The sequence below is a fragment of the Paenibacillus sp. G2S3 genome, assembly GCF_030123105.1.
Lineage (GTDB): Bacteria > Bacillota > Bacilli > Paenibacillales > Paenibacillaceae > Paenibacillus_AQ.
Genome location: NZ_CP126095.1, coordinates 576,714 through 634,384 on the forward strand (window position 1 = coordinate 576,714; position 57,671 = coordinate 634,384).

The 57,671-nt window shown below is 44.7% G+C and carries 58 protein-coding genes and 2 riboswitches (1 of these 60 only partly in view); of the genes, 45 read left to right on the plus strand and 13 right to left on the minus strand.

Features of this window, described 5'->3' with window-relative positions; all coding sequences use genetic code 11:
- The 7 genes from QNH28_RS02610 to QNH28_RS02640 form a co-directional block, all read left to right on the plus strand.
- Window positions 1-171, plus strand: partial view of a transposase gene (locus tag QNH28_RS02610; RefSeq protein ID WP_283910038.1) — the final stretch only. It extends 231 nt beyond the left edge of the window; only the last 171 of its 402 coding nucleotides appear in the window; the start codon falls outside the window, past its left edge; the stop codon is at window positions 169-171.
- A gap of 954 nt (window positions 172-1,125) precedes the next feature.
- Window positions 1,126-1,854: a hypothetical protein gene (locus QNH28_RS02615; RefSeq protein ID WP_283910039.1), complete on the plus strand. Its 729-nt coding sequence runs from the start codon at window positions 1,126-1,128 to the stop codon at window positions 1,852-1,854.
- A 61-nt stretch (window positions 1,855-1,915) separates the two neighbouring features.
- Window positions 1,916-2,311, plus strand: coding sequence for a GntR family transcriptional regulator (locus QNH28_RS02620; RefSeq protein WP_283910040.1), 396 nt, complete (start codon window positions 1,916-1,918; stop codon window positions 2,309-2,311).
- Between the two features lie 28 nt (window positions 2,312-2,339).
- Entirely contained in the window at window positions 2,340-3,260 is a 921-nt protein-coding gene (locus QNH28_RS02625; RefSeq protein ID WP_349655031.1) for an ATP-binding cassette domain-containing protein, read from the plus strand.
- 4 nt (window positions 3,261-3,264) lie between these two features.
- Complete coding sequence (locus QNH28_RS02630) at window positions 3,265-4,167, plus strand: ABC transporter ATP-binding protein (protein WP_283910042.1); 903 nt, start codon at window positions 3,265-3,267, stop codon at window positions 4,165-4,167.
- A complete protein-coding gene (locus QNH28_RS02635) occupies window positions 4,160-5,449 on the plus strand; it encodes an ABC transporter permease (RefSeq protein WP_283910043.1) in 1,290 nt (429 codons plus the stop codon). The genes QNH28_RS02630 and QNH28_RS02635 overlap by 8 nt, the downstream gene beginning before the upstream one ends.
- Window positions 5,450-5,482: 33 nt before the next feature.
- On the plus strand, window positions 5,483-5,674 hold the full coding sequence (locus QNH28_RS02640) for a hypothetical protein (RefSeq protein WP_042184550.1): 192 nt from the start codon (window positions 5,483-5,485) through the stop codon (window positions 5,672-5,674).
- Between the two features lie 290 nt (window positions 5,675-5,964).
- On the opposite strand, the gene QNH28_RS02645 is transcribed toward QNH28_RS02640, so the two are convergent.
- From QNH28_RS02645 to QNH28_RS02655, 3 genes are all read right to left on the minus strand, one after another.
- Window positions 5,965-6,324, minus strand: coding sequence for a hypothetical protein (locus QNH28_RS02645; RefSeq protein WP_283910044.1), 360 nt, complete (start codon window positions 6,322-6,324; stop codon window positions 5,965-5,967).
- A 132-nt stretch (window positions 6,325-6,456) separates the two neighbouring features.
- Window positions 6,457-6,978, minus strand: a complete 522-nt coding sequence (locus QNH28_RS02650; protein WP_283910045.1) for a hypothetical protein — start codon at window positions 6,976-6,978, stop codon at window positions 6,457-6,459.
- A gap of 16 nt (window positions 6,979-6,994) precedes the next feature.
- The gene (locus tag QNH28_RS02655) at window positions 6,995-7,486 is read right to left on the minus strand and encodes a hypothetical protein (protein WP_283910046.1); all 492 of its coding nucleotides are present in this window, start codon (window positions 7,484-7,486) and stop codon (window positions 6,995-6,997) included.
- Window positions 7,487-7,620: 134 nt separating this feature from the next.
- Window positions 7,621-7,786, minus strand: a riboswitch (cyclic di-AMP (ydaO/yuaA leader).
- A gap of 420 nt (window positions 7,787-8,206) precedes the next feature.
- Window positions 8,207-8,396: riboswitch (cyclic di-AMP (ydaO/yuaA leader) on the plus strand.
- Window positions 8,397-8,586: 190 nt separating this feature from the next.
- Between QNH28_RS02655 and QNH28_RS02660 the strand changes: the two genes are divergently transcribed.
- From QNH28_RS02660 to QNH28_RS02680, 6 genes are all read left to right on the plus strand, one after another.
- Window positions 8,587-9,003, plus strand: a complete 417-nt coding sequence (locus tag QNH28_RS02660) for a hypothetical protein (RefSeq protein ID WP_283910047.1) — start codon at window positions 8,587-8,589, stop codon at window positions 9,001-9,003.
- 126 nt (window positions 9,004-9,129) lie between these two features.
- Window positions 9,130-9,207: a K(+)-transporting ATPase subunit F gene (gene kdpF, locus QNH28_RS29720; protein ID WP_076285959.1), complete on the plus strand. Its 78-nt coding sequence runs from the start codon at window positions 9,130-9,132 to the stop codon at window positions 9,205-9,207.
- A gap of 12 nt (window positions 9,208-9,219) precedes the next feature.
- A complete protein-coding gene (gene kdpA, locus QNH28_RS02665) occupies window positions 9,220-10,896 on the plus strand; it encodes a potassium-transporting ATPase subunit KdpA (RefSeq protein WP_283910048.1) in 1,677 nt (558 codons plus the stop codon).
- 16 nt (window positions 10,897-10,912) lie between these two features.
- Window positions 10,913-12,946 carry a potassium-transporting ATPase subunit KdpB gene (gene kdpB / locus QNH28_RS02670; RefSeq protein ID WP_042184559.1) on the plus strand — a complete coding sequence of 678 codons (2,034 nt, stop codon included), beginning with the start codon at window positions 10,913-10,915 and terminating at the stop codon, window positions 12,944-12,946.
- 55 nt (window positions 12,947-13,001) lie between these two features.
- Entirely contained in the window at window positions 13,002-13,610 is a 609-nt protein-coding gene (kdpC, locus tag QNH28_RS02675; RefSeq protein WP_283912034.1) for a potassium-transporting ATPase subunit KdpC, read from the plus strand.
- A 105-nt stretch (window positions 13,611-13,715) separates the two neighbouring features.
- Window positions 13,716-16,040 carry a histidine kinase gene (locus QNH28_RS02680; RefSeq protein WP_283910049.1) on the plus strand — a complete coding sequence of 775 codons (2,325 nt, stop codon included), beginning with the start codon at window positions 13,716-13,718 and terminating at the stop codon, window positions 16,038-16,040.
- 105 nt (window positions 16,041-16,145) lie between these two features.
- Here the strand turns inward: QNH28_RS02680 and QNH28_RS02685 are convergent, their stop codons facing one another.
- Window positions 16,146-16,385 (minus strand): glutaredoxin family protein, encoded by a 240-nt coding sequence (locus tag QNH28_RS02685; protein WP_283910050.1) that lies wholly within the window; start codon window positions 16,383-16,385, stop codon window positions 16,146-16,148.
- Window positions 16,382-16,708: a bacillithiol system redox-active protein YtxJ gene (gene ytxJ, locus QNH28_RS02690; protein ID WP_042123836.1), complete on the minus strand. Its 327-nt coding sequence runs from the start codon at window positions 16,706-16,708 to the stop codon at window positions 16,382-16,384. The genes QNH28_RS02685 and ytxJ overlap by 4 nt, the downstream gene beginning before the upstream one ends.
- Window positions 16,709-16,935: 227 nt before the next feature.
- On the opposite strand from ytxJ, the gene QNH28_RS02695 reads away from it, so the two are divergent.
- From QNH28_RS02695 to QNH28_RS02725, 7 genes are all read left to right on the plus strand, one after another.
- Window positions 16,936-17,658: an SDR family NAD(P)-dependent oxidoreductase gene (locus tag QNH28_RS02695; protein WP_283910051.1), complete on the plus strand. Its 723-nt coding sequence runs from the start codon at window positions 16,936-16,938 to the stop codon at window positions 17,656-17,658.
- A 42-nt stretch (window positions 17,659-17,700) separates the two neighbouring features.
- Window positions 17,701-18,336: a ThuA domain-containing protein gene (locus tag QNH28_RS02700; RefSeq protein WP_283910052.1), complete on the plus strand. Its 636-nt coding sequence runs from the start codon at window positions 17,701-17,703 to the stop codon at window positions 18,334-18,336.
- 125 nt (window positions 18,337-18,461) lie between these two features.
- Window positions 18,462-18,854 (plus strand): MerR family transcriptional regulator, encoded by a 393-nt coding sequence (locus QNH28_RS02705; RefSeq protein ID WP_283910053.1) that lies wholly within the window; start codon window positions 18,462-18,464, stop codon window positions 18,852-18,854.
- Window positions 18,855-18,892: 38 nt separating this feature from the next.
- Complete coding sequence (locus tag QNH28_RS02710) at window positions 18,893-19,219, plus strand: thioredoxin family protein (RefSeq protein WP_283910054.1); 327 nt, start codon at window positions 18,893-18,895, stop codon at window positions 19,217-19,219.
- 117 nt (window positions 19,220-19,336) lie between these two features.
- Window positions 19,337-21,079, plus strand: a complete 1,743-nt coding sequence (locus QNH28_RS02715) for a spore germination protein (protein ID WP_481858349.1) — start codon at window positions 19,337-19,339, stop codon at window positions 21,077-21,079.
- Window positions 21,080-21,106: 27 nt separating this feature from the next.
- Window positions 21,107-22,198, plus strand: coding sequence for a GerAB/ArcD/ProY family transporter (locus tag QNH28_RS02720; RefSeq protein ID WP_283910055.1), 1,092 nt, complete (start codon window positions 21,107-21,109; stop codon window positions 22,196-22,198).
- Window positions 22,195-23,400, plus strand: coding sequence for a Ger(x)C family spore germination protein (locus QNH28_RS02725; RefSeq protein WP_283910056.1), 1,206 nt, complete (start codon window positions 22,195-22,197; stop codon window positions 23,398-23,400). Before QNH28_RS02720 ends, QNH28_RS02725 begins: the two co-directional genes overlap by 4 nt.
- 22 nt (window positions 23,401-23,422) lie before the next feature.
- Here QNH28_RS02725 and QNH28_RS02730 read toward each other — a convergent pair whose 3' ends face one another.
- A complete protein-coding gene (locus QNH28_RS02730; protein ID WP_283910057.1) occupies window positions 23,423-24,307 on the minus strand; it encodes a CHAD domain-containing protein in 885 nt (294 codons plus the stop codon).
- A gap of 202 nt (window positions 24,308-24,509) precedes the next feature.
- On the opposite strand from QNH28_RS02730, the gene QNH28_RS02735 reads away from it, so the two are divergent.
- Window positions 24,510-25,415 carry a lipoate--protein ligase family protein gene (locus QNH28_RS02735; RefSeq protein ID WP_283910058.1) on the plus strand — a complete coding sequence of 302 codons (906 nt, stop codon included), beginning with the start codon at window positions 24,510-24,512 and terminating at the stop codon, window positions 25,413-25,415.
- A gap of 71 nt (window positions 25,416-25,486) precedes the next feature.
- Here QNH28_RS02735 and QNH28_RS02740 read toward each other — a convergent pair whose 3' ends face one another.
- On the minus strand, window positions 25,487-26,266 hold the full coding sequence (locus tag QNH28_RS02740; RefSeq protein WP_283910059.1) for a carbon-nitrogen family hydrolase: 780 nt from the start codon (window positions 26,264-26,266) through the stop codon (window positions 25,487-25,489).
- 163 nt (window positions 26,267-26,429) lie between these two features.
- Here QNH28_RS02740 and QNH28_RS02745 point away from each other — a divergent pair, with 163 nt between their 5' ends.
- The 8 genes from QNH28_RS02745 (at window position 26,430) to QNH28_RS02780 (ending at window position 33,249) form a co-directional block, all read left to right on the plus strand.
- The gene (locus QNH28_RS02745) at window positions 26,430-26,858 is read left to right on the plus strand and encodes a MarR family winged helix-turn-helix transcriptional regulator (RefSeq protein WP_283910060.1); all 429 of its coding nucleotides are present in this window, start codon (window positions 26,430-26,432) and stop codon (window positions 26,856-26,858) included.
- Window positions 26,859-26,900: 42 nt separating this feature from the next.
- On the plus strand, window positions 26,901-27,542 hold the full coding sequence (locus QNH28_RS02750) for a nitroreductase family protein (RefSeq protein ID WP_283910061.1): 642 nt from the start codon (window positions 26,901-26,903) through the stop codon (window positions 27,540-27,542).
- 28 nt (window positions 27,543-27,570) lie between these two features.
- Window positions 27,571-27,864, plus strand: a complete 294-nt coding sequence (locus tag QNH28_RS02755; protein ID WP_042123857.1) for a putative quinol monooxygenase — start codon at window positions 27,571-27,573, stop codon at window positions 27,862-27,864.
- A gap of 173 nt (window positions 27,865-28,037) precedes the next feature.
- A complete protein-coding gene (locus QNH28_RS02760; protein ID WP_283910062.1) occupies window positions 28,038-29,606 on the plus strand; it encodes a phospholipase D-like domain-containing protein in 1,569 nt (522 codons plus the stop codon).
- Window positions 29,607-29,667: 61 nt separating this feature from the next.
- Window positions 29,668-30,045, plus strand: a complete 378-nt coding sequence (locus tag QNH28_RS02765) for a hypothetical protein (RefSeq protein WP_283910063.1) — start codon at window positions 29,668-29,670, stop codon at window positions 30,043-30,045.
- A 73-nt stretch (window positions 30,046-30,118) separates the two neighbouring features.
- Window positions 30,119-30,445, plus strand: a complete 327-nt coding sequence (locus tag QNH28_RS02770) for an ArsR/SmtB family transcription factor (protein ID WP_283910064.1) — start codon at window positions 30,119-30,121, stop codon at window positions 30,443-30,445.
- A gap of 99 nt (window positions 30,446-30,544) precedes the next feature.
- Complete coding sequence (locus QNH28_RS02775; protein ID WP_283910065.1) at window positions 30,545-32,323, plus strand: SulP family inorganic anion transporter; 1,779 nt, start codon at window positions 30,545-30,547, stop codon at window positions 32,321-32,323.
- Window positions 32,324-32,553: 230 nt separating this feature from the next.
- Window positions 32,554-33,249, plus strand: coding sequence for a DUF1361 domain-containing protein (locus tag QNH28_RS02780; protein WP_283910066.1), 696 nt, complete (start codon window positions 32,554-32,556; stop codon window positions 33,247-33,249).
- Here QNH28_RS02780 and QNH28_RS02785 read toward each other — a convergent pair.
- Window positions 33,246-33,566: an MGMT family protein gene (locus QNH28_RS02785; protein ID WP_283910067.1), complete on the minus strand. Its 321-nt coding sequence runs from the start codon at window positions 33,564-33,566 to the stop codon at window positions 33,246-33,248. The two genes, QNH28_RS02780 and QNH28_RS02785, sit on opposite strands and share 4 nt — an antisense overlap.
- 221 nt (window positions 33,567-33,787) lie before the next feature.
- Here QNH28_RS02785 and QNH28_RS02790 point away from each other — a divergent pair, with 221 nt between their 5' ends.
- From QNH28_RS02790 to galU, 10 genes are all read left to right on the plus strand, one after another.
- The gene (locus tag QNH28_RS02790) at window positions 33,788-35,338 is read left to right on the plus strand and encodes a spore germination protein (protein WP_283910068.1); all 1,551 of its coding nucleotides are present in this window, start codon (window positions 33,788-33,790) and stop codon (window positions 35,336-35,338) included.
- Window positions 35,335-36,489, plus strand: coding sequence for a Ger(x)C family spore germination protein (locus QNH28_RS02795; RefSeq protein WP_283910069.1), 1,155 nt, complete (start codon window positions 35,335-35,337; stop codon window positions 36,487-36,489). The genes QNH28_RS02790 and QNH28_RS02795 overlap by 4 nt, the downstream gene beginning before the upstream one ends.
- Before the next feature lie 239 nt (window positions 36,490-36,728).
- Window positions 36,729-37,838 carry a GerAB/ArcD/ProY family transporter gene (locus tag QNH28_RS02800; RefSeq protein ID WP_283910070.1) on the plus strand — a complete coding sequence of 370 codons (1,110 nt, stop codon included), beginning with the start codon at window positions 36,729-36,731 and terminating at the stop codon, window positions 37,836-37,838.
- Window positions 37,839-37,962: 124 nt separating this feature from the next.
- Window positions 37,963-38,589, plus strand: coding sequence for a hypothetical protein (locus QNH28_RS02805; protein WP_283910071.1), 627 nt, complete (start codon window positions 37,963-37,965; stop codon window positions 38,587-38,589).
- A 19-nt stretch (window positions 38,590-38,608) separates the two neighbouring features.
- A complete protein-coding gene (locus QNH28_RS02810) occupies window positions 38,609-38,905 on the plus strand; it encodes an antibiotic biosynthesis monooxygenase family protein (protein WP_283910072.1) in 297 nt (98 codons plus the stop codon).
- A 14-nt stretch (window positions 38,906-38,919) separates the two neighbouring features.
- Window positions 38,920-39,738, plus strand: a complete 819-nt coding sequence (locus QNH28_RS02815) for a phosphotransferase family protein (protein ID WP_283910073.1) — start codon at window positions 38,920-38,922, stop codon at window positions 39,736-39,738.
- Between the two features lie 26 nt (window positions 39,739-39,764).
- Window positions 39,765-40,310, plus strand: coding sequence for a DUF1697 domain-containing protein (locus tag QNH28_RS02820; RefSeq protein WP_283910074.1), 546 nt, complete (start codon window positions 39,765-39,767; stop codon window positions 40,308-40,310).
- Window positions 40,311-40,528: 218 nt separating this feature from the next.
- Window positions 40,529-42,664, plus strand: a complete 2,136-nt coding sequence (locus QNH28_RS02825; RefSeq protein ID WP_283910075.1) for a glycosyltransferase family 39 protein — start codon at window positions 40,529-40,531, stop codon at window positions 42,662-42,664.
- Between the two features lie 78 nt (window positions 42,665-42,742).
- Window positions 42,743-43,723 carry a glycosyltransferase family 2 protein gene (locus QNH28_RS02830; protein WP_283910076.1) on the plus strand — a complete coding sequence of 327 codons (981 nt, stop codon included), beginning with the start codon at window positions 42,743-42,745 and terminating at the stop codon, window positions 43,721-43,723.
- 20 nt (window positions 43,724-43,743) lie between these two features.
- Window positions 43,744-44,655, plus strand: a complete 912-nt coding sequence (gene galU, locus QNH28_RS02835; RefSeq protein WP_283910077.1) for a UTP--glucose-1-phosphate uridylyltransferase GalU — start codon at window positions 43,744-43,746, stop codon at window positions 44,653-44,655.
- Window positions 44,656-45,027: 372 nt separating this feature from the next.
- Here the strand turns inward: galU and QNH28_RS02840 are convergent, their stop codons facing one another.
- The 3 genes from QNH28_RS02840 to QNH28_RS02850 all read right to left on the minus strand — a co-directional run bounded on the left by QNH28_RS02840 (window position 45,028) and on the right by QNH28_RS02850 (window position 47,966).
- On the minus strand, window positions 45,028-45,594 hold the full coding sequence (locus tag QNH28_RS02840; protein WP_283910078.1) for an FAD-dependent oxidoreductase: 567 nt from the start codon (window positions 45,592-45,594) through the stop codon (window positions 45,028-45,030).
- A gap of 108 nt (window positions 45,595-45,702) precedes the next feature.
- A complete protein-coding gene (locus tag QNH28_RS02845; RefSeq protein WP_283910079.1) occupies window positions 45,703-47,286 on the minus strand; it encodes a sensor histidine kinase in 1,584 nt (527 codons plus the stop codon).
- Window positions 47,283-47,966, minus strand: coding sequence for a response regulator transcription factor (locus QNH28_RS02850; RefSeq protein ID WP_076116779.1), 684 nt, complete (start codon window positions 47,964-47,966; stop codon window positions 47,283-47,285). Before QNH28_RS02850 ends, QNH28_RS02845 begins: the two co-directional genes overlap by 4 nt.
- 463 nt (window positions 47,967-48,429) lie before the next feature.
- Here QNH28_RS02850 and QNH28_RS02855 point away from each other — a divergent pair, with 463 nt between their 5' ends.
- The 3 genes from QNH28_RS02855 (at window position 48,430) to QNH28_RS02865 (ending at window position 53,351) form a co-directional block, all read left to right on the plus strand.
- Complete coding sequence (locus QNH28_RS02855) at window positions 48,430-49,593, plus strand: glucose-1-phosphate adenylyltransferase (RefSeq protein ID WP_283910080.1); 1,164 nt, start codon at window positions 48,430-48,432, stop codon at window positions 49,591-49,593.
- 122 nt (window positions 49,594-49,715) lie between these two features.
- Window positions 49,716-50,819: a glucose-1-phosphate adenylyltransferase subunit GlgD gene (gene glgD, locus QNH28_RS02860; RefSeq protein WP_283910081.1), complete on the plus strand. Its 1,104-nt coding sequence runs from the start codon at window positions 49,716-49,718 to the stop codon at window positions 50,817-50,819.
- 99 nt (window positions 50,820-50,918) lie between these two features.
- A complete protein-coding gene (locus QNH28_RS02865; RefSeq protein ID WP_283910082.1) occupies window positions 50,919-53,351 on the plus strand; it encodes a glycogen/starch/alpha-glucan phosphorylase in 2,433 nt (810 codons plus the stop codon).
- A gap of 88 nt (window positions 53,352-53,439) precedes the next feature.
- On the opposite strand, the gene QNH28_RS02870 is transcribed toward QNH28_RS02865, so the two are convergent.
- Window positions 53,440-53,919, minus strand: coding sequence for a GAF domain-containing protein (locus tag QNH28_RS02870; RefSeq protein ID WP_283910083.1), 480 nt, complete (start codon window positions 53,917-53,919; stop codon window positions 53,440-53,442).
- A 228-nt stretch (window positions 53,920-54,147) separates the two neighbouring features.
- Here QNH28_RS02870 and QNH28_RS02875 point away from each other — a divergent pair, with 228 nt between their 5' ends.
- The 3 genes from QNH28_RS02875 (at window position 54,148) to QNH28_RS02885 (ending at window position 56,787) form a co-directional block, all read left to right on the plus strand.
- A complete protein-coding gene (locus QNH28_RS02875; protein ID WP_042123906.1) occupies window positions 54,148-54,420 on the plus strand; it encodes a hypothetical protein in 273 nt (90 codons plus the stop codon).
- Between the two features lie 273 nt (window positions 54,421-54,693).
- Window positions 54,694-55,254 (plus strand): GNAT family N-acetyltransferase, encoded by a 561-nt coding sequence (locus QNH28_RS02880; RefSeq protein WP_283910084.1) that lies wholly within the window; start codon window positions 54,694-54,696, stop codon window positions 55,252-55,254.
- A 24-nt stretch (window positions 55,255-55,278) separates the two neighbouring features.
- Window positions 55,279-56,787, plus strand: a complete 1,509-nt coding sequence (locus QNH28_RS02885) for an MDR family MFS transporter (RefSeq protein WP_283910085.1) — start codon at window positions 55,279-55,281, stop codon at window positions 56,785-56,787.
- A gap of 112 nt (window positions 56,788-56,899) precedes the next feature.
- Here QNH28_RS02885 and QNH28_RS02890 read toward each other — a convergent pair whose 3' ends face one another.
- Window positions 56,900-57,367, minus strand: a complete 468-nt coding sequence (locus QNH28_RS02890; RefSeq protein ID WP_042123913.1) for a MarR family winged helix-turn-helix transcriptional regulator — start codon at window positions 57,365-57,367, stop codon at window positions 56,900-56,902.
- Window positions 57,368-57,671: the final 304 nt, after the last annotated feature.

Here is a 57,671-nt window from a genome sequence, read left to right on the forward strand (position 1 = left end):
AGTGCTCATGTCCATGAAACGTCGTGGAAAGCCCAAGAACGGTTACACAGCAAGTATTTAAAATTAGTCAGACGTGGGAACCACCGAAATTTAACCATGGCAGCGGTGGGTCGTGAGTTAATTGGATTCATCTGGTCGATTGCGGTAGACGCAGAACGAAAAATGGCGTAGATAAAACGGAAAAAACATAAAAAAACACCCAAAAGATTTGAATCCTTGGGGCATGGAGACAAAGAGAAAGGTTCGAAGAGAATCCGTGAATTCCCTGTGCACAGGATCTATGATCTGACGTGCGAAATTAGTTTGCGGAAGCTCTTTCGACGTAGGCATAATATGTGGTAACCAACCCACGGATAGCAGATTGCCAGCCGACGACTCGCATTTTGTCTCTGTGCCCAAGGGATTGAAAACCCTTTGGTTTAAAGGGGAAAACAGGGGAATTGACTAATTCGTTCATAGCAGGGAATTCCTCCCTGTTTTTTAACGTTTTTAGCGTTAAAACGCAGAAATGGCCGAATTTTTAGGGAGGATTTCCCTAAAAACGTTGATTTCAGGCTAAATCAAAGTACTTTTAGGGACATTTTCCCTAATTATTGATTCCACTTCATATGATGTCATACCTCAGCATTTAGTCGAAGGTATAGATTTGACCCACCTCGCATTCACCCCCGCAGTTGCATCTAGCAGTTACACCCACCGAACGATCCCATCCACCCAGCAGTAGCACCCGCCGAGCCTTCGCATCCATTGAGCGATCGCATCCACCCAGCGCTCACTCCCGCCCAGCAGCAACACACCTAGCACCCGCCTCCTGATCTATTACTCATTAGCGAAGTAACAATGAAGATAACCTCTCTCTCGTCCTTCGCTCAACCTCTCCACAAGAACCATTTAATCCTCTGATTAGTTAATCCCAGTAATGATCAGTTTCCCATACGTGCAAAGCCTTCTCCAAAGGGCGGGAAGTTAATACCTCCCAATATACTTGAATAATTTCCATTTACAGGATTGACAATGGTAAATTAAGGGCATATACTGTGTATATAGATATACACAGTAAGCACAGGGATATGAACACCTGCTTCCGCAAGACACTGAAGACATTGTAAAGCGAGGTTAGCATTAATGAGAACAATAAAGGATTCGTGGTTTATCATTTGCTCTGATTTTCGAGGAGACAAATTAAAAGTATTTGGAACACTCATAACTACAATTATCTTTATGGGTTATCTGGCAGGGATGACTAGCTTGGTAACAAATGATGTACTAGGTGATCAAGATCGGACAATGATAGCGGATTTTTTGCTCCTCTCGCTAATGCCACTAATCGGTTGCTCATTCTCCCGTCGTTCTATGAAATATTGGAGTGAAGACTCCTACACGAGAATGTTGGTTTACTTACGATCTTTACCGATTCCTATCACTGTAGTATTAACTCGGAGAAAGTTTCAGGCGATAGGCTCCTTTGCTCTAAATGGTGTATTGTACTTCGGTATTGTTTACTTGCTCGGTGAGAATTTCCGAAAGGAATTGACGTTACCCTCGTATATTGCTTTTGCCCTTACTTGGATCGGTGTAGGTCTCATTGTTTCAGGACTATATATTTTCATTGAGTATCTATTTAGTGGTAAAGCCTACTTAGCTCTAACAGCGCTAATCGTGGTGGTATCTTGGGGAATAGCGTTCCTAGTTTTGCTAGGGGGAGGCAACCTATTCATGTATAGTATCTCTCTTTCTAAGGAATGGGGGCTGCTATCTCCGATCATGTGGGGGTCACTTTTACTGGGGACAATATCAGTTCAATTATTCTCTAAATGGACTATCCATCGACTGAAGAGTCGCAATCTCGTATGAAGAAGCTGAAACGGCAAGGATGGCGCTCTAGCATGCTAGAGTGGAAGGCGAGGTGTAAATAATGTGGATACCCGTACAAATCAACGAAAATAGTGCTGAACCCCTCTATCATCAGATAGAGACTCAGCTTAGATCATTAATCATTAGTGGAGTCATTACAGAAGGTACGCTGCTACCCTCCATTCGTGAGTTCGCTGGAGACCTGAAATGCAGTGTGATTACGGTACGACGCGTGTATCAGGATCTAGAGAACGAAGGGTTGCTACGAACAAGACAAGGAACAGGTACCTTTGTATCCCATGTAGGTGCCTCTGCGATGGAGGAGTATAAGCGGGAAGCGATCAGCAAAGCGCTTGAGAGTGCAGTAGATATCGGTCGATCGGTACATTGCAGCAAGGAAGAGCTTGAGCAGATTTTTCAGGAAATTGTAGAACGTAAATATAGAGAGCAGGAATGAAAGGTGGGCGATTACTCAGATGGTACAGATGGCGATAGAAATGCGGAATGTACGTAAACAGCGGCGTAGCAAGACAATTGGACCGCTAAACCTGAATCTGCCTCAAGGCTATATTACAGCTTTGGTAGGTCAGAATGGATCTGGCAAAAGCACGCTGCTGAATCTACTGCTACAGCTGTCGAACCCAGAGGAAGGCGATATTTATTGGTTTGAAAATAAGTATGATAGCGAGCTGCCTTTAGAGCTTCGACAGTCTATCGCTTATGTCCCTGAGAATTCGATTACGGAAGAGAATCACTGGAATGCGGAACAAGCATCCCGATTTCGACAGCACTGGTATCCGAACTGGGACGAGTCATATTTTCAGGATCTAATGGATCGCTTTGAGGTTCCATATCGTACGAGGCTTTCTAAGCTGTCTAAGGGTGAGCGTCGGAAATTCGAAATTGCCGCAGCACTTGCGTCACGCCCACGTCTGTTGTTACTGGATGAGCCCTCTTCTGGCCTTGATCCCTTTGCCTGGAAGATTATGATGGAGACGCTTCGTGAGTACATGGAAGAGACCAATGCAACGATGATTATCTCTACACACATTGTGGAAGAGGTGCGGCGGTTGGCAGATTATATCGTGCTTATGCATAGGGGTGAACTGCTGGGTATGGCGGAGAAAGACAGTCTATTCGGTGCTTGGACTGAGGTGTGGGTACAGGTTGCAGATGAAGAGGAGCTTGCTGAGTTATCAGCGGAATTACCGGGAGGTCTAAACTTTACTATGGATACGCCGGGTGTAGCTTCTTTTATCATAGAACAATTTTCTAAGAACGAGAAACGCATTCAGGACTTGGGCGTAAAGGTTATCAAGAGTCGAAGTTTAGAATTAGACGAAATATTGGGTTTATGGACACAGGGACACCGTCCTATCCTGATTGATCACAAGAGAGGGGACTAGAGAAATGGAAGCCTTAAAGCTGGAAAGTGTAATGAAGCAATATGGAGAAAAAACCGCTGTAAACGGAATTAACCTAACGGTAGGCAAGGGGGAAATTTACGGATTACTGGGGGCAAATGGTGCAGGGAAGACAACCACTATGCGCATGGTGCTTGGTCTAATTTACCCTGATGGTGGAAATATTTTGTATAATGGAAAGCCGTATAACAGCGAACTTCAGCAAATCATGGGCTATCTACCCGAAGAAAGAGGATTATATCCAAAGGTAAAGGTAAGCGATCAAATCGTCTACTTGGCACGCCTGCGTGGGATGTCAGCTAGTGATGCAGATAAGAGCCTTCGCTATTGGCTTGATCGGTTTGAGGTTCCGGACTATTACAATAAGAAGATTGAAGAGCTCTCCAAAGGGAATCAGCAGAAAATGGGCTTTATCGCTGCAGTCGTTCATAAGCCACAAATTCTCATCCTAGATGAAGCCTTCAGCGGTTTGGACCCTGTTAACGTAGAACTACTGAAAGATACGGTAAAAGAATTGCGTGATCAAGGAACGAGTATCCTATTCTCTACTCACCGGATGGAGCATGTTGAAGAGCTTTGCCGTAATATTACGATATTGGATCGTTCCAATACTGTCGTACAGGGCGACATTCGTACGATCAAGAATGGGTATCCTCGTGAACAAGTATTGTTGCGTACGGCTAATGAAGTGACCGGCCTAGAGTCTATTACAGGCGTAACTGCAGTACAGCGGCAAGAGCGGGGTTATCTGTTGTCGATCAGTGAGATCGGCGCAGCACAGCGTATCCTACAGCAGGCGTTGGCGCAGGGTGAAGTGGAGCATTTTGAAATTAAGGAACCAACATTAAATCAAATCTTTATCAGAGCGGTGGGTGAATCTCATGAATAAGATGGGGACAATTATTGGTTTTACCTTTAAAAATAAAGTAAGAACGAAATCATTCATGATTACTACTTTAATTCTAGTGTTATTGCTCAGTATTGGCATGAATCTTCCATACATCATCGATCAGTTTAAGGGTGATTCTGCAACAAACGCAGAGACTCAAATTGCTGTGATCGCAGAAGAAGGAAATCAGGCTGCAGAGTTGTTGAAGGCATATACTTCACCTGAAGGAATGCCGCAGGCAAAAGTTGTGCAATACACTTCTGCCGATGATGCAGAGCTAAAGAAAGCATTAGATGAAGGGACTGTAGAGGGGTATGTTACTTTTGCAGAACCAACTGGCGAAGGACTTCCACCCGTTACTTACCATAGTAAAGATGGCGAACTGAGCGGAGATGCACAAATCTATCTCCAAAATGCCCTTCAGCAGGCCAATACACAGTTCATCGTTGGCGACAAGCTGACGCAGGAACAGATTGCTGCTATGTCAACACCTGTGCAGATAGCTACTCAGCAGCTCAACGCGGATGGAACTGCGGGAGATAAAGATGCGTCTCAGGAATCGACTCCGGCAATCAATTACGTCATTGTATACGCCATGCTTATGCTGTTCTTCATGTCTATCATGATGACCGGTAATATGATCGCAGCTGAGATTACTTCGGAGAAGAGCTCGCGGATCATGGAGATTCTGATTACAAGTGCGTCGCCTTTAGCGCAAATGTTCGGTAAAGTTATCGGTGTTTTCTTAGTAGGATTATTACAAATCGGCATTATTATCGTAGCGGTAGTCGTCAATCTTAAGCTTCCGCATAATGCAACGATTTTGAAAGATTTAGACCTAGATTTAGGTCAGCTTAATATTAACTTATTACTTTATGGGATTGTACTTTATGTGCTAGGTTATTTCCTCTATGCCTTGATGTATGCAGCTGTAGGTTCGATTGTCAGCCGTACGGAGGATCTGGGCCAAGCGGTTATGCCAATCATGATGTTAGGCTTCGTAGCATTCTATGTTCCACTGTTCAGTATCTCCAATGCGGATACTCTACTGGTTAAGGTAGCAAGTTATGTGCCTTTCACCTCTCCATTGACCATGCTGCTTCGAATTGGTGTTGGTGAAGTTGCGATCTGGCAGGTTATTGTGTCATTGGCCATCCTGCTTGTTACCACGTTTATCTTTGGTTGGTTGGCTGCCAAGATCTATCGCACGGGCGTATTGATGTACGGTAAACGTCCAAGTATTAAAGAGATCAGAAAAGCGATGAAGGCTTACAAGATCTAAGTGGCTTCGTATTACTTTTAAGGAGTGGTAATCATGACTAAAAGTGAACAATACAATATGATGCTTTTAATGAGTTCGGTATCTCTGGCTACGGTTAGTAGAATGCTCTCGACCAATGGGTCCACTTTAATGGATTTCACTCAGGGTGTATTGACTGGTATTGCCATGGTGGGGATGATTGCGGGATTGTGGATGTACGGTAAGGCGCGTAAGAGTAAAGCGTAATAGTAGGAAATAAGGAAGCTGCGGCATGTGCCGTGGCTTCTTTCTTTTTTGTGTACGTATCGTAAAAGTTATGTAGAGGGACGGTATCTCCTTTTCTGATATTCATTATGACGGAGTAGATCTTAGCTATGTGGAGCTTGATTCTGATGATGGCTTATTGGAATCAAGCTTCCTCCGGACTCAGAAGGCGTTATTTGCGAATAAACTGCCTTTGGAAGATAGTTGCGGACTTCAGTGCCCCTATTCGATATGAATGGGGCTGCGCTCAAATATCTTTTCCCTTTGAGGGATTATACAACGGACAAATTACCACTAGGCAGCAAATCCTCTTGAGCAGTCATTTGCTCCCGCACATGCCTAAGCTGCGCTTTCAGTACAGGAACACTCTTTTGCAGAATGATGCTTATTTGAGGTAAAGATAGCTTTAGACCGTACCACATCACTTTTACGAGCTGCTCCTCCCAAGGCAATGCCTTGGCAGACAGGAGAGACCGGCGTGCGTAATAATCGGCGCATTGTCGGATACAAGAGCGGTAAGCTTCGATAGAGAATAGCTGGCTTTCGAAGCTTTTTTGACGAAATATTTTATGAAGCTCTTTAAAAGTACGGATAGTAACCTTCTCGGCTTCTGCTGATTGTTGTAACAACATGGAACTGAGCGTATAGATTTCATTCGTACACTTTTGAACACACTCTGCAAATATAGTACTGCGTCTTGATTCGGCAGGTAAGGGGTCAGGCATGATAAACACGATCCTTTCAGAATGAGTAATGGGATGAACCTATAATATAGAAAAGTAAGAAATGGATTTGTTGATAAGCTCGTTGGTATCAGGTTCTGGATAGCTATGTTTTTGAAGCGCAACACTGGACATTGCTTTAGACGGTTTATAGTATAGCCGCCCTCCTCTGGAATCTCTTCCACCGGCGACCGCTCTGTACAGACGACCTTGCTCAATATGACCTGCAAATGATTTACCCTGCAGCTTGGCTTTTAAATCCTGTAAAGCACCTTGAACTAGCTCAAACTGAGTCTGATCCCACTCTGAACCATGGATACGCACTTTATCTATGGCTTCCTCAAGTCGGCAATGGTATATCATTCTGAGAAAAGAGCTCCATTTAATGAGGTCGAAGGTTTTGGTATTGGCAGAGATAAGACACGCTCCCCAGCTGCTACCTCCTTTGCAGGTAAGTTTCAGAATGCCATAACGACTGTCTGGTTCGGCCTCCATTCCATAGTGAATAGGCTCAGGTGAATCAAAGACGAATACTTCAATGCGAGATAGTCTTCGCTGGTCCATGACAGGTTTCTCCTCCTTAGTTTTGCAAAAGCTTAAGCTCAACATGGTGAGCGACGTTAGCCTTCTCTATATAAGCGAGCATTTCAGCTTCGTTCTCACAGACTGCGGCATGCTCCAGCCATAGTCGGAATTTCTGTTTGCGTATAACGGATAAATGTAAGGGAAAAGTGTTGCGGGATCTCATTACGTACCAACCGACAGCAACATCTTTCCAAGGTTCTTTAAAGGCAGTGAGCCAAGGGAAACGTTGGTGTGCTGCCCAATCCTGCAGCTGCTGTTTTTCTCGGATATTTTTATATATTTCGTATATAATTTTTCGGTCCATACAGCGTTCACAAGTAGAAGGGTTGCTGAAATGGCGCAGTGCTTCAATCTGGTTCTGACCAAATGCATAGCCGACAATAGTTCTGTGATGATCTTCTTCGAACCATAACGCTCCAAAGCAAACATAATTTAGACTTATCGGCTCAAGTAGCCCTTGCTGAGTTCCCCAATAATAGTGTTTCATTCCTTTCACCCCGTCCAGCATGCTATTACCCGAGTAGGTTCAGGTAACGCAAAAACCGCAGCAAGAGGAGGACCTCTGCTGCGGTTTTGGATTACAGGTGTATACACACCTGTGCCAAAGCGTGGCGGATCAAGGGTCTCTCTCTTTACGCTTACGAGGTTAGCTGTCGGATTCGGACGGTGAGAGTCGCCCTACCTATGCGAGACTTGAATAGTCTCCTTCGGATTCACCCCAAGTAGGCCATGTGGCCTGATGGTTCCCCCGCTCCCTGCAAATGCAGGAACTCAGCGTTGATTTCATTTCGTGAATTAGATTCAACCCGAATCATACTCTTTTCAAGGTGTTTCTGTAAAAACAGAAAGTGTTCTTTTGAGCGCAATTTAAACCATATCCTGCCGACTGCGACGAAAAAGGAAGCTATATAGGTATTTATTACGAGTTATCGAGCCTCTTCCTCGCTTAATCTCGGTTTCTTGTTTCCTTACCTATAAAGGCGATTTTTGGTGATTTCTCCATTTGTGGTGAATAAAATCACATGGTAAGACCATTTTTCGCTAATTGAGCCAAAATGGAGCAAACAAGAGATATAGAGAGATTGGATATCAAGTAAGCGCTATCCAATGCTAAAATAGTTTTTAATTTGCATTATTTTGGCATCAATCAGGTTTTACAATACTTCCTGCATAAGGGTATGATTACTCCTGTTTCAACAACAATCGAATATTTGATCCGCTTAATTTCCGATAAGGAAAGCGGGGGAACCAACAATCGGCAGACGATGTGAGAGTCGGAAGCCGGTTATGGGGTGAATCCTGTAGAGGGTGCGAGTGAGCTTGCATCTATACAGGTAGGGCGACTCTCACCGCCCGAATCCGACAGCTAACCTCGTAAGCGTATGTAGAGAGGATGAGTGCAATGTGACCGCTAGCGAGCCACAGAGGAGATCCTTTGTGGCTTTTTGCTGTGCTTTTTATTAGCAAAGCATATATGGAGACCCTCACGAAGAGGTCGTTAAATTCATCATTAGCGGTAGCTTTTCTTAAATGATCAGGGTGAACACTTTCTGATCTTACAAGTAAAGCATTTGAGGAGAATAAGAGATGACGGATCAGAATGAATATGTGCTTGTATGTGCGCCAACGAAGGCTGGAGAACATTTCATTAAACTACTGAAATTCAGAGGTATTAAGATGGCGGGATTGACCAACAATGTGGCTGAGAAAACCTTACTCGAGGAGATGGGTGTTGAGCAGGTCATTCTAGTAGATACCCGCCATCAGAACACTTGGTTTCGCCCACCGTTCCCGGTAGGCAGGGTATATCTGTTCGAGAGCAGTTTTACGTTATGCTGCCGCTACATTCAGATGTGCCGCACCTGGACGACGCAGCCGATTTTTGTAATCACAAGCTCAATAAATCCTAGATTGGTCTATAAAAGACTTGGCGCGAGTTATGTAATCTATTCCCACAGTGGTGATGCTGATTTTCTGATCGATAAATCACCTCATCAAGGATAAAAGAAGGAGTGCGGGAGATATGATGGATCTGTATATGGTGGCTTCATTAGCTGTAATTTACGGGTTATTTTATGGATTTATGCGCTGGTGCGCAGGTGTAGTTGAGGATACAGGGAGGGATAAGCTGTGATTCTAGTAATCGCTGTTACCCTACTGCTGTTTGTATATCTGGTTTACGCATTGATTCATCCGGAGAAATTTTAAGGAGGGGCATTCATGGGCATTTTACAAATTGTTGCTGTAATCGTAATTCTCATCTTGCTGGTTAAGCCGATGGGCACATATTTATATCATGTATTTTCTAATGAACCGAACCGTACGGATCGATGGTTTGGAGGCATGGAAAAAGGAATTTATAAGCTGCTCGGCCTGAAAAAACGGGACGGTATGACCTGGAAGAAGTACGCCCTCAGCTTTGTTTTAACGAATATCGTACTCGTTACTTTCAGTTATATTGTTCTTAGATTACAGCGAGGACTACCGTTAAATCCGAATGGAATTGCGGATATGGAACAGACGCTTTCATTTAATACAGTAATCAGCTTTATGACCAATACGAACCTGCAGCATTACAGCGGGGAGACGGGACTTTCGTATTTTTCACAAATGGCTGTCATCACGATGATGATGTTCACGTCTGCAGCGAGCGGATTTTCTGTTGCGGTGGCCTTTGTCAGAGGGATCACAGGACGGAAATCAGTAGGGAACTTCTTCGAGGATTTCGTTAAAGCACATATTCGTGTGTTCATTCCGCTAGCTTTGCTAGTTTCGTTGGTACTGGTAGGACTACATGTGCCGCAAACGCTCAAGCCATCACTTGAAGTCACTACACTAGAGGGCCAAACACAACAAATTGCTATCGGTCCAGTCGCTTCTTTGGAGTCGATCAAACATCTGGGCACCAATGGTGGCGGCTTCTTCGGAGCCAATTCATCCCATCCTTTTGAGAACCCTAATCCACTTACGAACGTGCTGGAGATTCTCTCTATGTGGATGCTGCCAGCTTCGCTCCCTTATATGTACGGATTGTTTGCCAAGAACAAACGTCAGGGCTGGGTTATTTTTACCGCAATGATGACCTTGTTCGTACTACTTCTGGGATTGAACTATTATGCTGAATCGAAGGGTAATCCGGCGATCAATGCACTAGGAATCGAATCTTCACAAGGTAGCATGGAAGGTAAAGAGGTGCGCTTCGGCATACCGCAGTCTTCCTTGTTTACTTCAGTAACAACCGCAGCTACGACAGGTAGTGTTAACAATATGCATGATACGCTGACACCGCTGGGAGGCATTACGCCTCTTGCACTGATGATGCTCAACAATGTCTTCGGAGGTAAAGGTGTCGGACTGATCAATATGCTGATGTATGCGATTCTGGGGGTCTTCCTATGCGGTCTGATGGTCGGTAGGACACCGGAATTCCTCGGACGGAAGATAGAGGCTAAGGAGATGAAGCTGATTGCCATTGCGATCCTTGTTCATCCATTCATTATCCTTGTGCCAACCGCAGCTGCATTTCTGACCGATTTGGGCCAAGGGGCGATTACGAACACTGGATTCCATGGACTCAGCCAAGTGTTATATGAATATGTCTCATCTGCCGCGAACAATGGTTCAGGATTTGAAGGACTTGCAGACAACACAACCTTCTGGAATGTTACAACCGGGATTGTCATGCTGCTAGGTCGTTATGTCTCTATTATCGCAATGCTGGCGGTGGCAGGTTCTCTGCTTAAGAAGAAGCCGGTTCCTGAGACGATTGGCACATTCCGCACAGACAATGGTCTGTTTACCGGTATTCTGATTGGTACCGTAGTAATTATCGGTGCGCTGACGTTCCTGCCGGTCATTGTACTCGGCCCCATTGCAGAATATCTAACCTTACGGTAGGAAGAGGGAGAATAAGATGAGTACTGTAAAAAGAAAAAAGCTGCTGACGGGACCCATACTCCTTAGCGCTGTAAAGGATAGTTTTATAAAGCTTAACCCAGTAACGCTAATCAAAAATCCAGTCATGTTCGTGGTAGAGGTCGGCACGATCATTGTCCTCCTCATGGTGCTGGCTCCTGGATATTTTAATGCAGAGCAATCGATAGGCTTCAATATCACAGTGTTGTTCATTCTGCTGTTTACAGTGCTGTTTGCGAACTTCGCTGAAGCACTGGCGGAAGGCCGGGGTAAAGCCCAAGCCGATTCGCTCAAAAAAACAAAACAAGATATCACAGCTAACAAACTAGTTGGAGGAGCGGTGAAGACAGTCTCTTCCTCAGAGCTGCGTAAAGGAGATATCGTCATCGTCAGTCAGGGAGAACTCATCCCTGGTGACGGTGAAGTGATTGAAGGGCTGGCTTCCGTAGATGAATCAGCGATTACAGGTGAATCTGCACCTGTAATCAAGGAAGCTGGTGGGGACTTTGGTTCCGTTACAGGCGGCACGCGGGTCGTCAGTGATGAGATCAAAGTCAGAATTACTAGTGATCCTGGTGAGTCGTTTCTAGATCGGATGATTTCCCTCGTTGAAGGGGCGAAACGTCAGAAGACACCTAATGAAATCGCGCTAAATACGCTTTTGATCAGTCTGACGCTGATTTTCTTGATTGTAGTAGTGACCTTGCGGCCGATTGCGACTTATCTTGGTGTTGATCTAGACATTCCGGTGATGATCGCTTTGTTGGTCTGTCTAATCCCGACAACAATCGGGGGACTGCTCTCCGCAATCGGAATAGCGGGTATGGACCGAGTGACCCAGTTTAATGTACTCGCGATGTCGGGTAAGGCCGTTGAGGCTGCTGGTGATATTAATACGATGATCCTAGATAAGACCGGTACGATTACCTTTGGGAACCGGATGGCGAGTGAATTTGTACCTGTCGGAAATGAATCGGAAGCGGAGCTTACGGCATGGGCGGCCATTAGTTCCTTAAAGGATGAGACGCCTGAGGGACGATCTGTAATTGAGCTGGCCAAGAAGCTGGAACGCAGCTATGACAGCAAGCTTGCTGAAGGTGGGGAATTCGTAGAGTTTAAAGCGGAAACTCGGATGAGTGGTATTGATCTCCAAGATGGACGCTGCGTACGTAAAGGTGCGGTAGACTCCGTGAAGAAATGGGTACAGTCGAAAGGTGGGGTCATTCCCGCGAACCTGGACAGTAATTCTGATGCTATCGCTCGGATGGGGGGAACCCCATTAGCGGTTGCGGTAGACAACCGGATCTATGGACTTATTTACTTGAAAGATACAGTTAAGCCAGGTATGAAAGAGCGGTTTGATGAGCTGCGGAAAATGGGGATCAAGACCATCATGTGTACGGGTGACAATCCGCTGACCGCAGCTACAATTGCCCGCGAAGCGGGTGTAGATGATTTCATCGCTGAAAGTACACCTGAGGATAAAATAGCAGTCATTCGCCGCGAACAGAACGAGGGCAAGCTGGTTGCGATGACAGGGGATGGTACGAATGATGCTCCTGCCCTTGCACAAGCTGATGTGGGCTTAGCCATGAACAGCGGTACTACAGCTGCTAAGGAAGCAGCAAATATGGTCGATTTGGACTCTGACCCTTCGAAGATTATTGAGGTCGTTGCGATTGGTAAACAGCTGCTGATGACGCGGGGTGCGTTGACAACATTCAGTATTGCTAATGACATCGCGAAGTATTTCGCCATTATTCCAGCGATGTTCATGCTCGCCATTCCGGAAATGGAAGCCCTAAATGTCATGGGGCTAGGCTCGCCAAGCTCGGCTATAATATCCGCCTTAATATTTAATGCGATTATTATTCCGCTGCTCATCCCACTGGCTATGAAGGGTGTCTCGTATAAAGCTATGAGCTCTACGAAGCTGCTCGGACGTAATATTTTTATCTATGGGCTAGGCGGAGTGGTTGTTCCTTTTGCGGGCATTAAGCTCATTGATATGATCGTAAGTGTATGGATTTAATGACGTATTGACTAATCATTGAAAGGGTGAGAGCATCGTGAATAACGGAAACTCCATGGAGGACACTGAAGAGCAGTTATCATCTTCGAAAGGTGCTTATTTCTTTATTATTGTACGACTAAGTCTAGTATTTATTGTTCTTTGCGGAGTGATCTATCCTCTGACGACTACAGCGCTTGCCCAGGTTCTGATGCCGTCGCAAGCGAACGGTAGCTTGCTTAAGGATGATGCTGGAGTAGTTGTAGGCTCGGAACTCATCGGGCAGAACTTTACGAACCCAGCTTTATTTCATGGTCGTGTATCTAGTATTGAGTATAAAGCAGAAGCTTCAGGCTCCAATAACTACGCGCCATCCAATCCGGATATGCTGCAGCGGACAAAGGATTTCATTACGCAGTGGCAGCTCGATAACCCAGATGTGCCTATGAACAAATTGCCAGTCGATCTGGTAACCAACTCGGGTTCGGGGCTTGATCCGCATATTACACCTGCTTCGGCTATTGTGCAGATTCCTCGGATTAGCAATTTAACCGGTATTCCTGCCTCACAGCTGGAAGAGCTCGTGAATAAGCATACCGAGGGTCGTGATTTGGGGCTGTTCGGTGAAGAACGGGTAAATGTGTTGAAGCTGAACATGGATCTTCAGAAACTATCGAACAAATAAATATAGCAAATGTCCCTGCCAGATCTCTAGAATCGGGCAGGGATATCTTGCTTTCTTGGAACAGAAGGGTACATGCATGATCGGGTTTATTAAGGAGTGGTCTTGATGGGAACATACCGGAGGAAGACGCCGGAGGAACTGCTGCTCTCGATCTATGAGCTGCATCGGGGACGTCTGAAGATCTATATCGGGCCCGTCAGTGGGTCAGGTAAAACGTATCAGATGCTTCGTGAGGGCCAGGCGCTAAAAACGCAGGGAATCGATGTCGTGATCTGTGCGGTTTCGACGAATCAGAGTCCAGAAACTAAGGATCAGCTGGGCGATTTGGAACGCATACCGAGTATTCATTGGTTTCAGAAGGATATCGAGAAGAAGGATCTTGATGTAGAAGCTATTGTGGCACGTAATCCGGAAGTTGTGCTAACCGATGGCTTGGCTCACCAGAATCGCGAGGGTGCGGAGAGGTCTGGAAGACTGGAAGATATCAAATTTTTATTAAGCAATGGGATTAGTGTCATTACAACTGTAAACGTATACGAACTGGAGGGTGCAGCGGATTTAGCGCGGAAGTGGACCGGGATTGAGGTAGAGCATTCTCTTCCTGCTGAGGTGCTTACCCTTGCCGATGATATCGTTCTAATTGATGTGACTCCAGAAAAAATACTTCAACGCTTGTCCGATGGACATTTAGGGAAGCACCAGCAGAGATCGCTTTTTAACAAGGGTAATTTAAGCAAGCTGCGGGAGCTGGCACTTCGGATGGTCGCTGAGGATGTTAATGATTCACTGGAGAAACACCGGGAAGAACAAGGGTTACAGGGAGCTTCGGGGATCGCAGAGAAGGTGCTGGTGTCCGCACAGTATTATTGGAATGGCTCGATCCATATCCGACGTGGACAGCAGATCGCCAAGCGGTTAAATGGGGATCTTTCAGTAGTGTCATTCTGGAAGCAGGGGCTCACCCTTTCTAAGGAAGCAGCTACCTTTAAGCGTTCTCTCTGGAAGCTGACCGAGAAGATTGGTGCCTCTATGGAGGAGATTACCTTTCGCTCGAAGCGGGAGATCCCTCGTCTGTTGGTAGAATACGCAACGCGGCACAATATTACCCGAATCGTTATGGGACACTCCAAGCAGACCGCTTGGCAGGAATTATTGAAAGGCTCGATCGCCAATTCATTACTGAAGCAAATCCGAGGTGTGGATGTGTTCTTCGTGGCGGATCGCGCAGATCGGGAGGGAGAACGTGTACTTCCAACCCGGCAGAGTCGTAATGAACGCAAATCCGATGCCTATCACAGGTTAAGCAGTCAGGAAGTAAAGGATAAAATCGATGCGATTCGCAGAGGAACCTTTAAGGTATATATTGGGGCAGCTCCCGGTGTGGGCAAGACTTATAAGATGCTACGTGAAGGGAACGATCTCTTGAAGAGAGGGATCGATGTCGTAATCGGGCTCCTGGAGACACATGGCCGTAAAGAAACCCTTGAACAAATCGGCGATTTGGAGACCCTTCCACGTCTACGTATGGAGTACCGCGGGACTGTTCTTGAGGAAATGGATACGGCAGCAATTATTAAGCGTAATCCAGAAGTCGTGCTAGTGGATGAGCTTGCTCATACCAATATGCCAGGTAGCAAACATAAGAAGCGTTATATGGATGTTATGGAACTGCTGGATGCGGGAATATCTGTGATCTCTACCGTGAATGTTCAGCATTTAGAAAGTCTGAATGACGCAGTAGAGCAAATTACAGGCGTTAGAGTAAGAGAGACTTTTCCGGACAGCATTCTACAGCGGGCTAATGAGGTAGAACTTATCGATGTATCCCCCAAAACACTTCAAGAGCGGATGAAGGACGGGAAAATATATGCCATGGCCAAGGTGGATCAGGCGCTGGGGGCTTTTTTCAAAATCGGGAATTTAATTGCCCTTCGGGAGTTAGCGTTGCGGGAAATTGCTGACGATGTAGATGAACGGTTAGAATCTTGGGAACGTGTCGGTTCGCTACGGGGGCCTTGGCGGCGTCAGGAAGTCATTTATGTGTGTATCACCTTGGGGGATCATGCAGAGCGCTTAATTCGGCGTGGTTTTAGGATTGCTTATCGTCTAAAAGCTTGCTGGTATGTTACGTATGTTCAGGAATTAAAACAGAATGGACCCGTTTATGATAAACGTATAAATGATTTAAAGGAATTGACGGAACGACTGGGTGGGACGTTTAAGATGATTGAGAGTGGGCTCCCCGCACGAGTGGCGTCCTTGCTGCTTGAAAGATCTCAAGCACTGCAGAGCACTCAGATTATTATCGGTCAGTCACAACGCTCATGGCTGCGAAAAAGTCTTCGCGGCGATGTTACCAAGCAGATTCTGCGTTCTGCCAGAAATGTGGATGTACTGGTCGTGGCAGATCTCATCCGTGAGGAAGCATAGACTTATCACTAATGAAAAAGGGTACCTTCAAGCCGTCGGCTATGAGGATACCCTTTTTTTTGCAGCTATGAATTTCATCATGTACTGAATAGTTTAATGGCTGAATTATTGAGCAGCTTCAACGAGTGCTTTAAGCGCAGGAAGATTAAATCCTTTGATCGCTTGATCCCCTGCTACGGTGATGGGAACACCCATGAATCCAAGCTTCTCAACTTCCTCTTGATAGACTGTGCTGGTCATAACATCTCTTACTTCAAAAGGGACACCCTGCTCGGTAAGATAATTTTTAACCAAATTACAGTCACTGCACCCTGCGGTTGAATAGACAATCACTGGCTCACTCATTGGTTCACAGCCTCTTTGATAGCATCTCTTGTGATCTTCCAGTGGGAAGTATTCCAGCGAACCTCATTGTCCTCAAGCAGGAAGAGTTGTGGAGATTCATGTTTGATGCCAAAATCCTCAGCAATTTGATTAGAAACGGGACGATCCTCGATGACTAAGACCACTGCAGCGGCAGTATCCGCATCCTTCAGATAAGCCTGAAACTCTTCATTAGCTTTAGCGCTAATCGGGCAGGTCGTGCTGTGTTTGAACAGCAGCTTCTTGCCAGGCTTAGCTACATATTGCTCAAGATCCTCCAGCGTATGGAGTTGTTGAATAGACATAGATATCACCCTCCTGGGATCGTTATTTTGCTAACAATTGTGTTGTTAACAACCTGTAATCATGATTGTAACATATATCAAAATTAAAACAAAAAGGATTCTGAAAGGCTTGCACAAGAGCCGATATACCTGAAACCAATCGCGTTGAAAAAAAGAGTTCAGCATGCTAAGGTGAAAAGAAGTAACATGCCTAACCATATCGCTACGAGATAGGAGTGTTCAGAAGAATGAAGAAAGTTGCATGTGTGACTGGAGCTGATCGGGGGCTCGGACTGTCGCTTGTACGTTCGCTGTTGGCCAAACAATTCTCTGTATTTGCAGGACAGTTTTTGAAAGAATCAGAAGATTTGAAAGCGCTTAAAGAGCGATACTCTGAACAGTTGGAGCTTATCCCCCTAGATATCAGCAATAAAGACAGTGTAAGGCAGGCCGCAAGAGTAATAGCAAGTAAAACTGGTTATGTCGATATTATTATTAATAATGCAGGTATTATTCGTTCTGCTGATAATGCTACTGTGCTGGTAGAGCTGGATGATGAAGGCATGGCAGAAATATATAATGTAAATACGCTTGGTGCGTTAAGAGTCAGCAATGCACTTATGGGACTGTTGCTGCAAAGTGAGGATAAATTAATCGTTAATATTTCATCGGAAGCGGGCAGTATTGGCCGAAATAAGCGTATCAACATGTATGGCTATTGTATGTCGAAGGCAGCACTGAATATGCAGTCCTCCTTGATGCACAATCATCTGAAAACGCTTGGCGGTCAAGTGATGGTGTTCCATCCTGGCTGGCTGCAGACTTATATGCATGGTAAGAAGGATGAGCAAGCGGAAATGACTCCGGAAAAGTCGGCAGAGCAGATTATCGACCTTGTTCTGGATTATAAAAAATATATGGGCGAGGAACCGGCCTATCTGGATATGGATGGCAGCTCATGGCCGTGGTAGAACAGATATCTCAAAATAGATAAGAAGAAAGGCGCTGATAACATGTCTACACTAAAAGCACTTGCACTTGGAAGCTACTCGGAAGTTAAGTATCACCCTTTTGCTGGCGTAGATCGGGAGATCGAGCAAATCCTTGCTAATGACCTACAGGTATTCTCTTCAGAGGATTATGGGTTACTTAATAAAGAAACGTTGTCTGACTACAAGCTAGTAATCTCCTACACCGAATTTTCGGATGACAAAATCCCGGCGGAACAAAGTGGTGCTTTGCTCTCCTATGTGGCTGGCGGGGGCGGTCTACTAGTGGTACATAACGGAATTTCCTTACAGCGCAATCAGGAGCTGGGCGCAATGCTGGGCGCACATTTCACCCATCATCCAGAGTATACTTCGCTGCAGATGTCCATACCCGCACTCGAGCATCCTATTATGCAGGGAATTGAAGAATTTGTGATCGAAGATGAGCCGTATTATTTTGAGATGCATCCTTATTTCGAAACGACGGTGCTCGCTGAATATCCTCATGAGGGAGCTATGCGACAAGCGGCTTGGTGTCACGAATTTGGCTTGGGTCGGGTTGTTTATTTAATGCCAGGGCATCATTTGCCTTCATTTTCAGTAGAGCCATTCCGCGAAATGATTCGTAGAGGTGGACTATGGGCGGCAGGATTATTGTAGGATGGTAAGATTACCAACGGTCCAACTGTGGGATAACTACGGTTGGATTTTTTTGTTGACTCTTACATTGGTGTCAGGGTTTATACTGGTGTAGAACAATTCTCATGAACCCCGGGGAGAATGCTATGAAAATAGGTGAGCTTGCTAAACTGACGGGCGTAAGCGTCCGTTCACTTCGTTATTATGAGAATCAAGGATTAATCTCGCCGATCCGCCAGGCCAACGGATATCGGGAGTACTCTCCGCTAGCTGTGGAGACGGTAGAAACGATTAAATTATATTTGAACCTAGGTCTGTCCACAGAGCAGATCGCGGGCTTTCTACATTGTGTCTTGAAGAACAAGGAAGCTTTCTGCGCAGAAGTGATGCCACTATACCGTAGTAAGCTTGAAGATATTGAACGTCAGCTTGTAGAACTGAATCAGATTAAACGCAATTTGGAAGAAAGAATGGCATCTATCTTGCAAGAGCAGAACGAGAGTAGTTTAGGGGCATGTACACTGGAGAACTTGGACTAGGTACTGCTGGTGTTGAAAACTGTGAGGAGGAATGGCAAATGGCTATTACAAATGCAGATAGCGCTGATTGGGTACGAGCAGAAATAAGCGGTGGTGGAACGGTATTGGTAGATTACGGTGCGCCATGGTGTCCCCCTTGCAAGGTGCTGCTGCCTCTTCTGGAAGATCTTCATCAGGAATATGGAGAGGATGTTTCTATTGTAAAGGTGAATTGTGACGAATTGCCGGATCTGGCTGGAGAAGCTGGTGTTATGGGGATGCCTACAGTCATTGTGTATAAAGATGGGCAGCCAATGGAAAAGTTGGTTGGCTTACGTCCGAAAGCAGCCTACCAAGGTATATTGAACAAGGTTATTCTAGCATAGGGAAATAATTATAAAGATGAACTTAGGGAGACCCCATATTGTGGGGTCTTTTTTGTATGCATGAATTATCCATCTTCGGTAAAAAATACGGTCACAGCTATAAAGGAGGTGTTAGGGGTGTGGAATGAGGCAATAGAATTAATTCCAAGTTGGGGTGTAGTTTTCCAAGGGATTATGATTTTCTGTGTCCCTTACTTCCTACTTCGTACAATAAGCTGGGCTAAAGCCAAAGAAGACAGGAAAACCACTAGAGCGGAAAAAGCTACTGGCAGCAAAGGTGGAGGTGTTCCTTACGGAGAAGCATCTGGAGAAAAAAGCATCAAAGAAGGACCTGAGCAGCAGCATAGCTCGGCTGAAGTTACTAAGGATGATGGTTTAAGAATAACTTATAGTGGCCATTTTGAGGATGATTTGCAGAAATTCAAAGAGATCAGCAGCGATATGCATGATGTGAATGTAAGGGAGCTGCGAATCGGAAGCATAAAGACGAGGGCAGCACTTTTGTACGTAGACGGCTTAACGGACAAGGACAAATTGGATCAGAATATATTGAAGCCATTAATGAATGCATATCAGCCATTTAAGGATATGAACTCGGTACCAGCAGCAAAGGATCTACAAGATATTCTTATCCATGAGATCTTACTTATCTCGGAAGTTGAGCTTACGGATAATGCATACCTCTCCCTTCAGAAAGCGTTATTTGGATCTGCCGTGCTGCTCGTGGAGGGGATATCAGAGGCTTTTGTGCTTAGTAGTCCAAAGGGGGCTACAAGAGGGATTCAAGAGCCAGAATCTGAAGCAGTCTTACGGGGCTCGCGAAGTGGATTTAACGAGACATTAAGTGATAATACAGCAATGCTACGTAGACACGGACAGAGTACAGAATTAGCGATGATTTCCTTTACTGTAGGAAAGAGAATGCAGAAGGAATTAATCTTAACCTATATCAAGGATATTGCGAATGATGAGCTTGTAGAAGAGGTCAAACGAAGAATTAGAACGATAGATTTAGATGATGTTCAAGAATCTGGTTATGTTGAGCAATTAATCGAAGATAATGGCTACAGTCCTTTCCAGCAGATTCAGAATACAGAAAGACCGGACCGTGTAATGGCAGCACTCTTGGAAGGAAGAGTAGCTATTTTACTTGACGGTACACCCTTTGCATTGATTATGCCAGTAACCTTCGGGATGTTACTGCAATCTCCAGAGGATTATAACGATCGCTGGATGGTAGGGTCGCTGCTACGTCTGTTACGTTTTTTTGCGGCAACGATATCACTTTTTGCACCGGCACTATATATCTCCTTTCTCTCGTTCCAACCTGGATTGATTCCAACGAAGCTGGCCATTTCCATTATCGCCTCCAGGCAAGGCGTTCCCTTCACTGTATTAATCGAAGCATTGATTATGGAGATCTCGATTGAAATCTTACGGGAGGCTGGACTTCGCTTGCCTAAACCTATCGGTCCGGCGATGGGGATTGTCGGCGGTCTAATCATCGGCCAGGCCGCCGTAGAAGCCGGAATTGTGAGTCCAATCCTAGTCATTGTAGTGTCTGTTACGGCTGTTTCTTCCTTCTCTATGCCTATGTATAGTGCTGGGATGACGCTTCGTATGCTCCGGTTTGCAGCTATGTTTTTTGCAGCTATTTTTGGATTATACGGCGTTGTATTGTTTTTTCTTTTGCTTAGTAGTCATTTAATTAAGCTGAAGAGCTTTGGTGTTCCCTATCTTGGTCTGGCAGTCCCGAATAAGACCGTAAATTGGAAAGATTTTATATTCCGAATGCCTTTACAATTTCTAACAGGGCGCCCTACGTTGTTGAAACCAAAGGACCCCTTGCGTAAAGGGTGAGAAGTCTAGGTAAAGGAGGAAGAGAACATGAGCGCCGAGGTAAAGGACCGAATTACTGCTATTCAAGCGACAATCATTCTAGCCAATTACACAATTGCGGCAGGGGTACTTACGCTTCCTCGGACCATTGTAGAGGCCAGTGATAGTCCAGATGTATGGATTAGTATTTTGTTAGGGGGAGTAATCTCTTTTCTGTCAGGATTGATCATTGTGAAGCTTAGTCAACGGTTCCCAGGTCAAACCTTCTTTCAATATATCGGGAAGATTATCGGCAAACCACTCGGAACAGTTCTTACTATAGGAGTCATGGGTTATTTCCTGAGTATCGCCGGCTTTGAGATACGTTCGGTGCAGGAGGTAACCTCTTTTTTTCTACTGGAAGGTACACCTCCTTGGGCGATCGTGGCTGCTTTTATGTGGATTGCCTTCTATTTATGCAGAGGGGGAATTAATGCTATCACTAGTATGTGCAGACTCATTGTTCCGATTACCTGGACAGTGTTTCTTGGGGTTTGTCTGCTTAGTTTTGAAGTTTTCGACCTCAATAATCTGCTTCCAGTACTTGGAGATGGATTGGAACCTGTGTGGAAAGGGATCAGACCAACCATCCTAACCTTTACAGCTGGAGAAGCAATGCTGTTCGTTGTTGCTTTTATGGACAAGCCTCAAAAAGCAGTAAAGGTAATTATTGCTGGTACTTGTATATCGACAATATTTTATACCTTAGCTGTTGTAGCGACCATAGGTGCTTTTTCTATAGATGGAGTGATCACAAGAACCTGGCCGTTTCTCGATCTTGTACGGAGCTTTGAAGTGAACTATCTCATTTTTGAAAGATTTGAGTCGTTGTTGTTGGTGATCTGGATTATGCAGATCTTCTGCACCTTTTGTATTGCAATATATGCAGCGTCTTTAGGATTGTCTCAAGTCATTCATAAAAACTTCAAAAGTTGTTTGTTGGCTATCCTTCCGGTTGTCTATGTAATTTCTAGAATTCCACCAAATGTGAATGCTCTGTTTGCTTTAGGATCAGGTATCGGTAATTGTATGCTTATTCTATTCGGACTGCTTCCGTTGCCATTGTTAATTATTACATATTTCCGGAGGGCTGCTTCATGAAAAAATGGAGGTTGTGGATCGTACTCTCTGTACTATGTTCTCTGTTATCAGGCTGCTGGAGCAGCACACCGATTGAGGAATTAAACATGCAGATTGGTGTTGCACTGGACAGTGCGGAGGAGTCAGGAGGCGAGGAAGTAGCTAATCCGGAAGGTGGGCACCATAAGAAACCTGAAAAAATAATAAGTACCTATCAATTTACGATTCCACAAGGATCGGGAGGCGCCGTCATGAAGTCTTCTGCCAGTTCATCCTCCTTTAAGAATTACTATAATATGAGTGAAACTAGCGATTCTATCTTTGAAGCGATGCGGCAGCTTTCACTGCGTACTAGACGCACTCCGATTGGCCATCATCTAAAGGTCATTGTGATTAGTGAAAAACTCGCGCGTTCCAATAACCTTACTAAAATCATAGATTTCTTTACTCGGGATAATGATATCCGTCCGAGTGTTATGTTATTTGTCAGTAAGGGAATGGCCAAGGATGTATTGGAAAATGCATTGCCGGGTCAGACTCCTGCCTTTGTACTTGAAGGAATATTCAATAACAGAGACCGGAATATGGGGATATGGGAGCCGGTATCTCTGGCTAAAGTAGTTGGCCCGTTGCAAGGAAAGAAAAGCTTTTTATTGCAAAATGTTATCCCTATTGATCAGGAGACAAAGCTATCAGGAGCTGGAGTATTCAACGGGGGAACGGGAAAGCTTGTTGGCTTTTTGGATGAGTCGGAGCTAGAGGGGATGGCCTGGCTGACCGGAAAGGGGCTAGGAGGGGTACTCAAGACGTATAATCCGGAGAACAATGACCTCTTAACCTATGAGGTGAAATCGATGCATAGCAAGATCAAAGCCAATGTGAATAATGGCCAGATCTCTTTTAACGTGAAAATAAAATCTACAGGTAGATATGCTGAGGTCTTTGCCGAGAAATCGAAGAAATTACACGACGGAATTGTAAAGAAGGATAAAGCCTTGCTACAGAAGCGTGTGCTAGAAATGGTGCAAACTACTGTAACAAAAATGCAGAAGGAACTGCATACCGAAGCTGCCGGTTTCGGCACCAGTTTACATAATCAGCATCCAGCCGTATGGCGGAGCGTAAAGGATAACTGGGACGAAACCTTCAGCAAAATTCCGATTACCTATGAAGTAAACCTGAATATTGAAGAATACGGCGCGTCAGATACAACGGCTGAATAGAAAGGTTGTAGACAATTCAGTGCTACTTCAAGTGATGTGTGACAGGTATTACATCATTTTGATGCAGCGCATCGAGTACTTCAGTTTTTAATTGTGAAGTGAAGGTATTCCATGTTTTTTTGCCGATATCCAGTTCTTCACGTCCAATAGCGTTTAGTGTATCTAACCAAAGACGTTTATCGTTAATCAGCCCGAGCTGATCTTGGATCTGTTTATATATTTCCTCATGGGCATGGAATTTCTGATTTAACGCAAAAGAGGCGGCACTAGCGGTATATCGCAGTTCCTTAGCAGCTATCCTCAGCTCGTGCAATGTGTCAAAGGCTGCTTCTGATTCGGCATCTTGTCCCCGAAATATGGCTTTGCAAGCTTTTTTCTTCTGCTCATAAGCTACCTCAAGTTCGCGCATGACAACGTTGGCGTCTTTTTTCGCTACCAGTGCCTCAAGCTGTTCACTTAGGAAGGCTTTCCACTTCTCATCCAGATCTTCATTAATTAGCTTAGGCAGCTCATCGGCCAGCTTCTTACGATAAGTTTTGCGCTTGTCCTTTTGGTGATCGATCACTGCCTTCAACAATTCTGCGGTCTTTGTATCGCCATCTTCCTTAGCCTGTGTGCGTTTAGTCTTGAACGATTCAATGAGAACGTCTGCATCTCTGACCTTGCCTAATCTCTTTTGGGCTTTCTCAAAAAGGGGGTACAGCCCTAGAGTATGGCCCGGATCGAGAATGGATAGCAGTGTCAACAGCTTGCGGCAGTTCACTCTTGCTTGGTGAATGTCCTGGTCATCGAATTTGCTAAGTGCATCATGGCAGTAATCCCAAAAATCAATATACAGCAGGTTAAGTGCCTGTTCCCATTGTCTTGTCTTGGTTGACTGTCGTTCCTTCATCACTTCCACTGTCATGCAGCATCACTCCTTAACGTTGTGTATAGCATGAACCTAAGGCTACCCCCTTTTCGAGCTGGGGCACGTTCGTATACTATAAGGATAGCGTTATCATAACCTCATTTCAATTCTGATTTCGCACTAGCGAGGCAGATCGGTTACAATATCACGGATAATACGGGAAAGAGGGGAATTGGTGAATACTCGGGAGTACGATGCAATGATCAATGGATCATTTAATAGAAGTAAGGAAGCCATCGGACTTCCTGCAGAAATGGGACTTTTCCAGCATCTAATCTTAAAGGATAACAGTAAAGCTACGGAAGCAGGGAGATCCGGGGAGATGTTGATCCCGTTCGCCTTTGAGGAAACCCTTTGCAGGGATGTCGGAGCGGGACTTGTTCCTCCAAGTCTGCACTTATGGAGTCATTCTGGAGGTGTTGCGCTCGGGCTACGGGACAGTAAGCTTCCGTACGCGGCTCAAGCGATGGCTAAGTTAGAGCAGCAAGGAATTCGTACAGCGGTAAGACATTCCGGTGGTGCTGCGGTGCCTCTGGATAATGGAATTGTTAATGTTTCGCTAGTTCTACCCAAAGGACGCGGAAAGCTGGACTTTCATGATGACTTTAGGCTTCTGGCTTCTCTGATCACCGAGGCAGTTGCTATGAGTCATCCACAGGCTGCGGCTCAAATTGAGGCTGGTGAAATTGTTGGTTCTTACTGCCCGGGGGACTTCGATTTGGCGATCGGTGGGCGAAAATTTTGCGGCATTGCTCAGCGCAGACAAAATAATGCCTATTTCGTACATGCATTTGTAGTGGTTTCGGGTTCGGGACTGGAACGTGGTGAACTCATTCATAAATTCTATGAGCAAGCCTCAGGAGGAGACTCAGCATTATCTTATCCGCGGGTTCGTCCAGAGACGATCGCTGGGCTTGGCGAACTAGGTGGACCGAATGCTACTGAAGTATTTGCCGAAGGCATTAGACAAGCATTAGCCCACCGTGGAGTGGTGCTTAAATCCTCTGACAGGCTGCAGCAGGAGACCGGATATTTCTTGGACTATGAAGATCCGCGTGTTCTGGATGCTGCGCGAGTCCTGCATGAACGATATTCCCAAGGATAAAAGGACGTTGGGCAATGTTAAGAAGGACGTAACAGAACTCTGGCGAGTAGCCAGCCTCTGTTACGTCCTTTTTAATTATATAAGTCCGGACGTCTGTCTGCAAAAATCGGGATTTGTGCTCGAATTTCACGCACCATATGTAAATCGATATCCCCTGTTAGGATTTCTTCCCCTTCAGAAGCTTCACATAAAATATCTCCCCAAGGATCAATTATCATAGAATGTCCAGCAAAGGTATTGTTAGGATCGCTGCCTGCACGGTTGCAGGCTACTACATAACATTGGTTCTCGATCGCTCTGCTGATCAGTAGCGCGCGCCAGTGGGGCAATCTAGATAAAGGCCATTCTGCACTGACGAACAAGATTTCTGCGCCTTGCGCGGTATGGGCACGAACCCATTCTGGAAATCGGATATCATAACAGATTAATCCGGCACATAACGTACCTTCCAATGTGAAGAGGCCTTTATCTTCTCCAGGCTGCAAATATAGATGTTCATCCATTAGCTGAAACAAATGCAGCTTACTGTATTCGCCAACAAGTTCTCCAGATCGATTAAATACAAACATACGATTAGTTACACCGGAGGCCTGTCTGGTAGCAACTGAACCAGCTACAATATTGGTGTTGTATTGTTTGGCTAATCTGGAGATGAATTCCTTGGTAATTTCTCCTTCTGAATCTCCAATATTTTCTAGTCGGGTTAGATCATAGCCAGTGGTCCAAAGCTCAGGGAGAATAAGACAGTCGGGGGCTGCAGCGGCAGCTGCACTAATTTTATTTGCTACTGTAGCATAATTCATATCGGGATTGCCAAATGCTATATCCAGCTGAATCAGGGATATTCTCATAGGATTCCTCCTTTTTGTTCAAGCCTATATCACCTTAAAGTGATAAGCAATGTTGATTTTTTAAAAATGATTTGATATATTAGTTGACGGGTCAATGATTATAAGTTAGTATAATTTCATACAAAACAATTGCATACAATTGAATTTGTAAAGGAGGTATATTTTGACGGAGCACTATCCTGAGGAAGACCGCATATTTGAACTGCTGCAGGCATTAAACAAGGGAATCTGTCCGAAATTCGAACGATGTGCTGGGATCAGCCCCACACGGCTTCGCCTCCTGAATGAACTATTCCAGGTAGATGAAGTCAGCCAAATTACTCTGCAAAAGGGCATGGATATAGATGCGGCCGCCGTCACTCGACACTTGAAAGGGATGGAAGAGAGCGGTACGATCACTCGCCGCAACAACCCAGCAGATAACAGGGTTACATTGGTCTCATTAACGGATCAAGGGCGGGAAAGAATGATTCAATATAGCGAAGAGAAGAGGCGGTTTGTCGCTACTCTGCTTACTGGATTTAACGATCAGGAGCGAACAGTGCTCATAGATATGCTTAATCGTCTGCAATCTAATATCAATCTGTTGTAACTGTAACTACCCAAATTACACATTCAAAGGAGAAATACACATATGAACGCTACACAAACACAAACCAATGATTTTAAAGAAATTATCACAGGTCGTCGCTCTATCCGCAAATATGATCCATCCGTTAAGATCAGCAAAGAAGAGATGACACAGATTCTTACGGAGGCTACCCTTGCACCTTCTTCTGTAAACATGCAGCCTTGGCGGTTTCTTGTCATTGAAAGTGAAGAAGCTAAAGCTACTCTAGCTCCTCTTGCTCGCTTTAATGGCGTACAAGTAGAAACCTCTGCAGCTATGATTGCCATCTTCGGTGATTTGAACAATTTCGACTTTGCTGAGGAGATTTATGGTACAGCTGTTGAACGTGGACTAATGCCTGCTGAAGTAAAAGAAAACCAATTGACTAGATTATCCGCTCACTTTGCTACCTTGCCACGTGAAGTTAACAAAGACACTGTGCTCATCGATGGTGCTCTTGTAGCGATGCAGTTGATGCTGGTTGCCCGTGCACATGGTTACGATACAAACCCAATTGGTGGTTATGAGAAAGATCAAATCGCAGAAGCGTTTGGTATGGAAAAAGATCGTTATGTTCCTGTAATGTTGCTTTCCATCGGTAAGGCTGTTGATGCAGGTTACCCATCTGTCCGTTTGCCTATCGATAAGATTGCTGAGTGGAAATAATATTTTTACACCTTAGGAGGAATTTACAATGATTATTATCCATGCTGTGCTAAAAGTGAATCCAGAACGTCGCGAGCAATTTTTGGCGGAGTCCAAAACACTGCTCACTGCTACTCACGCTGAAGAGGGAAATCTATCTTACGAGCTGTATGAGAATGCTGGAGAAGCAAACTCATTTATTATGGTGGAGACATGGCGCGACGCTGAAGCCGTATCCAGCCACAATACGAGCCCTCATTTTACCGCGTTCTCAGCTAAAGCTGCTGAATTCTTGGCTGCGCCACTAGACGTAAAAGTATTTAGCGCAGAGCAAGTGAAATAAGTTATCTCGATTCTTAGTGAATCTTGTTCCATCCTAAACAGGGATGTTCCATAGCCACAATGGCTGCGGGGCATTCCTGTTTTTATGTTCCCCGTTTATAAGGAGGAGTTCAAGGGTATCTATCCTTACGATTGATACATATCCACTCACAATAAAGATAGGGGATCTTACATATGGAAATAGAGAAAAATATGATCGACATCCTGAACTATTATTTATCAGGCGGTTCACTTGTCCGCATTATGGGCGAAGCAGGAGAAGAGGCGGAGCGCCGGCTAAAGGGGATCGACTTGGAGGCGGCTAGAGCATACCGTCAGTCCATTGGCGGAGTCATTACGGAGGGTAAGCAGCTATTTCAGGTTCCTGGATTTAGCCCAAGATTGCTGGGGAAACTTACTGAAGTATTAGGCAGATTAAATTCAGATAAGCTAAAGGTTCTGGCGCCACAAACTACATGGAATAATCGAGTAGATCCTTACGTGAATGGACCCGAGTGCCTTGGGATGATAATAGAAGAAATAAAGAAGGCACAGCATTATATTCACCTGTCCGTGATGCTCTTCTTTAATGATCATTCAGGTAATCTGGTTGCAGATGAATTATTTCATGCCCTTAACCGGGGAGTGAAGGTACGGATCATGGTCAATTACACGCTGACAGCTTTAGGGTATGAGAATAATCTGACGTTTGGTGAATTCTCCAAGATTTCTGAAAGGCTTGAGAATGCAGGAGCTAAGCTGCTGAATACCTTTAATTCGTATTATACAGCCGTAGAATGGCGTGTGAAGCGAAAGATGCTGGAGCAGCAAGGTGTACCGGAAAGCATTTTGTTTTTGCAGGATAAAGTACAAGAGGACGTTGAAATCACAGGGCTGAATGTCATTGATCATCGGAAGTTTATAGTCATTGATGGGGTAACCTCTATTATTGGCAGCCTGAATATTGGTGATCAATACACGTATGTGACGCCTGTTCAGGCATCATCTGCGGTCAGTATAGAAGGACATCTACAAGGGATTCCTAGTAAAAAAGAGGAGTGGCATGATGGCTGCTTCCGGATTCGTGGCGCGGCGGCGCAGCCTCTAAATGCTATGTTTCACTCCCGATGGTTACTTCTGGGTGGTGATCATTTTGACGTGGATGACGCTTTCTACCATCCGAATGTAAATTATCATTTTGGGGAGGAAGAATGCACGCTGTTTGCAAGCTTTCCGGGCAATCCAGTTAACTTAATTCAGCAATATTACTTGAATTTAATTACCTATGCGACTGAGGAGACGGTAATTGTAAATCCTTATTTGATTGATCAAGAGTTTTGGGATCGGCTGGGGGAGCTGGGGCCAGACTGTTCCTGTCATCTGAGCATCTGCAATCCGCTGAAGGTTAATGATCATCCTACCAATTCTGCGGCAGTACGAGGCAATATGTATAAGCCGTTTATCAATGGGGTTTCTTTTTATGATTACAGCTTCACAGGTCGGTTTTCACATTGGAAAATAACCTATGACCATAGATCACGGGCGGTATTTCATGGCTCCTACAACATCAATGAGAGAAGCGCCTGCCACGATTTCGAGCTGGGAATGCTGGTAAAAGGGGAGGCCTTCGCTGAGCGGATAAAGTCTATAATCGATTATGATCTGGGTGTCTCACGGAGAATTACGAAGAAAAGTGAGTTCTTTAAGCATCCTTGGCTGCATCCTAGTACGTATCTGAACAAGGTTACCCAGAATTACACTTGATAATATGGGTTCATTGTCATGTATAATGATCGTTATAAATTATCAAGGTGGAGTAATGGCTATGAAACTCAAAATTACAAAGTGTGGTTTGAAAAAGGACGAGGTATACTTTCGCACAGATTTCGGCGAGGGCCGGGGGATCTGGTGCGGTGCTCCTGCGGAGCCAGATACGGAAAGGGATGTCGAATTCGAGCTTTCGGAGCTGCTCATGAGATGGGTGGATATTCTGCCTGTACCTGCCAGTGAGTTCGGCATCAGGTTAGATGGAGATAAGGTTATTTTTACCGGTGTGCTGGAGAATATTGAAGAGGACGGAACTGGATTTTTGCGATTAGGGGAAGGTTTAGTGATGTTCGAGTGTCTTGGTGAGCCTATGGCACTTGGTGTTTTTGTAGAAGTACAGGTTCGTAATGTGAGCATCTACCCCTTGAATATTTGACGCTTATAAGGGACTAAGATAACATACAAAGATAACCTTAGATTCAGAAGTAAGCTATGAGGAGTAGAAGTCTATGAACACCGAAATTCAGCAATTTAAGACCGAATTCTTCAAGGCGCTGGCTCATCCGATGCGAATCCGTATACTGGAACTGCTCTGCGAAGGTGAGAAGAATGTGAATGAGCTACAAGCCATTCTAGGATCGGAAGGCTCTGCTGTATCCCAGCAGTTAGCTGTTTTACGCGCCAAGAATGTAGTAGCCAGTGTAAAAGAAGGTACCACTGTGATCTATTCGTTACGTGATCCTCTGATTAAAGATCTTCTGGTCGTAGCTAAACAAATATTTGATAACCATCTGGTGAATACCATTTCATTGCTCGAGGGTATGCGCGGAGAATAAAGGAATAACATTATTTTGGCGTTGACAACAGTCGCGTCCTAGAGTAATGTTCTTCTTATATTCAAATAATCAGATATTTAAAGAAAAGAAGGTTTGATCATGACAGGGTGGGGCCGGTATAAAGGCTACAACATGAATGCATTTCGCAAGGATTTGATTTCAGGGACAATCGTCGGTGTTATTGCCATTCCATTGGGGATGGCATTTGCTATTGCATCCGGTGTAAAACCGGAATATGGGATCTACACGACGATTGTTGCCGGCATATGTATTTCATTGTTCGGAGGATCAAAATTTCAGATTGGTGGGCCGACAGGTGCTTTTATTCCTATCTTGTTTGCCATTGCGATGGAGTATGGCTATGAGAACCTGCTTATTGCTGGGATGATGGCAGGAGTTATTCTAGTTCTCATGGGATTATTAAAGCTGGGTGTACTGATCAAGTTTATTCCGAGGCCAGTAACGATTGGTTTCACAGCGGGGATAGCGGTCATTATCTTCACTGGACAGATTGCTAATTTTCTTGGATTAAGGAATATAGAACGGCATGAGAGCTTTGTAGATAACATGAAAGAAATTGGGCTTCATTTATCTACAGTGAATGGGTACAGTATCATGACTGCCGTGATTTGTCTGGTTGTTGTCATTCTGGCGATTCGCTTCGCTCCGAAGGTACCGGGTTCATTGGTGGGTCTTTTATGCGCGACTGTGATTGCTGCTTTATTCTTTAGCGGCAAGGTGACTACGATTGGCTCTGCTTACGGAGATATTCCTAATACCTTACCAAGCTTTCGATTTCCGAACATCACTTGGGAACGAATTACACTGCTGATTCGTCCGGCCTTCATCATTGCGATGCTCGGTGCTATAGAGTCATTGCTATCCGCTGTTGTAGCGGATGGAATGACGGGCAGCCGTCATAATAGCAACCGTGAGCTAATTGGTCAGGGGATCGCTAATATTGCCGCTCCTTTGTTCGGAGGCATACCGGCCACAGGTGCCATTGCCAGAACAGCAACGAACATTAAGAGTGGCGCTGTTTCTCCGATCTCAGGGATCGTTCACGGTGTTGTAGTGTTTCTAATTCTACTGTTGTTCGCACCCTATGCTTCCAGTATTCCTTTGGCTGCGATGGCACCTATCTTAATGGTAGTAGCTTGGAATATGAGTGAGCGCAAAGAATTTCTTCATCTGCTTAAGATCAAGACTGGCGATTCCTTGGTGTTATTCATCACTTTCTTGTTAACGATATTTGCGGATTTAACGCTGGCTGTAGAGGTGGGATTAATTCTTGCGGTCATTCTGTTTGTGAAACGAATGGGCGAGGTTCACCTGGTAGCCAAAGTACTGCCTGATCCGAATTCCGTTAAGGTAGAGGCGCATATGGTTACAGAGAGTCATGATTGTCCGCAAATTGGCATTTACACGGTGGAAGGTCCGCTCTTTTTTGGCGCTGCTTATCGATTCGATGACACTATGCCAAGCTATGGCTCAGATCAACCTAGAATTATATTAATGCGGATGGGGAAAGTACCCTTCATGGATACCACGGGCGAATCCAATCTGGCGGAGCTGGTGCGGCATTTACAAGCTGTTGGAGGGAAACTAATGATCTCTGGTATTCAGCCACAGCCGCTTGAGCTACTAAAGAGAACTGGACTGTATGACACCATAGGTAAGGCTCAGTTTTATCCGCATACCGGTGAAGCGATTAATGAAGCCCTTAACAGCATTAATCACAGCAAGTGTATTGGATGTACCCATGCCGCTTTTAGGGAGTGTACAGCGTTCTCCTGTCTGGAAGAGGCGGGAAGTTTACGCGGTTTGAAAGGGCGAAAGAAACCTGTAATTGCACCTGAACTAAATGGTGGTCTCTGAGTTAAATAGAAAAGAGTCAGCCCAGGCGTTTCTACGTCTGGGTTTTTCAGTTCAAATATAAGAATTTAAGTTTCGCATCATATATTATCCTTATATTTCTCGCATAAACGCTTATCGTCCTAATAAGGACGACAAAGGCGTTTATGCTTGAGATTGGACTTGAGAATGCCAAATTTGTACAATTGGGTATAAGTTAAATGTAAACTATATCGATAAGGAGAAATAAGCTCATGAAGGAATTGAATTATCCGAAGGTGTTTATGCTCTTGGCGGGATTGTCTGTCGCGACAATGGCCGTATATCGTGTAGTGTCACTTCAGACGGATTCGTTTTATGCATTTTTAATCTGGAATTTGTTCTTAGCCTGGATTCCGTTCCTATTCTCTATGGCTGCTTATGAACTGGATAAAAGGAAGATAGGGGGCTTGCTGCTTGTTCCGCTAGGCGTCGCTTGGCTGCTATTTTTTCCGAACGCGCCTTATCTCATGACGGATCTGGTGCATTTAACGGTAAGAAAAAGCAGATATATCGTGGATGGTACCATTCAGAATCGGTATTGGTATGATCTGGTTACCCTCCTATTGTTCACTTGGAGCGGTTGGTTGACCGGGTTCTTCTCTTTATACCAGTTCCAGACGGTTGTTTATCGTAAAAGCAACCTGCTGCTGTCTTGGGTATTCGTACTCGCAGCCTGCGCGCTTGGTGGATATGGTGTGCTGCTGGGCCGAGTCTACAGGCTGAATAGCTGGGATGTACTGACGGACCGCCATCAGTTATATCAGTTAGTTATAGACAGTCTGAATTGGCAGTCGGTATTTTTTAGTTTGTTTATTGCTTTTGTACTGCTGGTTATCTATGCGACGATGTATTGCTTGCTTAATGCGCTGGGTACCGGTGAAAGACGTAGTGTTAGCAGAGGGCGTTAATCAATACACTCTTCCGGAACATACTGGAATTTCTGCAGATCCACCACGTTTTTTTCATCAAAAATAACTCCTTCATCCTGTAGGTAGAGCTTCTGAAGGGAGCTGGACTCATCTTCAGTCAGCGAGATCATGCCCTTGGCATTTATAACCCGATGCCAGGGGAGTTTATGTTTTCTGCTCATGGAGTGAAGGATACGAACCACCTGTCTCGCTCCTCTTGGGCTTCCTGCGGCACGGGCAACGCCTCCGTAAGTCATCACTTTTCCTTCAGGTATAGATTGTATGATACGAATTACTTGTTCCGTAAATGGTGTCATAGGGAGCTCCTATCTCTTATTTTCATCAAATTATACCAGATGATCACTACAATCATAAACATTCAACATGCCGCTGCAAAAGCGGCTTTTTTTATTTTTACGGATAGAGTTTTCTCTCCTTTGCGAAGAAGTCCATCCCTTTTCAGTATAATTTTGGCGGATAGTATTTAGTGAGACGGGGGATAATTTCTAAGAAACCTATTGTGACAGGAGTGACTACTGTGGAGAAACAATCAGCACAGGGTGGCAGTAACCCTTCTCAAAATAACAATAAGCCTGAGCAGACTCTTAGTACGTCACTAGATGAAATGATGAATCTGTTTCGACAAATTTTCAAGGATGATGGAACACTTAGGATAAGAGTGCTAAATAATATTCATAGTGAAGGTATCCGCTGCGGATTAGTCTATATTGACGGTATGGTTGATAGGGAAATGATTCAGTACGGGGTGATCAAGCCCCTAATGGATTTTGATTTTACAGCAATGGATAGTGCGAATACAGCTGAGCTGATGGAGAAAATCCGGACGCTGGTTATTAACATTAGCGATGTGGTTTGCTCTACGAGTTTGGATGAGATGGTTAACGCGGTCGTAGCTGGAAAGACATTGTTTTTGATGGATGGCTTTGCTGGTGCGCTTAACATTAGTGCGCAGGGGTGGGAAACGAAGGCCATCGCGGAGCCTGTGACAGAAAAAAGTGTAAAGGGTCCGCGAGAAGGTTTTACAGAGTCGCTGCTTGTAAACTTGACGCTCATTCGCCGAAGAGTACAAACTCCGGACTTAAAGATTATTTATGGTCAAGTCGGGACTCGCTCCAAGACGCAAACGTGTATTTGTTATATCGAAGGAGTGGCCTCGCCGGATATTGTTAAAGAGCTGCAGAATCGAATTCAGCAGGTGGACATAGATGTTGTACTGGATACGTCAGTTTTATCAGAGCTTATTCGAGATGAACCCTTTTCACCCTTTGAAATTACAGGAAGCACAGAACGTCCTGATTCTGTAGTAAGCAAAATTATGGAGGGTAGAGTTGCCTTATTAATGGAAGGCAGTCCATATGCAATGACAGTGCCCTATTTGTTTGTGGAGAATTTTCAGGCCAGTTCTGATTATTATATTAACTATTACTTTGGTTCGTTTAACCGAATGATAAGGGTACTTGGAGCTTTTTTGTCTATTAGTATTCCTGCTTTGTACGTAGCTTTGGTTACCTATAGTCAGGAAATGCTGCCTACCATGTTGTTGCTTAGTATTTCAACATCGAGAGTAGCTGTTCCTTTTCCAACTGTAGTGGAGGTCTTGTTCATGCTAACAATATTTGAAATTCTGCGAGAGGCAGGAGAACGAATACCGACCTACATTGGCCAGGCGATTAGCATCGTGGGCGCACTTGTGCTGGGTCAGGCGGCTGTGGAAGCGAGAATAGTTAGCGCACCTATGATTATTGTAGTGGGTTTAACAGGAATTATGGCTTTGCTTAACTCTACACTGACGGGTCCTCTAATCGTGGTAAGGTCGCTATTGCTGTTAGCTACCTTTTTCCTGGGGTTATATGGGTATTTTTTAGGTGTGATCGGTTTAGTTATTCATTTGATGAGTTTACGTTCCTTTGGGGTTCAGTACATGCTTGGAGTTGGCTCTATTCGCCCGCAAGACATTAAGGATACAGCTATAAGGGCGCCGTGGTGGCATATGTATCTACGTCCAGCGATGATGGGGGCGCGTAACCGAAAGAGAAAAGCGACAAATAAAGTAAGGAATCGGTCATGAAAAAAATCAAAAAAGGGTTGCTAGCTTGTATATCGCTATTACTTCTGGTCAGTATCTTGGGCTGTTGGGATTACGCTGAAATTGAAGATAGGGCGGTTGTAGCAGGCATTGGCATCGATAAAGATTCTGACGGGAAGCTGTTAGCAACGGTCGAAATTGTGGATACCAAAGAGGGGATGAAATCTAGTCAAGCGGGTTATAAGATGGTTAGTCTTTCTGGTAAAACGTTGTTTGAAATTGTGCGAGGCATGATTTCAATCACGGGAAAGAAATTATTCTGGAGCCATTCTAAGGCGATCATTCTCAGTGAGGAGGTAGCGAAGGAAGGGGTTGTAAAAGTAATTGATTGGTACAACAGAGATACAGAAACTCGATCAGATGTATACGTGTTTGTTTCTAAAGAGAAGACGGCTCAGGAAGTAATTAATTTAAACAGCTCAACAGAAACTATTATGTCTTATGGTCTTGCCCAGCAGATGGCGATTGAAAAAAATGTAAGTACGGCTCCGGTTGTGGAAATTTGGGACTTCATTGAAAAGCTGGAGACACCCGGGGATTGTGCGATAGCTCCTCTTATTTATATTCACGAAAAAAACGGTCAGAAGAATCCACGTGTTAGTGGAACTGCTATATTCAAAATGGACAAAATGATTGGCAAGCTGAGTGGTGAAGAGACCAAGTACATGTTGTTTGTTAAAGATGAGATTAAGGGAGGGGTGTTAACCGTGAATGACGAAGAGGGAACTCCTGACTTTACACTTGAAATTTTCTCTAATAAAACAAAGATAAAGCCTGTTTGGGTCAACGGTAAGCTCCAATTACAGATTCATACGATCACACATACCGGGCTTGACGAGGTGATGACTACTGAAGGATTCACGAGTCTGAATAGTAAAAATATTATAGAAAAGCGTGCTGCAAAGGAATTAGAGGAGAATATACGCTCTGTAATTAAGAAGGTGCAGTCGGATTACCAGTCCGATGTTTTTGGATTTGGGGAGATTATCTATGAGAATATGCCTGAGACCTGGACCGAGTTAGATAAAGATTGGGAACGGGAATTCTCTGATCTAGATGTGGTTGTAAATTCAACAGTAATTATTGAGAGTAGTGCTGAAACCTCAAGATCTATCCAGATCCATCAAGAATAGGTGATTAAATTGGCTGTTATCGTTGTGATGATCTACTTTTTTGTTGTACTGATGGATCCTTACGGATTGTTAAAGCAAGGGATGAAACGGGATTTTTATGTGTGTTGTACAATATGTCTGTTTTCTTTCTGTATAGCTTTTGCATTGGCCATGAAATGGCAGCTTCCTAGTCCTTCACCTTTAATTGTAAGCTGGATCAGCAAGTTATTCTAGTTACAAGCCCAAGAGGAGATTTAAGCATGAAAAAAGAGATCATACCCACAGGGCATTCTATAAGTATTGTTGTTCTATTTATTATTGGGACTTCACTATTCATGGGACTGCCGGGAAAATCAGGCAACAGTAGCTGGATTGCTCTACTTTTTGCCATATCGTTAACGGTTCCCCTGCTGTTTATGTACGCCAGATTTCATGTGCTTTTTCCGGGTAAGGATCTATTTGATATATTGATCACGGTATTTGGGCCTATTTTTGGGAGAGTAGTTTCCTGTGTGTATATATGGTATGCGTTGCATATGGGGGCGCTCGTCCTACGGAATTTTGGGGAATTTACTAAAACGGTTGCCTTGACAGAGACGCCTATGATTGCACCTATGTTATGCATTGGCCTGTTGTGTATTTGGGTGGTTAAGGCAGGAATTGAGGTGATTGGGAGATGTGCTAAGCTATTTTTACTGCTTCTATTGGCTGAGGTTTTTTTTATTGAAATCTTAGCTATTCCCAAGCTCAAGTATCACTATTTGAAGCCTTTTCTTGACACTGGATGGTCACCGGTATTTGCAGATACATTTGGATCATTTACTTTTCCTTTTGCTGAAATTGTTCTTTTTATGGGAGTGTTTAGTCATTTACCGGCAAAAGACTCAGCTAAAAAGATTCTGCTAAGCGGATTGCTGATTTCTGGTGGGGTGATTTTGCTCGTTTCTCTACGGAATTTGCTGATTCTCAATCCTGATATTGTTCAAAGTTTATACTTCCCCTCATATGTAGCGGTTAGTCGGATTAATATAGGGGATTTTTTGACCCGAATGGAGGCATCATCAGCACTTGGATTTGTAATCACGATATTCATAAAGGCCAGCATATGTTTATATGTGGCTAGTGTTGGAGTCGCTAAGTTATTCAAACTGAAGAGCTACCGATCCGTTGTGCTTCAGCTGGGATTGATTATGGTTTATTTCTCTCAATTTATCTTCAAGGATATTATGGAGATGCAACATTTTGCCTATAATATTTATCCAATATATGCGCTTCCATTTCAGGTGATTATTCCACTGGTATTATGGATTTGCGCTGAAATTATGGTTAGTAGAAGTAAACATAAGCAGCAGACAGCGTCACAACAATAAGCCTTCATTCGACTATTCCTGATCTCTAGTGGAGATTAGGAATTCTTTGATTTCAAAACTAAACATAAGTTAGCTATAATGATAGATACATAGAATGGCTGTTTTAGAAGAGAGGGGAACATGTATGAACGTCAGCAATATCATTATGTCCTCTTATTGGGGGAGAGAGGTTAGACATAAATATATCACCCAAGGATCCAAGGCGCTGGCTGTTATTTTTCCGGGGAAAAATTACTCGGCTGAACGCCCTCTGCTAGATTATGCGGCCAAAGCAGCTCGGGAACATAATTGCGATGTCCTGCTGCTTGAATATGGCTACCAGAGTGCGAGAGTAGGTTTCAAGCGTGATGAAATGATTATTCTCATTCAGGAATGTAAGGCAGCCATTGCATCTCTTCCTGAATACAAAAAGATTCTATTTATCAGCAAAAGCGTGGGTGCGGTCATCGCAGGGAGAATTGCAGAAGAGCTGGAGATACAGAAGAAGACTTCTCATCTATTTATAACACCATTACCTGAGGCGATCCCTCTGATTCAGCAGAGTAAGGGTAGTGTTATTTATGGCGGAGGCGATCCTTTATTTAGTGAACAGCATTCCGGTGAAATTAGTGGACTGCATCATTTAAAAGTGTATAGAATCGATGATGCTAATCATAGCCTTGAGGTAGAGCAGGTCAACGAGTCACTAGCCATTTTGCTTGTTATTATTAATTTTTATCATGAATTTTTCCGTGATGCTTTAAATACATAACCTATGGAGGATGTTGAGTATGATTTTGGAAGCTGCGATGCTGCAAGTGAAGCCTGGTTTGACTACTGAATTTGAAAAAAGCTTCAAGGAGGCATCAAGCTTAATTTCTTCGATCGAAGGCTACATAGGGCATGAACTGCAACATTGCTTGGAGGATGATCATAAGTATCTGCTGCTTGTAAAGTGGAGAACGCTTGAAGATCATACCATAGGATTCAGAGAATCCAGCCAGTATCAGGAATGGAAGGCGCTGCTTCACCATTATTACGAACCATTTCCGGTAGTTGAGCATTTTACCCGCATTAATCTGGACTAAATGGAGGAAGCTGAATGAAGGCGAAGCTTGTTGGGGAAGGCAGAACAGCGGAGATCTGGCAGCATGACGATCAGAAGATTCTTAAATTGTACCGGGAGGATATATCAGAGCAAAACGTCAGCCGGGAATATAAAATCTGCCAGTTTGTACATGCACAGGGGGTTCGGACACCGCAGCCTTTTGAGCTTATTTCTGAACAGACAAGGAAAGGTATCGTTTTTCAACAAATTCAGGGTCCCTCCCTGCTAAAGTTGATGGGTGAGAAGCCTTGGAAAGTTACCCAATATGCCAGGATGATGGCGGGGCTTCACTTTGATTTGCATAAGCTTGAAATTACCGAGGAAATCGGACAGCAAAAGGATATGTTAAAGTGGAATATCATGGGGGCTCCTATGCTTAGTGAAGATGAGAAGTCAGTCATTCTAAGCTATCTGGAGAAGTTACCGGAAGGAACGCATTTATGTCATGGGGATTTCCATCCTGACAATGTGCTTATGGACGATCAGCTCTGGGTGATCGACTGGATGACTGGCGTCGTGGGAGAACCTGCTGGAGATGCTGCGCGCTCCGTAGTGATGTTCAGTTTGGGAGCTATGCCTCCGGGTGCATCTGCTTTCTCCAAATTGATGTTAGGTTTTATCAGGAAAAGATTAACTAAGGGGTATATTCAAGAGTATCTCAGATTATCAGGATACACCTATGAGGAAGTAGACCGCTGGATTCTGCCAATCGCTGCCGCACGTCTGGTGGAAGGGCTTCCGCCACCTGAGAAAGAGCTTCTAGTTAAAGAAGTTCGTAAACGTCTGCAGACCTTAACTGTGGACCTAAGCTGATCCTGACAAGAAACGGAGTGTATTCCATGACTACCTTTATTGCACTACTGCGTGGTATTAACGTCGGTGGCAACAAAATCATTAAGATGCAGGATCTGAAGACGATGTTGCAGTCCCTTGGTTTTCACAATGTACGAACGTATATTCAGAGCGGAAATGTAGTATTTGAAAGTGATGAGGAATCGGAGAGCCTCCTTAGCGGAGTCATTGAACGCCAGATTCATGAGGTGTTTGGTTTTGAGGTATCTGTTATGATTCGTACACTGGCTGAGATGGAGGAAGTAATCGCTAATAATCCCTTTCAGCTATCCGAGCCGGAGGCGTTCAAAAAATGGTATGTTTCTTTTCTGCCAGCAGAGCCTTCAGCTGAAGCGCTAGATAAGCTGCGTATTTATGAGGATGGACCGGATAAACTGCGTTTTGTCGGCAGAGAGATGTACGTATTATATGATGTCAGTGTGAGCCAATCGCCGCTTTTCAAGGTTCCTTTTGACAAAATATTGGGTATGCCTGTTACAGCACGTAACTGGAATACAGTGAATAAGCTCGTTGCTATGGGCAGGATGGAATAGTCTATTTTAAAATTTTTGCTTGGGTTGGGATTTGAACAGAAAGCCTCCACAATTATGGGGCTTTTTTTGCGTTCTGGCGGCCTTGTATATTCAGCAAACATTCAGCTTGGACTCATTGAGAGTTAAGGTAAGGGTGAAATAATAAACCTACAGAAAGATTGAACCGGGGGCACAGAACTGCCGGAATATAGACGATCAAAGGATAGGAGTGGATGGAGATGAATAGGGGCAAAAAAACAAGCTCGGATCTTATACTCTGGCTCATTTTATTACTTGCCGCTTTTTTGTACGGTTATGGAGTTTGGAATGACCACTATGTGAATACATACTACACCACCGCGGTGGGAAGTATGCTGCAGAACTTTCATAATTTCTTCTTCGCTTCACTGGACTCCGCGGGTTCAGTAACGGTGGATAAACCACCGGTTACCTTTTGGATTCAGACGCTTAGCGCACTCATCTTCGGGTTGCATGGTTGGAGTGTGATTTTGCCGCAAGCCCTTGGGGGCGTCGGCTCTGTGCTACTTCTATACCTGCTAGTTAAGCCTACCTTCGGTAGAGCGGCAGCACGTTTAGCGGCTCTAGTTATGGCAACCACTCCCGTAGCAGCGGCAGTCAGCCGGACGAATAACATTGATGCGCTGCTTGTATTCACCCTTCTACTCGCGGCATGGTTTCTATTTAAAGGAACGAAGAATAACAAAATGGGCAGTCTTCTCACAGCATTTGCGTTAATCGGTGTTGGGTTTAACGAGAAGATGCTGCAGGCTTATATGGTTTTACCGGCTTTTTATCTCTTTTATGTTTTGGCTGCTAAAGTGAACTGGAAGAGAAAGACGGGAGTATTGGCAGCCTCCACAGCAATATTGCTTGTAGTCTCCTTATCCTGGGCAGTGATCGTGGATTCGATTCCCGCCAGCAAACGACCTTATATCGGCAGTAGCGGCACAAATTCAGTGCTGAATCTTGCCTTTGGTTATAATGGCGTTGCGCGATTGACGGGGGACCGTGGGGCAGGCGGAGGCGGAGGTGGAATGCCTCCTATGAATGGTGGCGAGATGCCGGCTATGAATGGCGAGATGCCGAACATGAATGGTGAGATGCCCGCTATGAATGGCACAGATGCTACAAATAGGACGGAAGGTGGACGTGGAGAATTTTCGGGCCGGCAAGGCACAAATTCGACCTCGAATAGCCAGACTGGTGACGATGATGGAAGTGCACCAGGGCAACCTTCTGGTGGAACAGACAGTCAAGGTCGGCAATTTGGTGGTGACGACGGCGGCCGAGGAAATCGCGGTGGCATGAATGGCGGTGGAAGCGGAGGCGGGATGTTCAATACAGGAACAGCAGGCCCGCTGCGCTTATTCCAATCAGAGCTGTCAGGTCAAGCTAGCTGGATGCTACCTTTCGTATTGTTTGGCTGCATTGGATTATTCGCCAATCTGCGGAGAAAAAACTTTACCCAAGCGCATAAGGAAGCTCTTTTCTGGCTGGCATGGCTGTTGCCTATTATGGGATTCTTCAGTATCGCAGGGTTCTTCCATCAATATTATCTGGTGATGATGGCTCCGCCAATTGCAGCGTTAGTCGGTGCAGGCTGGTCAAAGCTGTGGACGCTATATCGCGAGCACTCTTCTGGTTGGCTATCTTGGCTATTGCCTGCCGCAACGCTGGTTACAGCAGGTTTCCAGTGGTACATCGTTCATCCTTATGACGATACGATTGGCAGCGGCTGGTCCAATGGGATTTTAGCTGCAGGAATAGTGGTTTCACTGGTACTGGTAGTTCTTAAAGGTAAACAGAAATCCTTTATTTATGCGACCGGTATTGCAGCAGCACTAGTATTGTTAATTGGGCCTCTCTATTGGGCAGCTACTCCAATTACTTATGGCTTGAACAGTCAAACCCCTGAGGCAGGCCCGAGCAGTAGTGAGGGTAGAGGGGGAATGGGCGGCAATTCAAGCAATTTTGGACGTAATAGCGCCACAAGTGCAAATGAGAGTCTGTTGTCCTATTTGGAGGAGAACAATACTGGGGAGACTTATCTATTTGCTACATTGGATTATGGCACAGCAGCTCCTTATATCGTGGACAAAGGTGCATCGGTTGTTATTTTGAACGGATTTTCTAACTCAGACACAGTGTATACCCCTGATACCTTAAAGGCGTTTGTTGAGAGTGGAAAGGTGAAGTACTTCCTGATCAATAGCGTTGGTATGGGTGGTGGACGTGGAGGCAACTCCGAGTTGACGACTTGGATCACGGAGAATGGTACAGAAGTTGCAGCGGCTGATTGGGCAGGAAACGATGCTGGAAACAGCGGGACGTTATACAAAGTCACAGTAAACTAGACGAATGTTAATCATATGAGGCGTGTTATGAGATGGATCTGGCACGCTTCAGTATTCAAATTTAAGGAGGAGCTGCTCATGAGTACCAACGTGCGCTATTCCATTATTATACCAATGTTTAACGAAGAGGCAGTTATTCAGGAGACTTATCGTCGGATCAAAAAAGTAATGGGTTTAACGGGTGAAGTGTATGAGCTAATCTTCGTGAATGACGGGAGCACAGACAATTGTGCCCAGATGATTGAGGAATATAGCTACTGGGATGAGAGTGTGAAGCTGATCGATTTGTCTCGTAACTTTGGACATCAGATCGCCATTACTGCCGGAATGGATTATGCCTTAGGAGATGCAGTCGTCATCATTGATGCCGATTTGCAAGATCCGCCGGAACTGATTCTGGACATGATTGCGGAATGGAAGAAGGGTTATGAAGTTGTATATGCCAAAAGGATAAAGCGAAACGGAGAATCCTTATTCAAAAAGTGGACGGCCAGCCTATTTTATAGAGTGCTTCGTTATTCAACCGATATTTCTATCCCTGTGGATACGGGGGATTTTCGCCTCATAGATCGTAAGGTCTGCGAAGAGCTCAAACGTCTGCCGGAGAAAAATCGATTCGTACGCGGTCTGGTCAGCTGGGTCGGTTTCCGCCAAAAAGCCATTGAATATGAGCGTGATGAACGTCTGGCTGGAGAGACAAAATATCCGCTGAAGCGCATGATCAAGCTCTCCCTGGACGGAATTACCTCCTTCTCTTATAAGCCACTGAAGCTGGCAGGATACCTTGGCGCATTGCTATCGGCCTCCGGTTTCCTATATCTGATGTATGTGCTTTATCTGGTGATCTTTACGGATTCAGTCGTTAAAGGCTGGGCATCAATGATCGGAATCACACTAACCTTTAATGGCTTTGTACTCATTATGTTAGGGATTCTGGGTGAGTATGTGGGCCGGATTTATGATGAGACTAAGGGCCGTCCGCTCTATATTGTCCAAGAGTTCTATGAAGGTAAGAAACAGCAGGATGTTCGTGAGCAGCAAGTCCTACATCGTCAATAAATGCAAGGGAGGGATTCGGTGTGAAGATTAGAAAAGCGGTTATTCCCGCCGCGGGCCTAGGCACTCGGTTCCTGCCTGCAACTAAGGCACAGCCCAAGGAAATGCTGCCCATTGTGGATAAGCCGGCGATTCAATACATCGTAGAAGAAGCTGTTCGATCCGGTATTGAAAGCATCATTATCGTGACGGGCCGCAACAAGAAGTCGATTGAAGATCATTTTGATAAATCAGTGGAACTGGAACAGACGCTATTGGAAAAAGGAAAAGAGGAGCTGCTTCGTGAAGTCCAGGCGATTAGCGAACTAGCTAGCATTCATTACATTAGGCAAAAAGAGCCGCTTGGACTAGGTCACGCCATCCTTTGTGCGGAACAGTTCATTGGGGATGAGCCCTTTGCAGTTCTGCTAGGTGACGATATTATGGTCTCGGAGGACCCGGCGCTGCTGCAAATGATGCGATTGTATGAACAAGAGGAGCAGACCATCGTCGGTGTTCAGCAGGTGCCACGGCAGGAGGTTCATAAATATGGGATTATATCCTCGAGCGGCTCACTAAATGGAGTTCATGAAGTAAAAGGATTGGTGGAGAAGCCTTCCCCGGAAGCAGCACCTTCAGAAAATGCTATTATGGGACGTTACATTTTGGAGCCTTCGATATTTTCGGTGCTGGCTAAGCTCGAGCGTGGAGCAGGCGGCGAATATCAACTGACAGATGCATTGCATGAAGTATGCCGGAATGAAGGTCTGCTGGCGCTGGATTTGATCGGACAACGTTATGATATCGGCGATAAATTTGGCTATATTCAGGCTACGCTGGAGGTCGGATTGATGCGTGAGGAGTTGCGTCCATTATTAGTTCCGTATTTGCAGAAGCTGGCGGCTAGTCTGAAGGAAAATGAAGAAGTGGGGGCGTTACCTTGGGGTACACGCTAGTGATTGAAGGAGACTGTTCCAAACAACCTTAACATCGTCTTCGGCGGCGGTGGGATGATGTTTGGGGCAGTTTTTTTGCGTGTGGCGTTTAAAGGGCAGGTGGGGATGGACAATTAAGTGTACTTTATACAATTAAAAATCGCATCAAACCGCTACGAATCGATGTAGTTGCACTTTATACACTTAGTTCTTTAAAATCCAATGGAAATACTCTTTCCATCTGTTTTTAGTTGTATAAACTACACTTAAAAGAGTCATAGAGGGGCTAAAGTATGAAATAGCTGCACCAAATGCAGTTATATTATGCAATATAAAAAATCCGGAGGACAGATTCCTAAGAATCGTCTCCGGAGCTATGTTTAAATTCATTGATTAAGCCTTTAATACATCATGATCCACGTAACGTGCACCATTTAACTCACTAATCACGTTAATCGCTACCTTCGCGCCATCGCCTGCCGTAATAATGGCATGTACACTTACTCCGGCAACGGTCCCTGCAGCCCAAATGCCTTCAATATTTGTTTTGCCTTCTGGGTTAACAGCGACTACTGTTTTGATTCTTGGCTCTGTACCATCCTTAGTCTCCACGCCAGCTTTAGCGGCTAGATCCGTAAGGGCGCCTGTTGCAAGAATAACATGTTTGGCTTCATAAATGATCCCATCTTCGGTTTCGATGACGAAACCGTTGCCGCTAGAAGTGAGGTTGATAGCTTGTTCAGAAACTAGCTCAGCACCAAATTTGACGGCTTGCTTATGTCCGGTTTCTACGAGATCAGGACCGCCTACTTCGGAAATTCCATAAAAGTTCTCAAACCATCCTCTGCGTGTCATGCCCTTATCATTGTCGATCAGCAGCGTTTTTTTGCCCGCCTTGGCGGCGAACAGGGCTGCGCTTGCACCGGCAGGACCGGCTCCAATTACGGCGATTTCGTACATTTTTTGACCTCCTCAAAGTTTTGCGGAGCGTGGCTCCTTAGAATGGACAACATAGCAAAACTGGCATCGTAGACATAGGCTTAAGTCTATCATCTATTATAACGGTTGTTACTCTCTCTTGGCTAATCCTTCCTCGCAAGGAAGGGTAACCCTAAAGGTTGTTCCCTCACCGAGGGTGCTGCTTACACTAATCTTGCCGTGATGTGCCTCCACGATAGACTTTGTAATTGAAAGACCGAGTCCAGATCCACCGTATTTACGCGTGCGTGAGGAATCGCTGCGGTAGAAGCGATCGAAGATATGCGGGATATGCTTTGTAGAGATTCCGCAACCATTGTCCCGTACCGTTAGAATGGCTTCATTTCCTCTAGCATGTAAAGAGAGAGATATGCTTCCAGATTGTGGATCGGTATGTTGAACTGCATTGTGAAACAGATTCAGAATCACCTGCTTGATCTTATTGGGTTCATATTTACCATGGATGCCATACGAGATATCAAATGTAACCTTGCGCTGGTCCGCCAACAAGAGCAGATGGGGCTTCATTTCGGAAATCACCTCTCCGAGAAGCAGATCCGTCATCCGTAGTTGGGGAGCGCCATCCATCCGAGCGAGCAGCAGCAAATCCTCCACCAGCTTGTTGATCCGTTTCGATTCACCGTGCATGCTCCGCAATGAATTGTATAACTGTTCTTTGTTGTCTGCAGCGCCTCGCAGTAAGACCTCCAGAAAACCATGAATCGAGGTCAGCGGCGTTCGCAGCTCGTGAGAAGCATCGGCAGCGAAGCGGCGCATCTGTTCCTTGGCTTCCCGTTCATTATGAAAGGATATTTCAAGACGCTCGAGCATACCATTGAATGAATGAGCCAGCTTGTCGATCTCAGTCTGTCCTTGGTTAATTGGAAAACGGATATCCAGATTCCCGGCATCAATGATCTCGGCGGACTCGCCCATATTTGAGAGAGGAACCAGCGTCTTTCGAAGGGCAGGCAAGTATAGGAAGAAGCCAGCCATTAAAGCAACCACTGACAAACCTGCGTAGATCATCAATTGCTGCAAGATTACATCCGTAAGCGGTCCTGTATTCACACTCATTTGAAGTAGCAATCTAGGATTTCCAGGTCTATAGAGGTTCACGAATATGGCTAGATGCTCAGTGCCGTCTTCGCCCTCTATGAGCTTGTAATTTCCTGTTGCTCTATCCGTGGTATGAATGAGTAGATTATTGTACTCCTCATTCGTTAATTTAGGCGCGGCTGATTCAGATAAAGTCATTTGCTGTAAGTCTCTGAAAGTGCCATCCGAGCTATAAATTGCGAGGGTTGTATGGGCATCCAGCAGGAGTGGACGCCTATTCTCACCGGTTCGTAGACCCTCTGGAATTTTATTCTGGCCGTTTCTTTCACCCGGCAAATTGCCATTATGCTCGGAGTTTTCCTCATTCGGAGTTGTAGTATCCTCGTCATAGGAATTGAAAAAATTGAAAAACATCTCACGGGGAACAGAACGTATTTGCGCTTCCATAGACTCCGCTCTATTGCTGTATATGAAATCCCGCATGAGTATATATTGTAATACTCCGATTAGCAGCAGCAATCCTGATAGAATGAGCAGCGAAATGGCTAGCAGCTGCTTGCGCAGAGAACGTGGTGCAGGCAGCCTACGAAACCATTTAGAGATGCGCGTACTCATAGATCCACCCGGTAGCCTGCTCCCCGCAGGGTACGGATAATACGGTGCTCCTTATCCCCGAGCTTCTCGCGAAGCGATCGGATATAGACCTCAACAATATTTTCCTCACCGCCAAAATCATAGCCCCACACCTTATCAAGAATCATAGGCTTACTTAATACAAGGCCGTGATTGATAACGAGATACTGCAGTAACTCGTATTCCGTGGGGGAGAGTTCAAGCACTTCCTCCTTGAAGCGAATTTCTTTTCTGCGGCTGTCAATTCGGAATGGACCGCAGCGCACCTCGCCGAGCAGACCTGGAAACTGATTGCGTAGCCGCGCTTGAATTCGGGCAAGCAATTCGTCGAAGCTGAAGGGCTTGACCATATAATCGTCAGCACCAATAGTGAGACCCTTGACTCGATCGTCCACTTCATCCTTTGCAGTTAGCATAATGACGGCTAATTCCGTCTCCTCCGAGCGCAGGTAATGACATAACTCGAATCCATCCATGCCGGGCATCATGACATCTAGGATGGCTACATGTGGCTTGAACTCAGCGGCGACCGAGATGGCTGTAATTCCGTCGGGTGCGGTTCTGACTTCGAATCCTTCATTGAGGAGGCCCAGCTCCAGAAATTGTAGTATATGAGGCTCATCATCTACGAGCAGTAGTCGAACGCCTTGAGCTGCTTTCATCATAGGTACCTCCAAATCAGTGATAGATAGCTACATTATGACATATTCGGTTGAATGTTTGCTGAAGATCCGTCCCTATGCTTTACGATTAAATGAGCCTTTTTTCTTTCGTGATGATTCAAAGGGGTTAATTTAGTTATAAGTAATATTAATGTGTTTAATAACAAACAAGGTTAAAAAATCCGGATTTTTGGAAATGTGATAAAGGGTTTTGACGGCGGATATAGAACACTTTACAATAAGGATAATCTCCTGATTTTGGTGAAAGTTACCCATTTTAGGTTAGATTATTCGTTCGTGTTAAATCTTCTTCCACGCTTTTTTCAACTTTGTCCATCTTCCTATCAAGGCTCATTTCTTTCAAGTGTATTTCTTGTTAATTCACTTCTTTCTGGAACTTCTGTTCATTCAACCTGTGCTTGCTGAAACTTCATATTACCCATAAGTCAAGGGAGGCGTTTCCATGAAGAAAAAAGAAATGGTAGCCATGCTATTGGCTGGAGGCCAAGGCAAAAGATTGAAAGGTTTAACCAAATCGCTTGCCAAGCCCGCTGTTTATTTTGGAGGGACCTATCGGATCATCGACTTCCCTTTAAGTAACTGCTCCAATTCAGGGATTGATACAGTTGGTGTGCTGACTCAATATGAGCCGCTCATACTGCATTCTTACATCGGAGTAGGCAGCGATTGGGATTTGAACCGTAAGAACGGTGGGGTATTCGTATTGCCACCGCATGAACGCGAGAATGGAAGCAGCTGGTATCGGGGAACAGCCGATGCGATTTATCGGAATCTTAAGTTTGTGGATCAGTTTGATCCAGAGCATGTTCTTATTCTGTCCGGTGATCACATTTATAAAATGGATTATCATGCGATGCTTCAATACCACAAGGAAAGAAACGCCGATTGCACGATTTCTGTCATTGACGTTCCGCTGGAGGAAGCAAGCCGATTTGGAATCTTGAATACGGAGGACGATCTGAAAATTTACGAATTTGAGGAGAAGCCCTCTCAACCCAAAAGCACGTTAGCTTCTATGGGCGTGTATATCTTCAAATGGGAGATTCTCCGCAAGCATCTATTAGAAGACGGGGAAAATGTGGGTTCTTCGCACGATTTCGGCAAGGATATCATTCCATTAATGCTGGAGGACGGAAACTCCTTATTTGCGTACCCTTTTGAAGGATATTGGAGAGATGTAGGTACAATAACTAGCTTATGGGAAGCTAATATGGATTTGCTGAGCGATACCCCGCCACTTAATCTAAATGATCCCAGCTGGCGCATTTTTACACGTAATCCGAATCAACCTGCCCAATATGTCGCTCCAGGGGCGAAAGTGTCAGGCTGCATTATTAATGAAGGCTGCATTGTGCACGGAGAAGTGAATCACTCGGTCCTCTTTTATGGCGTAGAAGTGGGTGAAGGAAGTGTAATTACGGACTCCGTGATTATGCCTAAGGTTAAGATTGGCAAGAACGTACGCATTCATAAAGCGATTATTAGTGAGAATACGGTAATCGACGATTATATGGAAATAGGCATCGAACGGGAGAATGAGAATGAAATTCTGCTGATCGACAATAAAAGCAAGAAGCGAAAATCAGTAGTAGCCAAAACCATATAATCAAGCTAAAACGCCTTCGGCGTCCTTCTAGGGACGGTAAGCGTTTATGCGAGATTTATAAGGATAAAGTATATCGTGAAACTTATACTTTCTTATAAATTATAAGAGGACGGTGGATTCCGATGAAGCAACTCATGGGTGTAATTAATCTGGATCATGAACTCGACAAACTAAATGAACTCACTTATTTCCGCTGTGGTGCAGCCGTACCTTTTGCCAGTCGTTATCGGTTGATTGATTTCGTGCTTTCTAATATGATGCGTGCAGACCTGGAGAGCGTTGGCCTGTTCGTCCGGCGTAAATACCGTTCGCTTATGGACCATTTGGGTGACGGAAAATCCTGGGATATGAACCGCAAGCATGGGGGATTATTCATTTTGCCTCCAGACTGGAACGATCCAACGGATACTTCCCTTGGGGACTTACAGCATTATCATAACAATCTGGATCTTTTTAAACGGGGATCTGCTAAATATATCGTGTTTTCGGGCAGCCAGCATATCAATACGATCAATCTTCAGGATTTGTATAGTTACCATCTGGAGAAGGGTGCCGACGTTACAGTAGTGTATAAAAAGATTGAGGAACTGCAGCCAGAACATGATCTATGCCAGCGTATTGAAGTAGACGAAGAGAATAAGGTGACTAATATCCATCATGAGAAAGACCATCCTAATTTATATCTGGATATCTTCATTATGGAGAAGAAGCTGTTCTTGGAGCAGGTGGAGCATTGCATTGCGCATGGAGAAAGCTATTTTTTCCGTGATGTAATTCAGAAGAACCGACACAAATTTAATATCGCCGCATACGAATATCATGGCTATCATGCCGTAATTAATTCATTAGAGAGTTATTATAAGAACAGTTTGGAGCTGCTCCAACAGGAGAATTACTTCAGTTTGTTCAAAGAAAGTCCGGTACAGACGAAGATTAAATATGAAGCTCCAACCCGATACTTGGAGAGCGCGAATGTCAGCAATTCACTTGTGGCTAATGGCTGCATTATAGGTGGAACGGTGGAGAATAGCGTGATCTTTCGGGGGGTTCAGGTCCGTAAGGGAGCGAAAATCATCAACTCAGTAATTATGCAAAAGTGCATCATCGAGGAGAATGCTGTTATTGAGAATGTGATTATGGATAAGGACGTACATTTAAGTAAAAATAGAATTCTCGTCGGGGATAGTAAACGTCCATTTGTCATCGCCAAGAGCAGTAAGATATAAACAAGTGGATTAGATAAAACCAAACAGTATAACCTATTTGATCTAAAGGCATAGTCTAATGCATTCCCAAAAAAAGCTTTTGTCAGGAGGAACCTGCTGTTGTTTAACGATAAAGAAACTTTCAAACAGGTGTTTCGCGAGACGCTCATCAGTAAATTAGGCAAACCTTTGGAGGAAGCCTCGAATGCTGATGTCTATAAGATACTAGGCAACATGATTCGCGAGAATGCTGGGAAAAATTGGGCGAATACCAATCAAAAGTACAAGACGGATAAGGATAAGCAGGTATACTATTTTTCTATGGAGTTTCTGATCGGAAGACTTCTGGGGAACAATCTGCTGAATATGGGCGTGCTGGAGGTTGTGCGTGAGGGACTGGCCGATCTTGGGTTCTCGTTGCAGGATATTGAGGAAGAAGAAGCGGACGCTGGGTTAGGGAATGGAGGACTCGGTCGTTTGGCTGCCTGCTTCCTGGATTCACTTGCTTCCTTGCAATATGCGGGACATGGCTGCGGCATACGGTATAAATATGGCCTATTCGAACAGAAGATCGTTGACGGGTATCAGGTGGAACTGCCTGATTACTGGCTGCAGAATGATAATGTATGGGAAGTGCGCCGCGAAGACAAGCAGGTTGAAGTTAGGTTCTGGGGGGTTATTGAGACCCGCGAAGAGAACGGGCGGCTTATCTTTGATCATACGCAATATGAGGCTGTGCGTGCAGTGCCTTATGATGTCCCTATCATTGGTGCAGATCGCCGGCATGTGAATACACTGCGTAACTGGAGTGCGGAATCCATCACTCAGCCCTCTAGAACCTTTGGTTCTTTTGCCGGAACGGACTATCATAAGTTCTTGGAATATAAGCGTTCTGTAGAATCCATTTCGGAGTTTCTATATCCAGATGACTCTCAATACGAAGGCAAGCTGCTTCGCCTGAAGCAGCAGTACTTCCTCTGTAGCGCGGGCCTGCAAAGTATTCTGCGAACCTATGCCAAGCTTGGGCTCCCTATAGAATCGCTGCCAGACAAGGTTGCTCTTCATATTAATGATACACATCCAACACTCGTGATTCCTGAATTAATGAGGATTCTGATGGATGTACATGGTTTAGGATGGGATGAGGCATGGAGTATCACGACGCGCATGGTCTCTTATACCAATCATACGATTCTGAGTGAAGCGCTGGAAAAATGGCCAATTCAAATGGTTAGAGAGCTACTTCCACGTATTTTTCTCATCATTGAAGAGATCAATGCCCGCTTCTGCGGCGAGCTGATGAGTCGTTATCCTGGTGATCAGGACCGAATCTCACAGATGGCGATCATTCATGATGATCAGGTGCGGATGGCACATCTGGCGATTGTAGCTAGTCATAGTGTTAATGGAGTGGCGGCACTGCATACGGAAATATTGATGAAGCGCGAAATGCGACTTTTTAATGAAATGTATCCACACCGTTTCAATAATAAGACGAACGGAATTACCCATCGGCGATGGTTGCTGCATGCCAATCCAGATCTGGCTAATTTGATTAATCAATCGATTGGGACCCGTTGGGTGAGCCATCCTCAAGAAATGATTGGCTTGATTAAATATTGTGAGGATGCTTCCTTCCAGGAACAAGTAGCCAGTATTAAGCGCCAGAATAAGCTTCGTCTTGCAGAGTATATCTACAGTAAGCATTCAGTACATGTTGATCCTGACTCTATCTTTGATGTACAGGTGAAACGTCTGCATGCCTACAAGCGCCAGTTGCTTAATATTTTGCATATTCTGCATTTGTATAATCAAATCAAAGATAATCCTTCGATGGATATGGTCCCACGCACGTTTATATTCGGGGCAAAGGCAGCGCCAAGTTATCATTTGGCAAAGCGGATTATCAAACTGATTAATACAGTAGCGGAGGTAGTCAACAAAGATCAGGATGTTAAAGGGAAAATTCATATTTTTTTCCTTGAAAATTATTCGGTATCCCTAGCAGAAAAGATCATTCCTGCAGCGGACATCAGTGAGCAGATTTCTACAGCCAGCAAAGAAGCATCCGGTACCGGGAATATGAAGTTTATGATGAACGGTGCATTGACGGTAGGGACGATGGATGGCGCAAATGTAGAAATGCATGAAATGGTGGGAGACAACAATATGTTCCTGTTCGGACTTCGTGCTGAGCAGGTCATGGATTACTACCAGCATGGCGGTTATCATGCGCGTGATATTTACAACGGGGATAGTCGTGTGAAAGAAGTGCTGGATCAGTTAATCAAACCAGGACCCATCTGTTGTCATGCTACGGAGTTTGAGAGCATTTTCCACTCTCTTCTGGATAATAACGATGAATTTTTTGTGCTTAAAGATTTCGCTAGTTACGTTGAGACACACGTCGAAATTGATCGGGCATACCGCAACCGGCAAGAATGGCTGAAGAAGTCCATTATTAATATTGGTCATTCCGGTAAATTCTCCAGCGATAACACAATTAGTCGCTATGCAGCGGAGATTTGGAATATAAGCCCGGTTCGACTGTAAGATTATCAGAAAAAGGCTGTCTTATAAGTAGGTAACGCCTACAAATGAGACAGCCTTTTTTCTTATGGGATATAAAACGAAGAAATTTTTAGATAGCTTCCGATACTAAAGCTGCGAACCGCTCCAGAAACCGGCGTTCTTCATCATCAAAGCGATCCTTGAGCGGACTGTCGATATCAAGTACGCCAAGCAAGCGATCATCCTTTATTAAAGGAACAACAATCTCGCTGTTAGAGGCTGCATCACAGGCAATATGACCTGGGAATGCATGCACATCTCCTACTACAAGTGTGCGCCGCTCTGCAGCAGCCGTTCCGCACACCCCGCGAGATAGCGGAATTCGAATGCAGGCAGGGAGGCCTTGAAAAGGTCCAAGCACTAGCTCCTTACCGTCAAATAAATAAAAACCGGCCCAATTCGTATCCGGCATTGCGTGTTTAAGTAGTGCTGAAGCATTAGCCAGATTGGCTGTGGCACTTGGTTCGTCCTTCATCAATGCTTCGAGTTGGATTAGAACAGCTTCAAACTGCTCGCTGCGCGTTCCATCATAGGGCATAGCTTGAAACATGAAGCATCACCTTCCTGTACTTTAAAGTCAATATGAAACCATAACTGTAACTAACAACATAGTACAGCTATGCGGGGTACGTCAAGACACAACATTGTTTTGTGATATTTTGGAATGAGTTATGATCCCCCTGATAGTGCTGAACCCTTGTGATGATGTTTCCAATGAACGGTCATAGGGTAATGCAAGAGTAAATACCGAAGGCTTTGTAGCCAGAAGGAGTGGAATATGCGCGCCGATGTACAGAACTTGTTCATAGGAATTCACATGCTTTATTGTGCACATGATAAAGATGTGACGATCTCGGAGATGCTGCTCGGACTGGAAGACATGGGGTATCGAGTAGGTGAACGCGAAGTGAAACAGGAATTGGAAAAGCTGACGCTGGACAACTTTCTGACTGCACACAGCGAAGGGTACAGTATTACTGGTACGGGGATTGAAGAGTTCAAGGATATTCGTGCCAAACTTCAGGTGTTGTGTAGTGAAGTTGTGAATTGACGGAATGGAATCATTAATAGGTAAAGTTTTTAAAAAGCGTTTGGATCAAGCGGTGAATGCGCCGCCTGATCCAGACGCTTTTTAAAATATAAGAAAGTATAAGTTTTACGCTATATATTATCCTTATATTTCTCGTATAAACGCTAACCGTCCTTATGGGGACGCCAAAGGCGTTTTTGCTTGCATGTAAGATGTTAAAGAAATTAGAACTTTTAGCTTAAGGATATACTCATGAATGATGTATAATTGATAAGTTGAAGGGGGCGCGGAGAATTGTATTTATGCAATGGAGTGACACCTACACTGATCGGTAAAAGATTAAAATTATGTGCTATGACTACTGAACATGCTTCAGCGTTATTCCAGGTTTGGTCTCATCCGGAAGTTTCTCTCTGGCTGGGTGCACCGGCATTATCCTCTATAGAAGAAACGAAGCAGCTTATCAATCTTCTATCACAGATGGCTCAGGAAGAGGAGAGCTTACGTTGGAGTATTATTGGACCCGGGGAGGAAGTCATTGGTAGCTGTGGTTATAACCATTGGCAGCTTCAGGGAGCTTACCGTGGTGAAATAGGCTGTGATCTGTCGCCTGCCTTTTGGGGGCTTGGATATATGAAAGAAGCGCTGGGGCTTGTACTCGATTTTGGCTTTAATATTATGGGCTTGAATCGGATAGAAGCGCTCTGTCATCCTGATAATATCCGTGCGGAGAGGCTGGTATATGCGCTTGGATTTCAGAAGGAAGGCGTATTGCGTCAATATCGGCAGATCGCTTCCGGCTTTCAGGATGCTGCTCTCCATACTCTATTGCGCGAGGAGTGGCAATCCACTTAATACATAAAGAGAGGGTTTGGAACATTGAAGTCAACAGGGGATTTAGAACGCAAACTGATTTTAACAGGGGTACTACTGGCCACGTTTCTGGCCGCAATTGAGGGAACTGTAACAGGGCCAGCAGGGCCGGCGATTGTAGGCGAATTTCAGGGGATGCAGTGGCTGAGCTGGATTTTTACTTCATATTTGCTGGCAATGGCTATTACAACACCTATTTTCGGCAAAATCAGTGATCTGTTCGGACGCAAGCCTGTATTCATGTGGGGAGCGGCTGTTTTTTTATTAGGCTCATTATTATGCGGCATATCGCAAAGTATGGAACAGCTGATCCTGTTTCGTGCGATACAGGGGATCGGTGCGGGTGCACTTATTCCAATGACCTTTACCATCATCGGTGATATTTACAGTATTGAAGAAAGAGCAAAGACACAAGGGCTGCTAAGCTCTGTATGGGGGATTTCCTCTTTGGTAGGGCCACTGCTTGGTGGCTATGTGGTAGATTACTTAAGCTGGCGCTGGGTTTTTGTATTCAACCTGCCATTTGGTGTGTTGGCAATGGTATTTATTGCGCGCTACCTGAAGGAAGAAAAGGTGCGTCGGAAGACACAGATCGATGTGGCAGGCGTTCTTCTTTTCGCAGCAGGCATGGGTGCTCTACTCTTTGGACTATCCACGGGAGGGCAGAACCTGGCATGGACCTCTCCGTTACTACTCGCAATACTGGGTGCAGCAGTTATCCTGTTAATCCTGTTTCTGTTTGTGGAGCGCCGTGCACCAGAGCCTATGCTTCCACTAAATCTATTCTCCAATCGTAACATCGCGGTATCAACGGGTGCTAACCTGCTGGTAAGCACATTAATTATTGGACTTTCTACGTATATCCCTTTATGGGTTCAGGGCGTTTCTGGAAAAAGCGCTGCGATCTCAGGCTTGCTGCTTGCACCAATGTCTGTAGGTTGGATGTTTGGGTCAATCGCAGGCGGACGGATGATTCTGCGAGCGGGTTCTCGCCGAACGGCAATGCTTGGATTGATGATGATTGCTGCCGGAGCTATTGGTCTGGTTTTCTTGACTGGAGAGTCTTCGCAGCTAATTCTCTTATGCTTGATGCTAGTCTGTGGGGTAGGCTTCGGATACTCCTCTACGGTCTTCACGATTATCGCTCAGTCCTCGGTTGCCTATGATCAACGTGGTGCGTCCACGGCGCTTAATGCGTTTACAAGGTCACTAGGTCAGACCATTGGGGTGGCTATCTTCGGTTCATGGCTGAACTTGAATATTGATCAGCTGTTGCGAAAACAACCGGATTCAAACGTTACAGGTGATGACATTAATAAGCTGCTAGGCTCCCATACAGGAACTAACCTGTCCGGTGAAGTATCAAACAGTTTACGTGGTGCACTTGAAGGGGGACTTCATTCACTATTTATCGTGATGGCAGTTTTCGCGGTTATGTCACTAGTTATATCTTGGGGTTTGCGCAAGGGTGTTCCTTCAGTAGAGGATGCTACGTCATCTTTGAAAAAGGCATAACTCATTTTTTGACACATAAAGAAGCCCGACCAGGCGTTTGCCGGTCGGGCTTCTTCGTGCGATAACAGCTTGTCTAACAAATATGAAGTAAAAAGCAGCCTAGACTCTAGCTCTACTTACGGGGAAGAGGGGAAAGCTTCTCAGCTTGCAGCCCCATCTTCTTGAGCAGAGTGATCATTTGTTCCTTCTCTTCATCATTCAGTCCGCTGAAAGCAAGATGAAGACGCTCTGAGTATTTCGGATACATCTCATTCATGAGACGTTCGCCTTCCGCGGTCAACTCTGCGAAAATCACACGACGATCACTTGGACAAGGCTTGCGTTGCAAATAGCCGCGTTCTTCGAGCTTGTCGATAACGTAAGTCACGTTGCCGCTTTGTAGCAGCAGTTTGGCGCCGATTTGTTGAATGGGCTGTGGTCCCTTATAGTACAACACTTCCATGACGGCAAAGGCAGTAGGATTAAAACCTTCAATTTTGCTGCCGGTAACAGCATGCTCATTAATGCTCTTAAAGGATTTGGCAAATACCCGGTACAAATGTAATGTCAACTGTGTATCACGTTCATAAGATTGTATCATGCTTCTCCACCCTTTATCGTTAATCATGTGAACTCGTCGCACGTTGTGTAATCATATTTATTAGTGCACGGTTTACCTGTGCAACGAACTTTGAGATAACAATAGAATACGTGAAAGATCGAATGAAGAACATGTGATTTGTCACAATGAGCAACTTTTAATTATTAAAAATCAAACAATTTTTTGAAGATGTTGAAATTGAATGTTTTTTTACTTCAGTCTCTGAAAGGATATCAATTTCATCCCCTGGTTCAAGTGCTATTTACGCCTCCAGACGGATGAATGACGATCTCCAATATTTTAC

Coding starts and splice junctions, on each gene's coding strand:
- QNH28_RS02615 (WP_283910039.1), top strand. CDS start 1,126: ATGAGAACAATAAAGGATTCGTGGTTTATCATTTGCTCTGATTTTCGA.
- QNH28_RS02620 (WP_283910040.1), top strand. CDS start 1,916: ATGTGGATACCCGTACAAATCAACGAAAATAGTGCTGAACCCCTCTAT.
- QNH28_RS02625 (WP_349655031.1), top strand. CDS start 2,340: ATGGCGATAGAAATGCGGAATGTACGTAAACAGCGGCGTAGCAAGACA.
- QNH28_RS02630 (WP_283910042.1), top strand. CDS start 3,265: ATGGAAGCCTTAAAGCTGGAAAGTGTAATGAAGCAATATGGAGAAAAA.
- QNH28_RS02635 (WP_283910043.1), top strand. CDS start 4,160: ATGAATAAGATGGGGACAATTATTGGTTTTACCTTTAAAAATAAAGTA.
- QNH28_RS02640 (WP_042184550.1), top strand. CDS start 5,483: ATGACTAAAAGTGAACAATACAATATGATGCTTTTAATGAGTTCGGTA.
- QNH28_RS02645 (WP_283910044.1), bottom strand. CDS start 6,324: ATGTTGTTACAACAATCAGCAGAAGCCGAGAAGGTTACTATCCGTACT.
- QNH28_RS02650 (WP_283910045.1), bottom strand. CDS start 6,978: ATGGACCAGCGAAGACTATCTCGCATTGAAGTATTCGTCTTTGATTCA.
- QNH28_RS02655 (WP_283910046.1), bottom strand. CDS start 7,486: ATGAAACACTATTATTGGGGAACTCAGCAAGGGCTACTTGAGCCGATA.
- QNH28_RS02660 (WP_283910047.1), top strand. CDS start 8,587: ATGACGGATCAGAATGAATATGTGCTTGTATGTGCGCCAACGAAGGCT.
- kdpA (WP_283910048.1), top strand. CDS start 9,220: ATGGGCATTTTACAAATTGTTGCTGTAATCGTAATTCTCATCTTGCTG.
- kdpB (WP_042184559.1), top strand. CDS start 10,913: ATGAGTACTGTAAAAAGAAAAAAGCTGCTGACGGGACCCATACTCCTT.
- kdpC (WP_283912034.1), top strand. CDS start 13,002: ATGGAGGACACTGAAGAGCAGTTATCATCTTCGAAAGGTGCTTATTTC.
- QNH28_RS02680 (WP_283910049.1), top strand. CDS start 13,716: ATGGGAACATACCGGAGGAAGACGCCGGAGGAACTGCTGCTCTCGATC.
- QNH28_RS02685 (WP_283910050.1), bottom strand. CDS start 16,385: ATGAGTGAGCCAGTGATTGTCTATTCAACCGCAGGGTGCAGTGACTGT.
- ytxJ (WP_042123836.1), bottom strand. CDS start 16,708: ATGTCTATTCAACAACTCCATACGCTGGAGGATCTTGAGCAATATGTA.
- QNH28_RS02695 (WP_283910051.1), top strand. CDS start 16,936: ATGAAGAAAGTTGCATGTGTGACTGGAGCTGATCGGGGGCTCGGACTG.
- QNH28_RS02700 (WP_283910052.1), top strand. CDS start 17,701: ATGTCTACACTAAAAGCACTTGCACTTGGAAGCTACTCGGAAGTTAAG.
- QNH28_RS02705 (WP_283910053.1), top strand. CDS start 18,462: ATGAAAATAGGTGAGCTTGCTAAACTGACGGGCGTAAGCGTCCGTTCA.
- QNH28_RS02710 (WP_283910054.1), top strand. CDS start 18,893: ATGGCTATTACAAATGCAGATAGCGCTGATTGGGTACGAGCAGAAATA.
- QNH28_RS02720 (WP_283910055.1), top strand. CDS start 21,107: ATGAGCGCCGAGGTAAAGGACCGAATTACTGCTATTCAAGCGACAATC.
- QNH28_RS02725 (WP_283910056.1), top strand. CDS start 22,195: ATGAAAAAATGGAGGTTGTGGATCGTACTCTCTGTACTATGTTCTCTG.
- QNH28_RS02730 (WP_283910057.1), bottom strand. CDS start 24,307: ATGACAGTGGAAGTGATGAAGGAACGACAGTCAACCAAGACAAGACAA.
- QNH28_RS02735 (WP_283910058.1), top strand. CDS start 24,510: ATGATCAATGGATCATTTAATAGAAGTAAGGAAGCCATCGGACTTCCT.
- QNH28_RS02740 (WP_283910059.1), bottom strand. CDS start 26,266: ATGAGAATATCCCTGATTCAGCTGGATATAGCATTTGGCAATCCCGAT.
- QNH28_RS02750 (WP_283910061.1), top strand. CDS start 26,901: ATGAACGCTACACAAACACAAACCAATGATTTTAAAGAAATTATCACA.
- QNH28_RS02755 (WP_042123857.1), top strand. CDS start 27,571: ATGATTATTATCCATGCTGTGCTAAAAGTGAATCCAGAACGTCGCGAG.
- QNH28_RS02760 (WP_283910062.1), top strand. CDS start 28,038: ATGGAAATAGAGAAAAATATGATCGACATCCTGAACTATTATTTATCA.
- QNH28_RS02765 (WP_283910063.1), top strand. CDS start 29,668: ATGAAACTCAAAATTACAAAGTGTGGTTTGAAAAAGGACGAGGTATAC.
- QNH28_RS02770 (WP_283910064.1), top strand. CDS start 30,119: ATGAACACCGAAATTCAGCAATTTAAGACCGAATTCTTCAAGGCGCTG.
- QNH28_RS02775 (WP_283910065.1), top strand. CDS start 30,545: ATGACAGGGTGGGGCCGGTATAAAGGCTACAACATGAATGCATTTCGC.
- QNH28_RS02780 (WP_283910066.1), top strand. CDS start 32,554: ATGAAGGAATTGAATTATCCGAAGGTGTTTATGCTCTTGGCGGGATTG.
- QNH28_RS02785 (WP_283910067.1), bottom strand. CDS start 33,566: ATGACACCATTTACGGAACAAGTAATTCGTATCATACAATCTATACCT.
- QNH28_RS02795 (WP_283910069.1), top strand. CDS start 35,335: ATGAAAAAAATCAAAAAAGGGTTGCTAGCTTGTATATCGCTATTACTT.
- QNH28_RS02800 (WP_283910070.1), top strand. CDS start 36,729: ATGAAAAAAGAGATCATACCCACAGGGCATTCTATAAGTATTGTTGTT.
- QNH28_RS02805 (WP_283910071.1), top strand. CDS start 37,963: ATGAACGTCAGCAATATCATTATGTCCTCTTATTGGGGGAGAGAGGTT.
- QNH28_RS02810 (WP_283910072.1), top strand. CDS start 38,609: ATGATTTTGGAAGCTGCGATGCTGCAAGTGAAGCCTGGTTTGACTACT.
- QNH28_RS02815 (WP_283910073.1), top strand. CDS start 38,920: ATGAAGGCGAAGCTTGTTGGGGAAGGCAGAACAGCGGAGATCTGGCAG.
- QNH28_RS02820 (WP_283910074.1), top strand. CDS start 39,765: ATGACTACCTTTATTGCACTACTGCGTGGTATTAACGTCGGTGGCAAC.
- QNH28_RS02825 (WP_283910075.1), top strand. CDS start 40,529: ATGAATAGGGGCAAAAAAACAAGCTCGGATCTTATACTCTGGCTCATT.
- QNH28_RS02830 (WP_283910076.1), top strand. CDS start 42,743: ATGAGTACCAACGTGCGCTATTCCATTATTATACCAATGTTTAACGAA.
- QNH28_RS02840 (WP_283910078.1), bottom strand. CDS start 45,594: ATGTACGAAATCGCCGTAATTGGAGCCGGTCCTGCCGGTGCAAGCGCA.
- QNH28_RS02845 (WP_283910079.1), bottom strand. CDS start 47,286: ATGAGTACGCGCATCTCTAAATGGTTTCGTAGGCTGCCTGCACCACGT.
- QNH28_RS02850 (WP_076116779.1), bottom strand. CDS start 47,966: ATGAAAGCAGCTCAAGGCGTTCGACTACTGCTCGTAGATGATGAGCCT.
- QNH28_RS02855 (WP_283910080.1), top strand. CDS start 48,430: ATGAAGAAAAAAGAAATGGTAGCCATGCTATTGGCTGGAGGCCAAGGC.
- glgD (WP_283910081.1), top strand. CDS start 49,716: ATGAAGCAACTCATGGGTGTAATTAATCTGGATCATGAACTCGACAAA.
- QNH28_RS02870 (WP_283910083.1), bottom strand. CDS start 53,919: ATGTTTCAAGCTATGCCCTATGATGGAACGCGCAGCGAGCAGTTTGAA.
- QNH28_RS02875 (WP_042123906.1), top strand. CDS start 54,148: ATGCGCGCCGATGTACAGAACTTGTTCATAGGAATTCACATGCTTTAT.
- QNH28_RS02890 (WP_042123913.1), bottom strand. CDS start 57,367: ATGATACAATCTTATGAACGTGATACACAGTTGACATTACATTTGTAC.